This is a genomic window from Gemmatimonadota bacterium (genome assembly GCA_009841265.1).
Taxonomy (GTDB): domain Bacteria; phylum JAAXHH01; class JAAXHH01; order JAAXHH01; family JAAXHH01; genus JAAXHH01.
The window spans coordinates 1,642,901-1,700,571 of sequence record VXMB01000009.1 but is presented as its reverse complement, the minus strand read 5'-3'; the positions used below and the strand labels follow the sequence as shown (position 1 = coordinate 1,700,571).

The 57,671-nt window shown below is 61.8% G+C and carries 49 protein-coding genes and 1 pseudogene (2 of these 50 running past the window's edge); 34 read left to right on the top strand and 16 right to left on the bottom strand.

All coding sequences use genetic code 11. The features are described from left to right. Both F4X08_12205 and F4X08_12200 read left to right on the top strand, forming a co-directional pair. On the top strand, positions 1 to 2,157 hold the final stretch of the coding sequence (locus F4X08_12205; protein MYD26565.1) for a hypothetical protein. 2,790 nt of this gene lie to the left of the window's left edge; only the last 2,157 of its 4,947 coding nucleotides appear in the window; its start codon lies off the left edge, out of view; the stop codon is at positions 2,155 to 2,157. A 97-nt stretch (positions 2,158 to 2,254) separates the two neighbouring features. After that, entirely contained in the window at positions 2,255 to 3,376 is a 1,122-nt protein-coding gene (locus F4X08_12200; GenBank protein MYD26564.1) for a thiolase family protein, read from the top strand. A 128-nt stretch (positions 3,377 to 3,504) separates the two neighbouring features. On the opposite strand, the gene F4X08_12195 is transcribed toward F4X08_12200, so the two are convergent. Together F4X08_12195 and F4X08_12190 are read right to left on the bottom strand one after the other, a co-directional pair. Then, positions 3,505 to 3,729 (bottom strand): hypothetical protein, encoded by a 225-nt coding sequence (locus tag F4X08_12195; GenBank protein ID MYD26563.1) that lies wholly within the window; start codon positions 3,727 to 3,729, stop codon positions 3,505 to 3,507. Between the two features lie 281 nt (positions 3,730 to 4,010). Beyond that, positions 4,011 to 6,536 carry an LPS-assembly protein LptD gene (locus F4X08_12190; protein ID MYD26562.1) on the bottom strand — a complete coding sequence of 842 codons (2,526 nt, stop codon included), beginning with the start codon at positions 6,534 to 6,536 and terminating at the stop codon, positions 4,011 to 4,013. Between the two features lie 603 nt (positions 6,537 to 7,139). Here F4X08_12190 and F4X08_12185 point away from each other — a divergent pair. The 4 genes from F4X08_12185 to F4X08_12170 all read left to right on the top strand — a co-directional run bounded on the left by F4X08_12185 (position 7,140) and on the right by F4X08_12170 (position 11,748). Continuing rightward, the gene (locus tag F4X08_12185; protein ID MYD26561.1) at positions 7,140 to 7,628 is read left to right on the top strand and encodes a hypothetical protein; all 489 of its coding nucleotides are present in this window, start codon (positions 7,140 to 7,142) and stop codon (positions 7,626 to 7,628) included. Positions 7,629 to 7,733: 105 nt separating this feature from the next. After that, positions 7,734 to 9,122 carry an Ig-like domain-containing protein gene (locus F4X08_12180; protein MYD26560.1) on the top strand — a complete coding sequence of 463 codons (1,389 nt, stop codon included), beginning with the start codon at positions 7,734 to 7,736 and terminating at the stop codon, positions 9,120 to 9,122. A gap of 390 nt (positions 9,123 to 9,512) precedes the next feature. Further along, the gene (locus F4X08_12175; GenBank protein MYD26559.1) at positions 9,513 to 10,565 is read left to right on the top strand and encodes a hypothetical protein; all 1,053 of its coding nucleotides are present in this window, start codon (positions 9,513 to 9,515) and stop codon (positions 10,563 to 10,565) included. A gap of 682 nt (positions 10,566 to 11,247) precedes the next feature. Further along, positions 11,248 to 11,748: a MarR family transcriptional regulator gene (locus tag F4X08_12170; protein ID MYD26558.1), complete on the top strand. Its 501-nt coding sequence runs from the start codon at positions 11,248 to 11,250 to the stop codon at positions 11,746 to 11,748. A gap of 303 nt (positions 11,749 to 12,051) precedes the next feature. On the opposite strand, the gene F4X08_12165 is transcribed toward F4X08_12170, so the two are convergent. Then, positions 12,052 to 14,472 carry a response regulator gene (locus F4X08_12165; GenBank protein ID MYD26557.1) on the bottom strand — a complete coding sequence of 807 codons (2,421 nt, stop codon included), beginning with the start codon at positions 14,470 to 14,472 and terminating at the stop codon, positions 12,052 to 12,054. A gap of 1,386 nt (positions 14,473 to 15,858) precedes the next feature. On the opposite strand from F4X08_12165, the gene F4X08_12160 reads away from it, so the two are divergent. The 5 genes from F4X08_12160 (at position 15,859) to F4X08_12140 (ending at position 18,357) form a co-directional block, all read left to right on the top strand. Then, complete coding sequence (locus F4X08_12160; GenBank protein MYD26556.1) at positions 15,859 to 16,194, top strand: AlpA family phage regulatory protein; 336 nt, start codon at positions 15,859 to 15,861, stop codon at positions 16,192 to 16,194. Continuing rightward, positions 16,191 to 16,697 carry a hypothetical protein gene (locus F4X08_12155; protein MYD26555.1) on the top strand — a complete coding sequence of 169 codons (507 nt, stop codon included), beginning with the start codon at positions 16,191 to 16,193 and terminating at the stop codon, positions 16,695 to 16,697. Before F4X08_12160 ends, F4X08_12155 begins: the two co-directional genes overlap by 4 nt. 120 nt (positions 16,698 to 16,817) lie before the next feature. Beyond that, complete coding sequence (locus F4X08_12150; GenBank protein MYD26554.1) at positions 16,818 to 17,009, top strand: hypothetical protein; 192 nt, start codon at positions 16,818 to 16,820, stop codon at positions 17,007 to 17,009. A gap of 22 nt (positions 17,010 to 17,031) precedes the next feature. Continuing rightward, positions 17,032 to 17,397 carry a hypothetical protein gene (locus F4X08_12145; GenBank protein ID MYD26553.1) on the top strand — a complete coding sequence of 122 codons (366 nt, stop codon included), beginning with the start codon at positions 17,032 to 17,034 and terminating at the stop codon, positions 17,395 to 17,397. A gap of 270 nt (positions 17,398 to 17,667) precedes the next feature. Further along, complete coding sequence (locus F4X08_12140) at positions 17,668 to 18,357, top strand: porin family protein (GenBank protein MYD26552.1); 690 nt, start codon at positions 17,668 to 17,670, stop codon at positions 18,355 to 18,357. Between the two features lie 141 nt (positions 18,358 to 18,498). On the opposite strand, the pseudogene F4X08_12135 reads toward F4X08_12140, so the two are convergent. Further along, positions 18,499 to 18,645, bottom strand: a pseudogene (locus F4X08_12135) (chitin-binding protein). Positions 18,646 to 18,721: 76 nt separating this feature from the next. On the opposite strand from F4X08_12135, the gene F4X08_12130 reads away from it, so the two are divergent. The 11 genes from F4X08_12130 (at position 18,722) to F4X08_12080 (ending at position 26,826) form a co-directional block, all read left to right on the top strand. Continuing rightward, positions 18,722 to 19,864 (top strand): hypothetical protein, encoded by a 1,143-nt coding sequence (locus F4X08_12130; GenBank protein MYD26551.1) that lies wholly within the window; start codon positions 18,722 to 18,724, stop codon positions 19,862 to 19,864. 323 nt (positions 19,865 to 20,187) lie between these two features. After that, positions 20,188 to 20,454: a hypothetical protein gene (locus F4X08_12125; protein ID MYD26550.1), complete on the top strand. Its 267-nt coding sequence runs from the start codon at positions 20,188 to 20,190 to the stop codon at positions 20,452 to 20,454. 130 nt (positions 20,455 to 20,584) lie between these two features. Next, positions 20,585 to 21,247: a CAP domain-containing protein gene (locus F4X08_12120; protein MYD26549.1), complete on the top strand. Its 663-nt coding sequence runs from the start codon at positions 20,585 to 20,587 to the stop codon at positions 21,245 to 21,247. A 522-nt stretch (positions 21,248 to 21,769) separates the two neighbouring features. Continuing rightward, positions 21,770 to 22,201, top strand: coding sequence for a RidA family protein (locus F4X08_12115; protein ID MYD26548.1), 432 nt, complete (start codon positions 21,770 to 21,772; stop codon positions 22,199 to 22,201). Positions 22,202 to 22,291: 90 nt separating this feature from the next. Next, positions 22,292 to 22,504, top strand: a complete 213-nt coding sequence (locus F4X08_12110; protein MYD26547.1) for a hypothetical protein — start codon at positions 22,292 to 22,294, stop codon at positions 22,502 to 22,504. A 2-nt stretch (positions 22,505 to 22,506) separates the two neighbouring features. Continuing rightward, a complete protein-coding gene (locus F4X08_12105; protein MYD26546.1) occupies positions 22,507 to 22,941 on the top strand; it encodes a YkgJ family cysteine cluster protein in 435 nt (144 codons plus the stop codon). A gap of 6 nt (positions 22,942 to 22,947) precedes the next feature. Further along, entirely contained in the window at positions 22,948 to 24,366 is a 1,419-nt protein-coding gene (locus F4X08_12100) for a hypothetical protein (GenBank protein MYD26545.1), read from the top strand. A gap of 20 nt (positions 24,367 to 24,386) precedes the next feature. Continuing rightward, positions 24,387 to 25,604: a phosphoribosylformylglycinamidine cyclo-ligase gene (locus F4X08_12095; protein MYD26544.1), complete on the top strand. Its 1,218-nt coding sequence runs from the start codon at positions 24,387 to 24,389 to the stop codon at positions 25,602 to 25,604. 133 nt (positions 25,605 to 25,737) lie between these two features. Further along, positions 25,738 to 25,989 (top strand): hypothetical protein, encoded by a 252-nt coding sequence (locus F4X08_12090; protein MYD26543.1) that lies wholly within the window; start codon positions 25,738 to 25,740, stop codon positions 25,987 to 25,989. A gap of 98 nt (positions 25,990 to 26,087) precedes the next feature. Continuing rightward, entirely contained in the window at positions 26,088 to 26,327 is a 240-nt protein-coding gene (locus F4X08_12085; GenBank protein MYD26542.1) for a hypothetical protein, read from the top strand. A gap of 130 nt (positions 26,328 to 26,457) precedes the next feature. Next, positions 26,458 to 26,826 (top strand): hypothetical protein, encoded by a 369-nt coding sequence (locus F4X08_12080; protein ID MYD26541.1) that lies wholly within the window; start codon positions 26,458 to 26,460, stop codon positions 26,824 to 26,826. Between the two features lie 9 nt (positions 26,827 to 26,835). Here F4X08_12080 and F4X08_12075 read toward each other — a convergent pair whose 3' ends face one another. The 4 genes from F4X08_12075 to F4X08_12060 form a co-directional block, all read right to left on the bottom strand. Then, a complete protein-coding gene (locus tag F4X08_12075; protein ID MYD26540.1) occupies positions 26,836 to 29,268 on the bottom strand; it encodes a hypothetical protein in 2,433 nt (810 codons plus the stop codon). 119 nt (positions 29,269 to 29,387) lie between these two features. Beyond that, the gene (locus F4X08_12070; GenBank protein ID MYD26539.1) at positions 29,388 to 30,011 is read right to left on the bottom strand and encodes an RDD family protein; all 624 of its coding nucleotides are present in this window, start codon (positions 30,009 to 30,011) and stop codon (positions 29,388 to 29,390) included. Next, entirely contained in the window at positions 29,816 to 31,015 is a 1,200-nt protein-coding gene (locus F4X08_12065) for a starvation-sensing protein RspA (GenBank protein ID MYD26538.1), read from the bottom strand. Before F4X08_12065 ends, F4X08_12070 begins: the two co-directional genes overlap by 196 nt. Positions 31,016 to 31,110: 95 nt before the next feature. Continuing rightward, complete coding sequence (locus F4X08_12060) at positions 31,111 to 33,765, bottom strand: peptidase M14 (GenBank protein MYD26537.1); 2,655 nt, start codon at positions 33,763 to 33,765, stop codon at positions 31,111 to 31,113. A gap of 196 nt (positions 33,766 to 33,961) precedes the next feature. Here F4X08_12060 and F4X08_12055 point away from each other — a divergent pair, with 196 nt between their 5' ends. Continuing rightward, positions 33,962 to 35,191: a hypothetical protein gene (locus F4X08_12055; protein ID MYD26536.1), complete on the top strand. Its 1,230-nt coding sequence runs from the start codon at positions 33,962 to 33,964 to the stop codon at positions 35,189 to 35,191. Continuing rightward, a complete protein-coding gene (gene ppk2, locus F4X08_12050; protein ID MYD26535.1) occupies positions 35,188 to 36,048 on the top strand; it encodes a polyphosphate kinase 2 in 861 nt (286 codons plus the stop codon). Before F4X08_12055 ends, ppk2 begins: the two co-directional genes overlap by 4 nt. Positions 36,049 to 36,053: 5 nt before the next feature. Here the strand turns inward: ppk2 and F4X08_12045 are convergent, their stop codons facing one another. Beyond that, positions 36,054 to 37,802, bottom strand: a complete 1,749-nt coding sequence (locus F4X08_12045; GenBank protein ID MYD26534.1) for an alkaline phosphatase family protein — start codon at positions 37,800 to 37,802, stop codon at positions 36,054 to 36,056. A gap of 258 nt (positions 37,803 to 38,060) precedes the next feature. Here F4X08_12045 and F4X08_12040 point away from each other — a divergent pair, with 258 nt between their 5' ends. Beyond that, a complete protein-coding gene (locus F4X08_12040) occupies positions 38,061 to 38,303 on the top strand; it encodes a hypothetical protein (GenBank protein MYD26533.1) in 243 nt (80 codons plus the stop codon). 28 nt (positions 38,304 to 38,331) lie between these two features. On the opposite strand, the gene F4X08_12035 is transcribed toward F4X08_12040, so the two are convergent. The 4 genes from F4X08_12035 to F4X08_12020 are packed head-to-tail and all read right to left on the bottom strand — an operon-like array spanning position 38,332 to position 42,689. After that, positions 38,332 to 39,639 carry a hypothetical protein gene (locus F4X08_12035; protein ID MYD26532.1) on the bottom strand — a complete coding sequence of 436 codons (1,308 nt, stop codon included), beginning with the start codon at positions 39,637 to 39,639 and terminating at the stop codon, positions 38,332 to 38,334. A 7-nt stretch (positions 39,640 to 39,646) separates the two neighbouring features. Then, entirely contained in the window at positions 39,647 to 40,669 is a 1,023-nt protein-coding gene (locus tag F4X08_12030; protein MYD26531.1) for a Gfo/Idh/MocA family oxidoreductase, read from the bottom strand. Further along, the gene (locus F4X08_12025; GenBank protein ID MYD26530.1) at positions 40,666 to 41,526 is read right to left on the bottom strand and encodes a tungsten ABC transporter substrate-binding protein; all 861 of its coding nucleotides are present in this window, start codon (positions 41,524 to 41,526) and stop codon (positions 40,666 to 40,668) included. Before F4X08_12025 ends, F4X08_12030 begins: the two co-directional genes overlap by 4 nt. Before the next feature lie 11 nt (positions 41,527 to 41,537). Next, positions 41,538 to 42,689 carry a hypothetical protein gene (locus tag F4X08_12020; protein MYD26529.1) on the bottom strand — a complete coding sequence of 384 codons (1,152 nt, stop codon included), beginning with the start codon at positions 42,687 to 42,689 and terminating at the stop codon, positions 41,538 to 41,540. Between the two features lie 433 nt (positions 42,690 to 43,122). Between F4X08_12020 and F4X08_12015 the strand changes: the two genes are divergently transcribed. The 9 genes from F4X08_12015 to F4X08_11975 all read left to right on the top strand — a co-directional run bounded on the left by F4X08_12015 (position 43,123) and on the right by F4X08_11975 (position 53,883). After that, a complete protein-coding gene (locus F4X08_12015; GenBank protein MYD26528.1) occupies positions 43,123 to 44,376 on the top strand; it encodes an aminotransferase class I/II-fold pyridoxal phosphate-dependent enzyme in 1,254 nt (417 codons plus the stop codon). 16 nt (positions 44,377 to 44,392) lie between these two features. Next, a complete protein-coding gene (locus tag F4X08_12010; GenBank protein ID MYD26527.1) occupies positions 44,393 to 45,691 on the top strand; it encodes an alpha/beta hydrolase in 1,299 nt (432 codons plus the stop codon). A gap of 78 nt (positions 45,692 to 45,769) precedes the next feature. Then, positions 45,770 to 46,381, top strand: a complete 612-nt coding sequence (locus F4X08_12005) for a nitroreductase family protein (GenBank protein MYD26526.1) — start codon at positions 45,770 to 45,772, stop codon at positions 46,379 to 46,381. Positions 46,382 to 46,433: 52 nt separating this feature from the next. Beyond that, the gene (locus F4X08_12000) at positions 46,434 to 47,309 is read left to right on the top strand and encodes a 4-hydroxy-tetrahydrodipicolinate synthase (GenBank protein MYD26525.1); all 876 of its coding nucleotides are present in this window, start codon (positions 46,434 to 46,436) and stop codon (positions 47,307 to 47,309) included. Between the two features lie 12 nt (positions 47,310 to 47,321). Then, on the top strand, positions 47,322 to 48,356 hold the full coding sequence (locus F4X08_11995; GenBank protein MYD26524.1) for an aminotransferase class I/II-fold pyridoxal phosphate-dependent enzyme: 1,035 nt from the start codon (positions 47,322 to 47,324) through the stop codon (positions 48,354 to 48,356). 10 nt (positions 48,357 to 48,366) lie between these two features. Beyond that, positions 48,367 to 49,662 carry an aspartate aminotransferase family protein gene (locus F4X08_11990; GenBank protein MYD26523.1) on the top strand — a complete coding sequence of 432 codons (1,296 nt, stop codon included), beginning with the start codon at positions 48,367 to 48,369 and terminating at the stop codon, positions 49,660 to 49,662. 17 nt (positions 49,663 to 49,679) lie between these two features. After that, a complete protein-coding gene (locus F4X08_11985; protein MYD26522.1) occupies positions 49,680 to 50,402 on the top strand; it encodes an NAD(P)-dependent oxidoreductase in 723 nt (240 codons plus the stop codon). 305 nt (positions 50,403 to 50,707) lie between these two features. Then, on the top strand, positions 50,708 to 51,325 hold the full coding sequence (locus F4X08_11980) for a protein-L-isoaspartate(D-aspartate) O-methyltransferase (protein MYD26521.1): 618 nt from the start codon (positions 50,708 to 50,710) through the stop codon (positions 51,323 to 51,325). After that, positions 51,322 to 53,883 carry a hypothetical protein gene (locus F4X08_11975; protein MYD26520.1) on the top strand — a complete coding sequence of 854 codons (2,562 nt, stop codon included), beginning with the start codon at positions 51,322 to 51,324 and terminating at the stop codon, positions 53,881 to 53,883. Before F4X08_11980 ends, F4X08_11975 begins: the two co-directional genes overlap by 4 nt. 18 nt (positions 53,884 to 53,901) lie before the next feature. Here F4X08_11975 and F4X08_11970 read toward each other — a convergent pair whose 3' ends face one another. The 3 genes in view from F4X08_11970 to F4X08_11960 are tightly spaced (at most 36 nt apart) and all read right to left on the bottom strand, a layout consistent with a single transcriptional unit that may run on beyond the window. Then, complete coding sequence (locus tag F4X08_11970) at positions 53,902 to 55,995, bottom strand: PP2C family protein-serine/threonine phosphatase (protein MYD26519.1); 2,094 nt, start codon at positions 55,993 to 55,995, stop codon at positions 53,902 to 53,904. Between the two features lie 30 nt (positions 55,996 to 56,025). Then, a complete protein-coding gene (locus F4X08_11965) occupies positions 56,026 to 56,832 on the bottom strand; it encodes a creatininase family protein (GenBank protein ID MYD26518.1) in 807 nt (268 codons plus the stop codon). A gap of 36 nt (positions 56,833 to 56,868) precedes the next feature. After that, positions 56,869 to 57,671, bottom strand: the 3' portion of a protein-coding gene (locus F4X08_11960; protein ID MYD26517.1) for an LLM class flavin-dependent oxidoreductase. The gene runs 262 nt beyond the window's last position; the window shows 803 of its 1,065 coding nt (coding positions 263-1,065); its start codon lies off the right edge, out of view; the stop codon is at positions 56,869 to 56,871.

Sequence of the window (57,671 nt, the reverse complement as noted above, 5' to 3'; positions counted from 1 at the left end):
AGACTTCGTGTACTCTCACTGACGCTCAACCAGCTGACCGGTGAAATCCCTTCCGAAATCGGCCAACTCGGCAATCTTGCCGATTTACTAATGAGCAATAACCAGTTGTCCGGCACTATCCCTCCGGAATTAGGCAACCTGAACAAGCTTGAATACCTGTGGCTTAGAAGAAACCAATTATCGGGTGAAATCCCACGTGAAATCGCCCAACTGGCCAACCTGAAAGACCTTCTTCTGGACACGAACCAGTTGTCCGGTGCAATCCCGCCTGAACTCGGAGAATTGGGTGCGCTTGAGAATCTGTGGCTCTACAATAACCAGTTGGCCGGGGCAATTCCTCCTGAAGTGGGGCAACTCGGCCATCTGATCAGACTGATACTGAATAACAACCAGTTAACCGGCCATATCCCGCCTGAAATCAGCAAACTGAATGCGCTCTGGTTGCTGCATCTCGATTACAATCAGTTGTCGGGCGAGATCCCGCCCGAACTGGGCGAGATGGAACAACTCTATGAAATAAAGCTGAGTTACAACGAAAACATGTCAGGTCCGGTTCCAATAGAATTGACGAACAATTCCGGCATGAGAACCCTGTTTCTGGAAGGCACGCAGATCTGCGCGCCGGACAATGCGGTTTTCGAAGCATGGCTGGGAAACCTGGAAGTGGTGCGGGTCGATCGATGCCGCAGGCCGGCGGGTTCGAGGGTGTATCTTACGCAGGCGACCCAGACTTTTGATGATTTCCGTGTGCCGCTCGTTGCCGGCGAGGACGCGCTGCTGCGCGTGTTTGTAGTTGCCGATGAGCAGGTCGATGCCGACATGCCGCCGGTAACGGCGAGCTTCTACTGGGATGGCGCCGAAATCCACCGGGTGGAAATCGCCGGCGGGCAAAACGATATTCCTTCCGCCATCGACGAAGGATCGCTTTCCTCGTCATCCAACGAGATCATTCCCGGGTCGGTGATCGTACCGGGACTGGAGCTCGTGGTCGAGATCGATCCTGAAGGAACGCTGGGCGCATCGCTGGGCGTCCAGTCCAGGTTACCGGAAACGGGCAGGATGCCTGTCAATGTGAGAGACGTCCCGGGACTGGACCTGACCGTGGTACCCCTGATCTGGTCGGAAAACCCGGACCATGGCGTCGTGGCGGAAACGGAGGGTTTGACCCGGGACGACGACCTGTTCCGCGCCACGCGCTATCTGCTTCCGATCCGTGATACCGATTTCAATGTGACCGTGCGCGAACCGGTGTTCACGAGTTTGGAGCCCGTTTTTTCCAACCACAATATACTCATACGAGAAGTCGAATCCATTCGGATCCTGGATGGATCGTACGATTACTACATGGGCGTCTTGCGAAGTTACGGTGGAGCGGTAAAACCAGGTACAAGGGGGTTTGTAGCGTACCTTGACAAAGGGGTTATCGCCCATGAAATCGGGCACCTTATGGGTCTTTTTCATGCTCCATGCGGAACCATTGGCGATCCACACTATCCTTACAGCGATGGATCAGTCGGTACCTGGGGATATGATATGCTTGAAAACAAACTGGTATCTCCGGACAAGCCCGACGTCATGAGCTTCTGCCTGGATGACTTCTGGATCAGTGATTACCACTTCAGAAGAGCGCTGGTATATCGTATTCGCGGTGAGCCAACCCGACTGATTCCATCGTATTCAGCGCTATCCAGGGTCCTGCTGTTGTGGGGAGGCAGAAACGAGCGGGACGAACTCGTCATCGAACCGTCCTTCGTGGTTCACGCCCCGCCTTACCTGCCCAGCGAGGATGGTCCCTACGAGCTGGCCGGATATGATGAAGACGGCCATACGCTTTTTGCGCTGAACTTTGCCATGGGTGAAATCGTGCACGGCGAGGGCGGCGGCAGTTTTGCATTTGCGGTTCCGGTTCGTTCGGACTGGCCGGCCCGGCTTTCGCGGATAACGCTATCGGGTCCTGAGGGGCTAGTGGAGTTGACCCAGGACAGCGGCCCTGCCGTTGCGCTCCTTCGGGATCAATTCACGGGCAAGGTCCGGGGTTTCATGCGGGATGAGTGGTCAGGATCGGAAATGACCGTTCGATCTGCGCGCCGCGTGGCGCCCGAACCCGGCCTGAACGTGGTGATCAGTTCGGGCATACCCGCGTCGTCGGATTGGTAGCGGTGATATTCCTGTTGAGCATTTGCCTTTCGAGTGATAGAATACTGATTCCCTAACACCATGTAACATTGGGAAATCACATCGAAAGGCACCCCCCATGAACCCCAGGCGCGTCGCCATCGTCGCGGGCGGCCGTACGCCCTTCATCAAATCGGGCAAGGCCTATGCCGAAATCGATTCCCTGGCCATGGCCGTCCACGCCACGCGCGGCATGCTGGACCGCAGCGGGATCGACCCTGAGCTGATCGAATCCGTCGTCTTCGGGACGATGACGCCCGACCCCCTGAAGCCCAACCTGGCCCGGGAGCTCGTTTTCGAGGCGGGGCTGCCGATCAACGCCGAGGCCCATACGGTGGCCTCCTACTGCATCACCGGGCTGCGGGCGGTCACGGTCGTCGCCGACGCCATTTCCGGCGGCCGCGTCGACGTGGGCCTGGCCGGCGGGGTCGACTCGCTGACGCGCGCCTCCTTGGACCTCTTCCGCGAGCCGTCCACGGGCCTGACCATGGGCGAGCACATGGAGCTGACCTGCAAGGAATGGGACATCCCGCGCGAGCGGCAGGACGAGGTGGCCCTGGCCAGCCACCGCAACGCCGTGGCCGCGCGCGAGAAGCTCGCCGGGGAGATCCACCCGCTGCTGGGCGAGGAGGCCGATTCCGGACCGCGGGCCGACACGTCGCTCGAGGCCCTGGCCGCGTTGAAGCCCGTCTTCGATCCGGAGCACGGCACGCTCACGGCGGGCAACTCGTCACCCGTGACGGACGGCGCCGCTACGGTGATTCTGATGAGCGAGGAGAAAGCGGCCGAGTGCGGCCTGGAACCGCTGGCGTACATCGGGGGCATGGCCTACGCCGCCCACGATCCGTCTGAAGGGCTGCTCATGGCGCCGGCCATCTCGGTGCCCCGGCTCCTGGAAAGCCGGAACCTGTCAATGGAAGACATGGACCTGGTCGAGATCCACGAGGCCTTCGCGGCTCAGGCCCTGGCCAGCGCAGCCGCGTGGGAAAGGGGCTGGAAGGGCGCGCCGACGGGCGAAGTCGACTGGACCCGCGTGAACGTCAACGGCAGCTCGATCGCCGTGGGCCATCCCTGGGCGGCCACGGGCACGCGCATCCTCACGACCCTGGCCAACGAGATGCAAAGGCGCGACGCCCGCTACGGCCTGGTCAGCATCTGCGCCGCGGGGGCCATGGCGGGGGCCTTCCTGCTGGAGCGGTAGGGGTCCAGCCGGTCAAGCCTGAAATCCCTGAGTCGATTCCCATAACCGCTTCCACTGCTCGAACCGCTGCCTTCTCCAGCGGGTTCGCCTGTTATCTCGCGTTTGGGCAAAGTCATTGGAACACCTCTCTACTCGAGCAACGACCTGATAATCGGAATGACGACGCACGCCAGCACGACGCCGAGTATCCATTTAATCAGTTTAATGTCGCTCTGCATCCGTTCGATGTCACTCTGCATGGTGGACAGTTTCCGCTCGAAGTCTGCAATTTCTTCGGCGGCTTCGCTGGCGGCTGCTTCAGGAGTACCAGCGGCTACGAGTGCGGCATAAGTCTTGGAAACCATGACTGGCATGATCTATCCTTTTCCGACTACGAGTCATCGTACTATGCGCAGGTACGCTGGACGCTTCCTGCCCGGCCCTTAATAGAAATGGTCGGAAGCCGGGAAGCGTTTCTCGTATGGCTGTGGAGTTTTTTTACTTCAGGCGAGATTAAAGACTAAAGAAGCGCTGGACAGACTAGAGGAGAGAGGGACAGCCGCCCGGGTCGGCGACCTGACCACCATAAGACAGCAGCCCACCCGGGACCATCACCTGAACGACCACCACCTGACCACCCACCCCAGCACCCACCCTACTCATCCCCACCGCTCCGCCGTTCCTGCTCGAACTTAACGTCAGGATGGGCAACCAGGTTGATGCGGAAGTAGAACCCCTTGTTGATGCCGTTCGGCACCCACCGGAAGGTGAACTCCCAGCAGTGCAGGGGCCGGTACAGGTCCACGCTGTGGGATACGATCTCCTTGCGACGGTAGTCGTAGTTGATCGAGTGCTGCACGCGCCACTTGTCGGTTACGCGGTTGGTCAGCCGGACCAAGTCCGTGATGTCGTTCAGGGCGAACCGGTTCGTGGCACTGATCTCGTGGCGGCTGGTGCTGAAACCATCTTCGGCGTCCGGGCTGGAGCGCCGGATCGAGTAGTGGTGGGAAAGCCGGACCGTCCAGGGACCCTTGACCTGGGAGAACCGCTGGTTGAACCGGTCGTCGCCGTACCCGCCGTAGCTGTCGCCGAACCCGCTGCCTGAAAAGCTGCTCCCGCTGAAGCTGCTCCCCCCGAAGCTGCTCCCCCCGAAGCTGCCGCCGGAATAGTCGTCGTATCCCCCATAGGCGCCGCCGAACTCGTTGTCGCCTAATTCATTGCCGAACTGGTCCCTGCGCGGCCCCACGAGGTTTAGAGACGCGCTGAGCGTCATACGGTCCAGCCAGGGCCGGCGGAATTCGTCGGTATCGGGATCGTAGAAATCATGGTTCAGGGACAGGTTCACGTTAAACCGGCGGCTCGGGATGCGCACGGTGGTCCGCAGGTCCGCAAACTTCCGGTCCTCGGCCTGGAAGTCGTAGGAGGTCGACGATTTGACGTACACCAGGTTGTATTTCTTCTCTCGGTCTTCGTGTTCGGTCCTGGCCTGCAGGATGTTGTTCACGGAGAAACTCACCCTCTTCCGCGCGCGCGTCCCCCCCGCCCCCCCGGTCTGGGAGAAGTTGATGTCGGGCGTGACCACGTGCCGTATGGCATTCAGCCGGCCGATCTTCGGCTGGAAAAGCCCGTAGAGGGTCGTGTTGACCGACATGCCCACCGTGTGTTCTTCTTTCGCTTCCCAGCCGCCCTCGGAAACCGGGCCGGTGTCCTGCTCCCAGGTCCGGGTGTACCGGGCCTGCGGTCGGATCTTCAGCCAGCCCCTGATCTTCTGCGGCGCGCTCAGGTTGAAGGCGTTGGAGAAGGTCCGGATGGTGTCGTGCCGGTAGTTGTACCGGATATCCGGGCCCGTATGGGTCGTGTCCCGGTCGAGCCGCACGTTGTTCCTCCGGTTCCGCAGCGTGTTGTTGAAACCGAACATGATGGTATGGAACCAGCGATCCTCGATCTCCGTGCGGGGCTGGCTGAAGTCCGGCATACTGCCCCGCCGCGTCTGCCTGCGAGGCGGCTTGAAGATCGCCTGCGTCCCGAAGCGGAACCTGAGCGTGGTGGTGGGCCGGCTTGGCCGTCCGGTCGTGCTGGACGACGACGTGCTCAGGTTGAGGCTGTTTCGTCCGAACTTCTTGTCCACCGCGAAAGAGGAACGCGTCGTGGACCGCAGGAGTCCGGGGTCCGTCCCCCGCGTCGTCGAATGCAGGTAACGCAGCGACTGGGCGAAGTTGCCTTGTCCGCGGACCGTAAGCCCGGGGATCACTTCCTGCCGGTGCTGGGCGGCCACGTCCCAGCCGGTCGTCTTCCCGCCGAATTCCGTTCGCCAGGAGCCGCTCGCCCTGCCCCGGATCCGGCGGTCCTGCCGGTACTGGAACCGCTGTCTCAGCAGGAAACCGGTTTTGGCCTCGATGTCCGCGGTGGTCTTCATGTCGAAGTATTCGTTCGGCGCCCAGTAGTAGCCCAGGTTGCGCAGGTACCGGCCTTCCTCCACGCCGCTGCCGTAGTTCGGAACCGTAAGCCCGGACTGCCGGCCTTGCTTCACCGAGAAGACGTAGACCGGAAGATAGACTATCGGGATGCCCATGATGTAGCCCGTTACGTTCCGGACGACCGCCTTGTCTTCGGGCACGACCTTCGCCTCGCCCATTTTCAGATAGTAGTGCAGGTGGTTCGGGTTGTCGCAGGTGGTGTAGGAGCCCTGGTGGATCTCGAAGGACCGATCGGCGTTGAGCGTGATGAGTTCGCCGTTGAAGAACCCTTCATGGTACTGGGTGCGGCCCTTCCAGATCTGCCCTTCCCCCGTATTCATGTCGTACTGCATGCGGTCCCCGACCACGACGTTCATATCGTCCTGCAGGCGGGGATAGGTATTGGTCTCGGGATCGATATCCGGCGCGGGGGGCAGGAAGTCCGCGGTCAGCAGATTGGTGTAGCGGTGGAATAGGAGCCGGCCGGCCGTCAGCTCCACGCCGCCGTACTTCAGCTCGGCGCTTCCGATAAGCGCCATCGTGTCATCGGCGAATATGTACTCGATGCGGTCCGCATTGTAATCCAATGTCGGCAGGCCGGTCGTATCGGCCTCGGCGCCGGTCGTGCCGCCGGCCCCGCTCCCCATGCCGCCGGTAGGGAACTGCGCGAAGGCCGCCCCGGGGAGGCTGAGCAGCAACAGACCGAATAGGAGATAGTGCGGCATGCAGCGTGGTAGCGAGTGTGGCGACCGGCGCGTCAACCAGCGCGTCAGAAATCCCATCGCACCGGCCGAACCAACGTTAACTTGACTTATTTTGCAAATAATGTAAATTATATGCCTCGTTTTAGCGGATTTATGTTGACCCGGTCTCGCGTACATTACTATATACTGGATGCCGGCTGGATCCTTTACTTCGGTCTCTAATCTAAGGATAAAGGGTATCCGGCGAAAGCGTTTCGTCTCATGGGATCGGCATTCAGACGGCAACATGCATCCCGGCGATGGTACCGATATGAGCCGGATGTCGCGGAAGCCCGGTGGACAGGAGCATTCGTCAAGAAAACCTGCTTGACACGCCTGAATACCGGCACTATACTTGCAATTAGTATTGACAATTTGGGTGGAATCCTTTATGGAATAGGGGCTTCTGCCCGGGTTGGGCGTTAAGCCGGTTCTTTGAAAACTTATACGGTCAGTTGAGTTTATGGTTGCGATCAGCACGTAAGGAATTGTGTTGCAACGAAATAAAAAGATTCATTTTTTCCTTGCATTATCGAAGTGAATCATATTATATGGGTTCAAAACCTGTACTTTTCGTGAGGAGATATGACAAGAATCGTATTTCTCTTAGTCGCCACGCTTGTATGTGGTGATGCATACGCCCAGTTGGATCTCAATCTGGGCGTGTCTGGCAGCAGGTCCTATTCTTGTCTGGCAGATCTCACCGATTCGGGAATCGGGTACGGTGTTTCGGTCGAAATGGCAGCGGATTTGAACGACCGGTTTCAGTTCATTGGCAACTTGTCGCTTGATCGTCACAGCAGTGATTATTCGTCCCTCCCGGTCATGGCCGGGTTGAGGGTGTCCACCACATCGGATGACGACATGTTCTGTTACGTCCAGGCCATGGGAGGAAGCGCTTACCGGGTCATGGGCGATGAAGACGGTTCGACGACCTGGATTGTGAACGGCGGTATCGGAACGGTTTGGAACAGGTTGGGTGCGGTTGTGGAGTACAACATTTCAGACGATGCAAGCGATAAGTGGAGTTGGGTATCTGTACGTACATTCATAAGGTTACCACTTGGATTTTAGTGTCCATGCCACGATGAGGGCATATGGGAAAGGAGCGCATATAGATTGCTTACTTATGTACATGAGCAGATTGTAAAGTGCAGTTCTCATCTACGGGAGATACAGATGCATTACTTCATAGTTGTACTGATGGCGTTCGCTCTCAGTATGTATGGATGCGAAGGTAAGACGGGTCCGGCTGGTCCGACCGGCGCCGCAGGTGCCGCAGGTCCGGCAGGTCCGGCTGGCCCGCAGGGCTCGACGGGTCCGTCAGGTCCGGCAGGTCCGGCAGGCCCGGCTGGTGAGAAGGGTGACACCGGTGAGGCAGGCCCGGCAGGTCCGGCAGGCCCGGCTGGCCCCGAAGGTCCGATGGGTCCGGCAGGCCCGCAAGGTGAATCAGGGATCCCATCCGATCTTCCTGGTAATATCCTGGCTTCGGTTCACCACGTCATCGTTTTCGAGGGTACTGAAAAGAAAGACGATGCCCGTCGCTACAATGCACCGGATTTCGATGACGATTCCGGCTCGAATATTCGGGGTACAGGCGTGCTCGTTGATGGTATGAAGGTTTTCAGTGCCGTTGCCGCTGCGTCGGACGGCAGTGTCCTCGCCGTCTCGTTTACGTTTGAGATCGATGATCCCATCCTCGCTACGGTGGAAGCTACCGACACGCCCAATTCAGCAATGGTTACGGGTGTCAGAAAGGGCGACACGAAGCTTATCGTGAAGGCTCCCGAGCGTGGTATCAAGGTACAGATTCCTGTATCGATCCACAACGAGGTCAAAGGCATCGTGATCACGCCCGCAACAGTGGACGCTGTTGAAAAGGGTACGAATGTTGATCTTATGGCTACGGCCTATGACAAGAAGAGTGGCGATGACAAGACCACCAACGACGGTAATGAGGTTCCAGGCGTGAGCTTCTCCTGGTCTTCCTCTAACACCGCCGTCGCGACCGTGGACACCGACGACAGCAACATGATGCCTACGATCAAGACGCATGCTGCCGGTAAGGCCAAGATCCAGGCGAGTATCGGCGACGTGAAGAGCAACGAGGTCGAGATCGAGGTATACGGCGTCGAAACGCCTTCCCGGCGCATCGTGGTGGATACTTCAAATCAGCCGTACAATGTCTCGGTAACTGTTGACACCAGCGCAGCTGTCGATGCTCGAACACCGACATTTGTGTCAGGGGCGACAATCAATGTCCAGGTGCAGCAGATGGGTATTCAAGACGATGGTGATATCGGATACATCGATGTAGCCAACGGCACGGTGGTTACATACGCTAGTTTGAGCAGTGGTATTCTCATGTTAGCTGCTGCCGACGACGATCCTCCTAGTAATACCGCTACCACCATCGATGGTGGAGCTGGCTACGCAATCGTCGCGGCTGATCTCGGATCCTCCGATGCTCTCAAGTCAGTGGGCGACTATAATGTTTCTGTGAAAATCACGTCGCCTTTTGCTGGTGCGAAGTACGTCACTGTGACCGTGAAAGTAACGCCGCAGTAACATCGGGATAATCCCGAGCAGTAACGCACGAAAATACAGAATACACAGCTAAACCGTGTATCTTCCCGTCCGTCCTTAGTAGGAGCTTTAGCGACCGAACAGGGCGGACGGTTTTTTTTGACCTTCCTGACAAATCTGCTTTCGAACTTACCCCTCGACAACCCCTCCCATTCCGCCTGTCGATGCACTACAGGTCACCCGCCTTCTTGCCTGCTTGACTAAGGCCCGGATGATGGATACTTTCTTCATCGCGGGCTTCCTGGTAACAAGAACGTGCTGTCGGCACGGCGGCACACCCGTTCTACCGGGAGCCTCTTATGTCATCATACTTCGACAAGAACCACACCGGGAACACCACTGAACCAATCGCATCACCGGGAGGTCCCCCTCGTGATACGTCACGCTTGCATATCGATGCTCATTCTGGTTTTTCTTGCCTGCAAGGGGGACGCGGGCCCGCAGGGGCCGACGGGTCCGCAAGGACCGGTTGGTCCGGCGGGACAAACAGGGGCCACGGGTGCCGTGGGACCGGCAGGCCCGCAGGGCGAACCCGGGGTGGCGCTGGACTGGTCGGACATAATCTTGGATCAGAACCTGGGAAACGCGGTCTATGCCATAGGCGTGCAGGTCCAGGGGAAGAATTACATACTGGGATCGGGATTCGTTGCGCACTTCTGGAATGCCGTCTGGACCAATGCCCACGTAGTACAGGCCGTCCTCATCTCGACCCAGTTCATCGAAGATCTCAATCCCCGGGCCTTTGCGGTCAAGTCAGGCACTGAGGTCGGCGGCGCCGACACGTACTGGCTGAGCACTTTCTGGGTTCACCCGAACTACGACGGGACGGCCGGCTCTCCAGACATTGCCCTGCTGTCTATAGACGCAGAACTGAGGGACCTGCCGTTTTTCCTTCCCCGGGACCAGGTGCAGGGACTGCAGGCAGGACAGCCCATCGGCACGATCGGTTTTCCGGAGGAAGAGTCGGGCGAGCCGGTCACTGTTCCGATCGCCACGTTCAAGGACGGCACGATCAGCGCGCTGAGGCCCTTCGCGGACGAGGTGCCGACGCCGGAGAACAGCCGGGTGATCCAGCATAACCTGGACCTGCCCGGGCGTACGAGCGGCAGTCTCATCTTCGATCACCAGGGATACATCATCGGTATGAACTTCGCCGGAATCTTTCGTGTCGTGTACGATCAGCGCACCGGCAAGCCCACGCGCATCCCTTCGGAAAACCCCGGCCTGGCCATCCGCGTCGACGAGCTGTGGCGCCTCTACGATCTGGCCAGCGGAGCGGGCAGGATGGTGACCGGATTGTCGGAGACCGGTGTGGCGGGCAGAAGCTCGGACGTCCCGTACGTACTGGTTCCCGAGCAGGACTATCCGCACGCGTCCTATATGCCCGTTCCGAAAAACTGGAACGGAGAGACGGAACTTCCGTAAGGTCACCGCCGGGCAACCTTTAAATCGTTTAATACAGAAAAGCCCCGTAGCTGCAACGGGGCTTTCTCATATCGGGACCGATCGGCTTCTTACTGCAGTGGCTGTAACGTAACCTCAACGTATATATCCGACGAATAGGTCTCGCCGAACTGCACAATAGCCCGGCCGTCACGCAGGGCATTGCCCTGCCCCGAAATGGCGTCACCCGCGTTTATGGTCAACGTCACCATGCCGGAGTTGTCCGTCGCCAACATTGCTGGTACCGTGAGGACACTGGTATCCGAGCTTGCGATTTCAACGGGAATGCCAGCTAGTACGTTGTTCCAAATGCCGCCCACCCGAACTTGTATCGTGATCCTTATTTCTATATCGCTGTTTGCGGTGGCCGCATCTCCACCGTATGGCGGAGGATCAAGACCGAAATCGCTTTGTATAGTCCTTATATTGCGGATTCAAACTGGTACACTGCCAAAAAACCAAGTTTAAATCACAAAATGTCGAAAATTTGATTAGGAAAATCAAATTGTATATACGATTATAAGTATGAGTCAGTTATTGGGTAGGTACCACAGGATACAATCGAGTCGCCATATTCACCTCATTCTCATTATAAGGAGAAGGGTACTTTGGCACCTGACCGAATTGCACGGTGGGGGATCTTAAACAGGGAAAGGCAAAACCGATGAGTAACGACCTAAGGAAGGAACTGTGCGACCGGTTTGTAGCTGCGACAGCCGGTCTGTATCGTCTCGTTAACATGGGTCTCCGGGATGACGGGAGAGCTCTGGGTCAGAATGAACAGGTTAACCAGTATAAAACCTTGATGTTGTTGGCCGACAAAGGACCTATGACTGTGGGCGAGATTCCTGGTTTCCTCGGATGCTCTGATGCTTCCATAAACAACATTTTGCACAGGCTTGATGCAAAAAAAATGATCGAGAAGGCGAGGTCTTCACATGACCGGAGAGTAGTCATATGTGAACTGACTCCCAAGGGACGGAAGGTGCTGGAAAGGATCGATCATGTCGTCAGGAAACGTGTTCTGCCGACCACCGAAACCTGGAGTCTGGAGCAACTCGAAGCATTTGTAGAATCGATGGAGTCTATTCGTCCCGGCCCAGAATTGGTGGCGTCCAGGACACCGGCTGAATCAGAAGGTTGGTTTATAATGAAACATCATTGAGCAATTGAACGTCCTCAGTGATTCAACTCGTTCGAGCTGAACCGCAGTTCCGTAAGTCCAACCTAATTCGTCCTGCCGTTGCCATCTCGAATGGTGAAACCGGTGACTCGCCGCTTCGTAGCCCATCCCCCTTTACGGCCTCCCGCTGGATCCGTAAGGTTCAGGCGTACTTGCACAGGAATTTGAATCCATTACACAGCAAACGGTACCCGGACCTGGCCATCCGAGTCGGGTAGTGTGCTGCGCGTGATGGTGTGCTACGCGGGTCGATGAGGGACTATTGTAGAATGGCGATCTGTTTGCCTACGGTTCACCCGGCCGGGCCATGCGGTATCCGACCCCGCGCTCGTTGAAAAGGTAGACGGGCTTGCGCGCATCGTCGCCGAGCTTCTGGCGGAGCTTCTTGACGAAGGCGCGTACGAGCTTCTGGTTGGCGTAGGCGCGCGAACCCCAGACCTGGCGCATCAGGGTGTCGAAGGTCAGCACCCGTCCCGCGTTGAGCGAGAGGACGCGGAGCAGTTCATACTCGGTGGCGGTGAGTTCGACCCTCACGCCGCCCACGCTCACCCTTCGCCGGTCGTAGTCGATGTTGAGCTTGCCCAGTACGAAGGGTTCGGGATCGGCGCGTCTGTGCAGCGCTGCCCGGATCCGCGCCACGAGTTCGGTCGTCGAGAAGGGCTTGACGAGGTAGTCGGCGGCGCCGGTATCGAGCGCCCGCGCGATGGTCTCGTCCCGTCCGTAGGCGGAGATGAAGATGACCGGCAGGTCGGCCAGTTCGGGCAGGCGTTCCATCAGTTCGATACCGTCCGTGCCGGGAAGGAGCAGGTCCAGCAGGACCAGTTCGGGCCGCTCGGCCTGGATGATACCCGGCAACTCTTCATGGTTGCTGGTCACGAGCGCGGAGTAGCCGGCCGCCGTGAGCGCTTCGCGCACGTAGCGCAGCGTCTGCGGGTCGTCGTCGACCACGAGGATGCGCGTCGGTTCGCCCGTTCCTTCGGCGTCCTGCGTGTCGGTCCGGACCGGCTCGTTGGCGGTGTTTACAGCCTTGCCGGCTTCGCCAATCTTGCCGGCCTTGCCAACCTCGTCGGCCACCGGGATCGTGAAGGTAATGCGCGTGCCCTGGCCGACCCCGTCGCTCTCGGCCCGGATGCGTCCTCCGTGGGCTTCGACCAACCCCTTGCAGATGGCAAGACCGAGCCCCGAGCCCGCGGCGGTCTCGGCCTCACGGTCGCCGCCCTTGAGACCCACATACTTCTGAAACAGGTGCGGGAGTCGGTCTGCCGCTATCCCCGCCCCTTCGTCACGGACGGTGACTGCTACATGCACCCCGTCCTGAACGGCGGAGACCCGAATAGGAGAGGACTCCGGGGCGTGCCGGACGGCATTGGAGAACAGGTTGTTCAGCACCTGTTCGATGCGCTGCCGGTCGGCCATGACCCGCGGCAGGTCGTGTGGCAGGTCGATAAGGACAGGGTGCCTGCCGCCGCCGCTCTGGAAGGTGGTCCGCGCCCGGTCCACCAGGTCGGCAACCTCGGAGGGCTCGGGCGATACAGACAGCGTGCCCGTGTCGATGCGGCCGGCGTCCAGCAGGTCGCTGATCAGGACGCGCATGTGATCGGCCTGCGCGAGGATGATGCGGTAGAACTCGCGCATCTCCGCAGGGTCGAGTTTCGGCGCGGCTTCCAGGAGGGTGGACGCCGAGCCCTTGATCGACGTGAGCGGGGAGCGCAGTTCATGGCTCACCATGCCGAGGAACTCCGCTCGCAACCGTTCCAGCTCCTGTAGCGGCGCCAGGTCCTGCATGGTGACCACCACGGACACGACCGCGCCTTCCTCCGAATGGATGGGCGTGCAGTTTACCAGGGTCGTGACGGTACGTCCATCGGGAACCGAGAGCACGATCTCCTCGGCGCGCACCACCTCGGTGCGGTTCAGCACCTGCGACAGCGGCAGCTTCCCCAGCGCGATCTCGCGCCCGTCGGCGCGCTTGAAGGTGACCTGTTCCAGCAGAGCCTCCGGCGGGCTTCCCGGCATGCGCACGCCCTCCACGATCCGCTTCGCCTCCTGATTGATCGACATGAGCCGGCCGGTCCTGGCTTCGAAGACCAGGACGCCCACCGGCGAGGTCTCGACCAGGGCCTCCAGATCGGCCCGGGCGCGTTGCTCGGCCTGGTACGTGCGGGCATTGGCGATGGCCGTAGCAGCCTGGGAGGCGAACAGCACCAGGATCTCCTCGTCTTCGCTCGTGAACTCCGCCCCGCCTTCCTTCTCCACGAGATAGAAGTTGCCGACGTGCTGGCCGCGATGGCGCATCGGCATGCCCAGGAACGTGCCGGACAACTGGCGGTTCAGCGCGAAGCCGAGCGATTGCGCGTAAGCGCGCGCATCCGGCAACCTCAGCACGCCAGTGAGGTCGCGCAGGTGCTCGAAGAACCTGGGTCCGTCGGGCCAGTCGGCCATTCTTCGGTGCTCGGCGTCTGTGAAACCGGAGGTGTTGAAGTCCCTGGGCTGCCCGGACTCGTCGATGGTGACGATACCGCCGTAACGCGCCTCGATCAGCGCGCGGGCGCTGTCCACGATCTCGCGCAGGACGGTCTCCAGGTCCAGGCTCGCGCTGATGCGCAGGCACGCCGCGCTCAGCATCGAGATGCGCTCGCGCAGCGCCTCGATCTCCCGTGCGGGTTTGTCTTTAGTCTCAACGCTCGACGATGCGGTACGCTTCATTGACGTATCCTCTCCGCAATCTCCTCGAACCTTTCACGTGATCCTCGCGTCATGCCGCGGTCCCGGTGCCCGTGACATAATACGCCACGGTATAAATTCGCGCAATATTCTTATTGTTTATCGGTTAATTCACACACAAGTCACACTTCAGGCTGTACCTTAGAGTAAACAGTACAATTCAGCCGATTTACACGAAATCCCCGGGGCCGGATTCACGGAGCATACCGGGCATTTCTGCCCTGATCCCATGCCATCATGGCGTCCTCCATGATGGCGAGCCTGAATCCGCACCCGTATACACAGGGATGGTGCGGATTAGTGGGCTTGGACGTGTACTGGATGGACCGGTTGGAGTTCGTACTGGAGGGAATGTAGAAGTGGCCCGCGTGGATAGTCGCAATGAAAGAAGAAGGACTTTAAAGGCGTCGCCGCACCGGGGGGCTTTACCGGGTGCAGATAGAGTCCGGAAAAAAGTGCGGGACGTTACCCGGCTTTGCGGCGATGAAATGCTCGATTGACGTCTCGCGCATCTTCAACGCCCGCCGCAAGTAGGAGGCGAAACTTGACGAAGTAAACCGACCGAAAACGCGGCGGGCGAATACGTGTGACAAGACGGCGGGGTACGCCATGTGGAATACCTCCCACGGTACATGGTGTTTAAATGGGCTAGCCCTGGGCTCCCGGCCCCGTCTTAAGACCTCGGGGCGGCGCAGGTGATATCAATGGCCAGTGTAAATCTGACAGATTTCTGAAGTTCGCCAGCTATAGGAAAGCAAGGATTAATGGGAAAACTGGTCTGCGTGATGTCCGTAACGGTGGTGGTAATGATGTCCTGCGGGAAGGACAACGCGATGACCTCACCGGACCAACCGATGGCAGCAGCCCCCGTAGCACCCACGCCCGATCCGGAAGCGAGGGCGCTTGTTGCGCTATATGATGCGATGGGCGGCGAGAACTGGAGGGATCCATACCGCCTGAGCTGGGTGGTTTGACGAACGCGCGGACGCTCTGGTTGGACAATAACCGCCTTTCCGGACCCATACCTCCCTCTTTGTCGTATCTCGACAGACTGACGGTCCACTGGCTCTACAACAATCGGCTAAGTGGCCCCATACCACCCGAACTTGGAGGCATGGATAGTCTGACCCGTCTCTCTCTGTCGGCGAACAACCTGACCGGGGACGTCCCGGAGGAACTGGGCCGACTGTCGGATCTGACCGTGTTCCTGGTGCGGGACAATGCCGCGCTTGCCGGACCGTTGCCGGCGTCGTTCCTGCAACTCGATCTCCTGGCCCTGTGGCTGTCCGGCACGGAAGTCTGTATCCCGACGGGCACGGAGTTTACCAGCTGGATGGATCAGATAGAGGACCTCCAGGGCGATTCACGATGCGGTGCCGTTCCAAGGACAGTGAGATCGGGCAGGTCCGTTCGTTCGGTCACGACCGCGCGGTCGGTCTCGGCCGCGCGCTCGGTCTCGGCCGCGCGTTCGGTCTCAGGCGATCTGGATGCCAAGGAAAGGAGGCTGCGATGGAATCCCGGCTATTGACGCGAAAGAAAGTTTCCACACTGACCGGGTTCAGCGCTACGGACATCCGCCGTCTGGTAGAAAAAGGCGTTTTCCCGCGACCGGTCAGGAACGGCAGGGGGAAGGAACTCTGGACCGAGAGCGCGGTCGTGGAATTTCTGAAGACGCGTCGTAAATACCCGGAGGTAGTGGAGTGACCAGGTGGACCGCCGTGCTCATCCTGGCGGCGGTGATGACGGGCGGAAATGCGCAGGCGCAGTCCGGGGTGCATGCAGGGATCCTGATAAAGGACGACCCCGACGAGCTGTACGTCGAATTCGATCTCAAGAGTAAAGGCGGTAGCTGCAGGGCAGACTTCGAAAAGATTGTCGAGGCGGAATTCGCACGGCTCCGCCTGAAACGCGCGGAAGAACTGAACATCAATGAGTTGTTCCTGCGCGTGGGCATCGGCACGGTGGACCTGACAGGCGAATCGGGATTGACCGCCTGCTTGTACTCGGTGGATATCGGGTTCGGTGAGACATTGTATATACGGGAAAACCCCGTCACCGTGAGGTATGCCAGCGCACCGGGTTTCCGGAGCGACTTTCGCTTCGGGCTGGCCTGGCATCCCGGGGCGCAGACCCGGATCGAAAACGACGTGCGCGAGTTGTTGAGAAAGGCGCTTGCCGCGTATATGGACGCCAATTTCACCTTTTGAGGAGGCCAGGTTACCAGGTCCTGCCGAACAATGAATACATGGAATGCTACAGGCGTCTGTCAGGGTGGCATACGGCGTGGCGATGGATACCCCTATAAGTAAATCGCTGGGGCGTGACAGATGAACCAGGACGTCATGAAAAAGGCCTGCACGCTGCTGGAAAGCACGCTGCAGCATCTCAAGGAAATGGGCCTGGACGAGTACTGGACCGAGCGGCTGGAAGTCACGCTCGAGGAAATGTGGCAGGATCACAAGTACATGGACAGGGACTACGAGCAGAGGAAAAGGACCGGCCTCGAGGACGACCCGTAGAGGACTTTGAAGGAGATTTGACATGCTGTACCGGTTCCGCGAACTATTTGGCTGGGACATGTTGCTGGTCGTCAGCATCTGCGTCTACCTGTGGCTTGTCGAAATGTCTTACCCACTCCATGCCGACTCGGACGCCCTGCAATTCGTGACCATTTACGCGTTCCTGGTGGGGCTCGTGATTTTGGCCCTGCTTGTCACCGAAATCCGGAGCAGGATCGGCGTCCTCGGATTCATCGGCCTGGCCGGATTTCAGGGGATCTGGTTCGCCCTGGTCTGGTTTGTAGGCTGGAGCGGGCTGACCCTGGGCTGGATTCCCGGCTACATCGTCTTTCGGTTCTGTGTCGAATTGCGGCTTGCCGTTCGCAGAAGCGATTTAGACTTCCACTAATCCCGCGCCTCGTTCGTCCGGTCCTTCCTGCGGCAGGCAGTGTGGACGGGCTTGCCTGGCACCGTCCGGGACGGGCGGCGGGGCGCGGCAATCTAACCGTTGTCAGCAATACTACCAACTGGCAGCACAGGATGTCGTCGCTCCGGGGTTATCACCGGGCGCTGAAGAGTCCGGAACCAAGTGCGGGCGTCTCCCGGGAAGCGGCGATGTGCAAAACGATACGGGCGCCACGCACATCTTCACCCCGCCCGCCGCCAGTAGGAGGCGTCGATGACGCCGACCGAAGACGGCGGGCAAAAAGTCACCACGTTGGATTACCGAAAGGAGAAAAGACCCATGATTCGTGTTTTAGGTATTTCAGTAATAAGGACGCTTCTGTTCTTCTTCGTATTATCGGTATGGTCGATACCTGATTGGGTAGATGCTCAGGAACAGAGTGTTTCTTTAAATGCTGGTGGAGGGGTCAGTATCCCGGTAGGCGACTCATCAGATGGAGCTGCTACTGGATGGGGATTGAATGCAGGCTTCTCGGTTCCGATAACCGCAAATGTCCATGCTTTTGCAGAGGGTTATCACAGCGGTTTGGGAATTGAGGACGATCTTAAAGCCGCGCTGACTCTGATCGGAGCAGACGCGGCCATTTCTATGACCGGTGCAAATATAGGAATCCTGCTGAAATCTAATCCTTCGCCCGTAGTTATGTACGCTCGCGGAGGAATAGGTTACGGAAGGGCAACGGGAGTGGTTTCGGTGCTAGGTTTAGATGTCAGCATAACCGGATCTGGATTTGCATTTACGTTAGGGACAGGCATAGAGATCCCTGTTGGCGAAACAGTATCCATAACAGGGGATATTCGTTACAACCATATTCTCGGCGCGTTAGAGAACGAGTATGGGTTCGAAGATGATCCGGTGCAGTGGATACCGATCAGGGTAGGGGTAGCATTTACGCCAAATTAAGGAGCAAGTGCTTTAACGGGCGGGACGACCCGGTGTAGTTAAAGCTACATCCTAATCAAAGGAAGATCAGTTGAACAGATCACACAGGCGGAATTCAAGTACAGTTATATTGGTTCTGACGCTACTCCTTATGTCCTGCGAGGGCCCACCAGGTCCTACAGGGCCCACAGGTCCGCCTGGCTCGCCGGGTACGGGACCGCCCGGTCCGCCCGGTCCGCCCGGGCCCGATGGTCCGCCAGGGCCTCCAGGGATTCAGGGACCAGCAGGACCACAAGGTCCGCCGGGACCGAGTGCAGCGCCAGGTGACACGACCGCGTCACTTGGACACAGAGTCGTCTCCTTCGAGGGCACGACCGCGACGTTGTTGAACAGTAGCGGCGGAAGCACGGTTGTCATAGGCGGGGAGAACATTAGTTTCGCTGAATGGAACACAAACAACTACCTCCATATAGATTTCTCGATCGATCCGGGATCGGACTACGAATCCTATGAAGCAGAAAATCCATCTACGGCCTGGTACCTGTGGTGCGGAACCGGAACAGGAGGAATCGGGCAGGACTTCAATCTTCTCGATCTAAAAGCGGACTATATGCTGGATGGAATTGATTACTTCTCGAAACAGCCTCATACTTGGCCGGATGACGTAGCGAACTGTGCGTTTAGTATTGGGTTTAGAATCGGTGGTTACGACCAGGTAAATCGAAGGTACTACTGGACTGTCGAAAACCAATTCATCCCTATACGAGTGGACTATTTTCATTTGCCAGAGACCAAAATCGTGTTTCATCCGGTCGTGATCGACGAAGATCAGATCGCAAGCGAATCCGTGTGGCTCGAGAATATCGTTAACCAGTATGACGTAGGATGGCAGTTGGGTCGGACCATGCCTCTGGATGTAACCGCATGGGAGGTTGGCGGACCTGTTGTTGCTGACACCACCGGAATTGAACGGGCGCAGGATGGGTTCCCGCGATACGATCCGTTCAGGACCGCGACATTCGATGCTTTGTTAAACCAGTACGCCGGCGCGTCGTTCGGCGAAGGTATAACGTTTCATGTGGCCGTCGTTTCTCCCGAAGTGATCAACGGACATGGACAAGGGGCTGGATCGGCCGCAGTTGGCTCTCCGTATTCTGTAATTTTCTGGAGTTACAACAAGACGATCCTGGACGACGTCTTGCAACATGAAATCGGGCATAATCTGGGATTGCTTCACACCTACTGCTCGGGTATGGAGGGCGATCCAACCCTCGATGTCGATTATCCCAATCCCGATGGATTTATAGAGCAGGACGGGTATGCCGTCAACCCCGATCGAAAGACCTTTCAAGTCATTCCAGGAGAGTCGACATACGATTTCATGTCGTTCTGCAACCCTGCCTGGCCATCAGCACGCAACTACGAAAAGATGATCGCCTTCCTGCGCGAGCTCGAGCCGAACGTTTCTGCTCGTGTTGTCGTGGCCGATCCGGAGATCGTAGAGTGTCAATTCGGAATCCAACATTAAGGAAGATCCATGGAAACTGTTGGATTAGAAAGTTAAGTAATCGTTTTCGCCTGCGGGATACGTTGTACTGAGAGCAGTAAATCCATCGGAAGGGATAGTTACTTCGAATTCTGCTACCCACGACCATTATCATCATACGAACCTCCATACTCATAAAGCAAATTCTCAAATCTCATATGTGACTTCTACTTTAGCGTCTTGTGATAATCGCTGTCAGAATCTGAACGAGATCGAAGGTGAATTGCGAGTCCTCACAACCAAGAAGCCCCCAGGGAGGTCTAATAGGGTAGAATCAATCCTTATACCTTAATGGGAGGTGTATCATGACCAGATTGTCGATCGTCGCGGGAGTCGTGTTGGCATTGGTCACGAGTCCTCAGTTGGCGTTTCCCCAGGACACGGAAACGACGTCCGAAGATGTCTTGGACCAGCGGGTAGAGCGCATGGGTGACTTGTCGGCCCTGTGGGAACAGATCAAGGCCAATGCGGACGAAGCCCCGAGAGTTACGGCTGATCCGGTAGCGGAGACACCGGACCTGCTCCGCGGTCTGTGGGAACAGATCAAAGCCAATGCAGACCAACCGAAGTGATTGAGCACGGCCGATCCGCTAAAAATGCCCCCGGGGAAGGACTCCGGGGGTATCGTTTCCTCGCTGCGGTGTGCCTCCGCATTACAATCTCATCGATTTTCAGATTACCTACAGGTAGGAGAACACGGACATTCACGGGTTTGGTCTCGATAACGCCAAGGGACGGGCTGAATTAGCACCTTTACCCGGTCGGCCACGCTCGATCCCGTTGCTTCTCGTCCTGATCGCCGGACTGCCCTGGTTGCCGGGTTGCGGATCGGATGGCAATCCGGCCGTGACCGCCCCCGCCGATCCGCCCCCGCCGGCCGAGCCGTCCTCGAAACCACCGGCTACGACGGTCTCGCCTTTCTCGGACATCGAGCGCGGAATCCTGGCGGGCATCAACGTCTACCGGGGGCAGGGAGGAACTTGCGGGGATGATTCCTACGATCCGACAACACCGGTTACCTGGGATGACGGACTGGCCGAAGCCGCGAGGGTCCACATGGAGGATCTCCTGGCCAACGATCTGTCCGCCGACTACCACACCGGTTCGGACGGATCAAGCATAGCAGACCGTGTTACGAGGGCAAGCCCGCAGACGGCGTGGCTCGTCCTGGGCGAGAACATCATACTCACCCAGGGAACGGCACGTGATCAATTGACAGAAAAATGGCTCACCGACTGGCACGAATCCCCGGTCCATTGCAGAAACCAGCTGAACCTCGTATTCAATCGGGCAGGCGTAAGCGTCGGAGTAAAGAATGGCCTGTACGCAGCCGTCGTCGTCTTCGGCCAGAAAGCCGGCGCCTGACCGGCCGCTCGCCTGGAGATCCTGTCCAGGCACGGAAATTCCCCACACCGATAGCACTGCTACTGAATCCGTCGCAAGGCATCTTCGATCACCGAGCATGGCAACTCGGACTGTATAATCACGCCTTCGGTCTTGCACGTGCTCCCTTCCCTTTCCGTCCTCGGCCCGCGATCCAGTTCTCCGCCCGTACGAGAGAGTTGCCGGTAATTACGTGCAGCTTTCATCACGAGAGATAACATGCAGGCTTGACCGGGTCAGCTTCAATTCGTTAGTTTCAAGTTTACTCGCCTGTTTGTTATTCCTTGTGCGATCACGTCGACGCGCAAGGCCTGTAGCCTCTGTCATCGGGAGCGAAATATGACCGGACGACTTCGCAATGCCGGCGCGCAATATCAGAAGACCGCCGTGCCGTTGCGCGATGCCACTATGCCACCGCGGACAGTCTCGGTGCCCACGATGGTTTTCGTTATGACGCTGATGTTCGCCGCTATGCCGCTGATGTTCGTCGCGGGATGCGCTGAAATGGAGCAGGACGCATCGACGCCCCCTGCTGCGCCCCCGCCCCCGCCCGAGGCCGTATATCTCACGTCGGAGACCACGGCGAGCATGAACCTGCCCTTCTCGGACGCTGTGCGCGTGGGGCACCTGCTGTTCCTCTCCGGACAGATCGGGAACATCCCCGGTACGACTGACCTGGCGACGGGCGGCATCCAGGGCGAGGCCCGCCAGACCATGGAGAACATCAGGGCGGTCCTGGAAGCCAACGGATCCTCCATGGACCGGGTGATCAAGGCCACGGTCATGCTGGCGGACATCGCCGAATGGCCCGCCTTCAACGAGGTGTACGTCACGTACTTCCCCGGCGACAAGCCGGCCCGCAGCGCCTTCGCCGGCAGCGGCCTGGCCTTCGGCGCGCGGTGCGAAGTCGAAGTGATCGCCACGGTGGGAGAATAGTTTTTTATTTCGAGAATGCACTCCAGCTTGGCCGACTAATACGGTATAAGGGTATTCCTGTATATGTATTCGTTGCATAAGGAGTATAAGTTGGCTAAGAAACCCTGGATCAATGTAGTAATAAAAGGTGCCCTGATTACAGTTGGCTTCGGCTTGTATGTTTTCGTGGAATCCGGCACGAGAGACCGGTTGTCCAGACTGGAAGATAAGATTGACCGTGTGGATGCCAAGGTCGACCGTGTGGAGACCAAGGTGGATGAAGTGCGCGGAAATCTGAAGTTCAGTGTCACCAGAGATCAATAGCCATGGCTAAAGGCAAGTTCTGGCACGACGGATTGCAGTTCTCCTGCCACGGGTGCGGTCACTGCTGTACCTTCCCGGGTGGATTCATCTACGGCAGCGAGAAGGAGTTCCGGCGCATCGCCGAGTACCTGGACCTGCCCTTCGAAACCTTCCTTGAAAAGTACACGGAAGAGATCGACGGCTACGTCTCCCTGGTCTCTCCGGATGACGGTCCCTGCGTATTCTACGACCGGGGTTGTTCCATCTATCCGGTGCGGCCGTCTCAGTGCAGCAGCTATCCCTTCTGGCAGGACATCCTGAAGTCCAAACGGCGGTGGGAACGGGAAGCTGAGACATGCCGGGGCATGAACAAGGGGAAGCACTGGACACGCAAGGAGATCGAAGCGCAGGTGGCGAGCCGGACGGAGAACCTGATGGCGGCGAAGAAGCGGGAGTGAGGACACATGGACGAGCACAATCGTAAAGAGCAGCATGTGGACGAGCGGGAATCGGCGGAAACAGAAAGCGAGTTGGACCGGCTGGACCGGCTGGACCGGCTGGACCGGCGCACCTTCATCAGGGTGAGCGCACTGGCCGGGATGGCCGGCGCGGCGAGTGCGACGGGTGTCGCGGCATCCGGTTGCAGTAGTGCGGACGAGTTGGATGGATCGCCGGGAGGTGGTAGCGCGGGCGGTTCGGGCGGCGTCAGCGGTTCGGGCGGCGACCCGGAGGCTCTGGCGGCCGATCTGAAGGATAACGTCTACACCCGGCTGCTCGGAGTGCGGCCCCATGTCGGCGCCCACGAGCACCTCTCGAGCATGGGTGGCTCACGCATGCCGGCCGAGGTGATGGAGGCCATGGCCGAGGCCAACCGCTACTTCGTGGACATGTCCGAGTTGCACGAAGCGGCGGGACGGCGCATCGCCGAGATCATGGGGGCGGAGGCCGCCCTGGTCTCGTCCGGCGCCTTCGCGTCGATGCTGGTAGGCGCGGCGGGCGTTTTGACCGGGCCCGACGAGGAACGGATGGGGCTCCTGCCCAATCCGAACTGGCCGAAGGTGGAGTGCCTGTTTCAGACGGCCCATCGTTTCTTTTACGACAACGTGTTCGGCTTCGCGGGCATGAAGCTGGTGGAGGCCGGCACCCGCGCGGAATACGAGGCGGCCATCACGGACCGGACGGCGCTGCTCGTGGGCCTGGCGTACATCGAGCACCAGACGCGGGGCGTGCCGCCTTTTCCCGTGCGCCACCGGCAGGAACACGACCCCGAGACGCTCATGCCCCTGGAGATCATCGAGATCGGCAAGCGAAAAGGCGTGCCGGTGATGATCGACCTGGCGTCCAACCTGCCGCCGAAGGAGAACCTGACCAAGTACCTGGAAGCCGGCGCCGACCTGGTCGTGGTCAGCGGGGGCAAAGGGATTCGCGGCCCGAATTCGACGGGGATCCTCGCGGGCCGCGCCGACCTGATCCACGCCGCCCGGATGCAGAACGCGCCGGTCAACGGCATTGGACGGGGGCTGAAGGTCGGCAAGGAGGAGATCGTCGGTCTGGTCGCCGCGCTGGAGCGGTACGTGGCCCTCGACGAGGAAGAAGAGATCGCCTCCTGGAACACGAAGGCTCGCTGGCTGGCGGACCAGTTGCAGGGCATCGACGGCCTGGAAGCCCGTTACGAGCTCAACACCCACGGTTACCACGACGTGGAACTGCTCTGGGACGAGTCGGTGATTCCCCTGTCCCGGGAAGACGTGGGCCGGCTCTTGCGCGCGGGCGACCCGAAGATCATCTACGACGGTCTGGGTCCGCGCACGCTGCAGCTCGAGGATGGCGAAGTCCAGCTCGTGGCCCGCAGGCTGCGTGAACTGTTCACCACGGGAAGCTGAAGGACTCCGAAAGGACGTGCATGGCCGACGAAAAGCCGAACGGAAGCGGCGCGCCTGGCGGTCCGCCTGCCGGTGACCGGTTGACCTACGAGGATTCCGGCGTCGACTACGACCGGATCGATCCCCTGAAGGTCCTCGCCCAGCAGGCGGCACGGGCCACGGGGGCCAACCTCGAACGCGCGGGTGCGCACACAGGCGTCCGCGAGGTGGCGGCCAGCCGCGGGGAGTCGGCCTACGTGGTGGACATCGGCGATGCCTATCTCGCCTCCATCACCGAATGCCTGGGCACCAAGGCCCTGGTGGCGGACGCGATGCGGGAGGTGCAGGCGGAGTCGGGGGTGTCGCGGGTGTCGGGGCCGCCGGTATCGAAGGCATCGGGACGGACCTGGTACGACCACATCGCGCAGGACACCATCGCCACGGCCGTCAACGACCTCGTCACCGTGGGCGCGCGGCCCCTGAGCATCCACGCCTACTGGGCCGCCGGTTCGTCGGACTGGTTCGACGACACCGACCGCATGAACGACTTGGTCGACGGCTGGAAGGCGGCCTGCGACGTCCTGGGCGTGGCCTGGGGCGGCGGTGAGACCCCCTGCCTGACCGGCGTGGTGGAGGAAGACGCCATCGACCTGGCCGCCTCCTGCGTGGGCATAATCCAGCCGAAATCGCGCCTCACCCTGGGCGAGGATCTGGCGGCCGGGGACGCGATCGTCCTCCTGGAAAGCAGCGGTATCCACGCCAACGGCCTCACCCTCGCGCGCAAACTGTCCGAGCGACTGCCGGAGGGGTACGCCACGGTCATGCCCGACGGCCGGACGTACGGCGAGGCCCTGCTCGACCCCACCGTGCTCTATCCTCCCGTCACCGAGGCGGCTTTCGAGGCCGGCATCGGCCTGCGCTACATCGCCAACATCACCGGCCATGGCTGGCGGAAGATCATGCGCCACCCCGGCCCGTTCACCTACCGCATTACCGAAGTACCCCCCGTTCCCGAGGTCCTGCAGTTCATGGTGGAGGAGACCCGGCAGACTGCGGAAGAAGCCTACGGCAGCCTCAACATGGGCGCCGGCTTCGCCCTCTTCGTCCGCCCGGAGGACGGGGACGCGGCCGTGGCCTGTGCCGAAGCGCAAGGTCTCCGCGCCTGGGTCGCCGGCGTAGTTGAGGATGGCCCCCGCCAGGTGGTCATCGAGCCGCTGGGCGTGACGCTCAGCGGAGAAAGTCTCGCCCTGCGGGACTGAGCCGGCGCGTTTCCTCCAGCCTGTCCTTTTTCATTTTCTAAGAAAAACTCCGAGTATTGCCTGGTGATCTCCGACTGATACGCTTTAGAGGTCGGTTATTCATGCTTTGTCACACTCACCAGGAGGTCGGAAGATGAACGGAATGTCCCGCGAGAACTGGGCCTTTGGCGCGCAGATCGTATCGGCCATAGGCATCCTCGTAATCGCAGTCGTCACTTTCATTAATCAGTCCAACACGGAATTCCGGGATGAGATTCGGGCCGAGCTGACCGGATTGCGGACGGAAATGCAATCCGAATTCGCCTCCATACGTTCTGAAATTCACGACATGAATACACGCCTCGGCCGCGTCGAAGGAATCCTGCGCGTGTCCGGAAACGAGTAGAAACGGTAAAACAACGAGTTCTGAAGGCAGATCTCTGACTATTGAATCATATAGGTCCGACTATACTCACATCGTCACACTCACCAGGAGGTCGTAAGATGACCGGAATGTCCCGCGAAAACTGGGCTTTTGGCGCGCAGATCGTATCGGCCATAGGCATCCTCGTAATCGCAGTCGTCACCTTCATCAATCAATCCAATAAGGAATTTCGGGATGAAATTCGGACCGAGTTGACCGGATTGAGGACGGAACTCACCTCGATACGTTCCGAGATGCACGACATGAACACGCGCCTTGGCCGCGTCGAAGGTTACCTGCGCGTATCGGTAAACGAATAGAAGTGAATCCTGCTGTCGGTAGAAGAGAAACTGAGAGACTTGATCGAGGTTGTATCACGAGTAGAGACCAAAATCGAAAAATGTAAACAGTAAGTGTCCAAATAGAAACCGGTAAGGGAGAAATCGTACTATGGAAATCGCTCAACTGGTCGTATCGCCGGCTATCTTATTGGGAGCATTCATCTTCTTCTGGAAAGAATCCAAGGCGGGTCGAATGGAACTCGAAACCCGGCTGGTTCAGCGCATGGATCGCATGGAGGACAGGCTGGAAGCGCGCATCGTCACCCTGGAGGGCAAGATGGATGCACGCTTTATCGAGTCGGAAGCGCGCATCGTCGCGCTGGAGGACAAAATGGATAGACGCTTTACCGCGACGGAAGCGCGCATCGTCGCGCTGGAGAACAAGATGGATACCCGCTTGATTGCTCTGGAGGACAAGATGGATACGCGCATGGGCCGGCTGGAGGCGGTGCTGATTACGCAGCAGAAGGCGTCTTGACGCCTCACGTTACGGTCCGGAACAGTACTGCAGTCCACTTACTGTCTGGATACCGTCTATCCAAGTCATAAATGTTGCGGTAGGCGGCACACACAGCGCAGTGTTTCTCAGGTTTAGAGATCCCATTTTCTCGAGCCCGGTAAATGAACCGGGCAGTGGACCGGATAGCTCTGGATTATCGGCGAGCCAGAGAAATACAAGGTCGGTGAGTTGTCCCAGTTCGTCCGGAACTGTCCCCGTCAGCCGGTTGTTGTCAAGTGTCAAATGATTGAGGTTTTCGAGTTGACCCAGTTCGGGCGGGATGGTCCCTGCCAGCCGGTTTTCCTTAAACCACAGCTGCCTCAGACTGGTCAGTTGTCCAAGTTCAGGTGGGATGGTACCGGTCAACGCGTTTCTATCGAGGAAGAGAAATTCGAGTTTGGTGAGATTAACCAGCTCCGGCGGAATGTGCCCAGTCAATTCGTTCCAGGAAAGATTTAGCACGGTGAGTTCGGTGAGATTACCCAGTTCTGATGGGATGAAGCCCGTCAATCTGTTGCTTGAAATCGACAGGTTGGTGAGTGCGGAGAGTTGGGCCAATTCCGATGGGATGTCTCCCGTAAGCATGTTGCCGCCGAGATACAAGTGAGTAAGGTCAACGAGTTGTCCCAATTCCGGCGGAATGGTTCCCGCCAGATCGTTGTTGGAGAGATTCAGCTGTTCGAGGCTGGCCAATTGTCCCAGTTCCGGTGGGATACTGCTCGTCAGCTCATTGCCGGCAAGGTTAAGGTTTGTCAAATCGGAAAGCTGCCCCAGTTCCGGCGGGATATTCCCCGTCAGGCGGCTGTTCAGCACGCTCAGCCAGGTCAGGTTGGTCAGTAGTCCCAGTTCCGGCGGGATGCTGCCTGTCAACTCGGTACTGTCGAGACTCAGGACGGTCAGTCGAGTCAACTGTCCGAGTTCCGGTGGAATGCCGCCCGATAACTCGTTGCCGGACAGCCCCAGCCAGGTGAGGTTGGAGAGCAGTCCGAATTCCGGTGGCAGGTTGCCCGTCAGGTCATTGTACCTGAGGTCCAGCACGCCAAGGGAGGCGAGATGGCACAATTCTGCGGGAAGGGGGCCCTGGAGGTTGTTCCGTGGCAGTTCCAGGCGTACTACCTCACCGGAAGCAGTTGCTGTAACACCGTACCAGTCGTTCATCGGCCCGGTGCTTAACCAGTTCCCGTTGTTGGTCCATTCGTCGCCGTTGGTGGCCTGGTACAGGATCGACAGGACCTCTCGGTCCAGGACCACGTCTTTCACGGTTATGGACGACGCGGACGATACCTCACCTGATCGGGCCGTAATCTCCACGGTGCCGCCGGCCACCGCGGACACGAGACCCTGGCCGTCAACCATTGCGATCGATTCGTCGCCGCTTTCCCAGGTCACGTCCGCGCCGTCGATCGTACGCCCGTTATGATCGAGCACCGTGGCCGTCAACTGCACCGTATCCCCGGCCGCCGCGAGCGTGGTTTCATACGGATCGATCACGATGCTGGCGGGCGTCTGCATGACCGTAACGTCGCTGCTTGCCGATAGATCGCCCGATGTGGCCGTGATAGTTGCGGTGCCGTTGTTCACCGCGGTCACGAGGCCCTCGGCGCTCACCGTCGCCGCGGACGCGTCGCTGCTCTGCCAGGCCACGGAGACCCCCACGATGGTCCGGTTATTCGGATCGACCACCTTCGCGATGAGTTGGATGGTCTCACCGATGGCCGTGAGGTTGACCTCGGAAGGTTCGATCGCGATACCGGTGGGCGTCTGCATGACCCTGACGGTGACGCCTTGCTCGGTACTGCCGGATCGGGCCGTTATCCTGGTTGTGCCGTTGCCGGTCGAGGTTACCAGGCCGGTCGTGCTCACGCGCGCCACTTCCGTATCGCTGCTCCGCCAGGTCAGGTTTGCCCCTTCGATCGTCTGTCCGTTGCGGTCCTGTACCGAGGCGGTGAGTTGCAATGTCTCGCCGATGGCCGTAAAGGTGACCTCCGTGGGTTCGATGTTGATCCTGCCTGCGGTCTGTACGACCTTTACTTCAACGTCCTGCGATGCGCCGCCGGATCTCGCCGTAATCCGGATTATCCCGTACATGACCGCGGTTACCAGGCCGCCTGAACTGACCGATACGATCCTGGGGTCCGCACTGGTCCAGGTCACGGAAGCACCGGTCATTACGGCGTTGTTCTGATCGAAGACCTGGGCGGTAAGTTGGACCGTCTGGCCGATCGCGTTCAGCGTGGCCGAGGACGGCGTGATGGTGATGCGGGTCGCTACCGGGGTCGGCGGCGGAGGCGGCGGTTGCGACGGGGACGTCGGGGTGGGCGTAGTGGGGCTGTCCTTGCCGCACGCGACGGTCAGTGAGATCAGCGCGCTCAGCGTGCCGAGTACGAGCAAGGTAAACGTATTCAGCAGGATTCGTGACACAGCCCGTTCCTGATCTTTTGCCGCGGGATCCTGGGGAGAAGGGAAACATTAGCGTCAGGCGAACGCTAATGATGAAGGAATAATTCGATGACGGCAACCGGTTTTTCGGGCCAACCGGTTTATTCGGCCCGCAACACCAGCGTCCGCGCGATCAGGTCGTGAAAGGCCTGTCTGCGTTGGGTGAAGACCGCGGCGAGGTAACCCGGCCAGAGGACGGGCAGGCACTTGGGAATGGCCCTCAGCGCGGCGCGGCCGAAAGTGGGCGTATGCCCCTCGGCGTCGGCCACCCGGATGCCCAGGATCATCTTGCCGATGGTGGCGCCTTTGGACGAACTCTCCATGACTGCGTAGTAGAACCACGGCATGAGCAACTGGAACGCGCTCAGCAGCGGGACGGTTACCGGGTCCGAGCCGGCCTCCAGGAATTCGGCGGCCAGCGCCATCACGGCGCCGGCGGCCGTGAGAATCGCCAGGTCGATGGCGAAGGCGCCGATCCGCTGGAGGTGGCCGGCGTAGTCTTCGGACAGGGAGTAGCCGGAGATGAAGGTCACGGCCGGGCGGGGCCTCCGTCGGGCGTCCGGGCCTGGGTCCAGTTGATGATTTCGTCCTGGCAGGGATAGCGGGCTGCCAGTTCCTCGTTCAATTCGACGCCCAGCCCCGGGCGGTCGTTGGGATACATGTAGCCGCCGCGCACTTCGGGTGTGCCGGGGAAGATCTCGTAGACCAGGTCGCTGAAGCGGCACCATTCCTGGATGCCGAAATTCGGTGCCCACAGGTCGAGGTGCAGGTTGGCGGCGTGGCCCACCGGCGAGACGTCGCCCGGACCGTGCCAGGCCGTGCGGATGCCGTACATGGCGGCCATGGCCGCGACGTTCCGTGCCGGCGTGATGCCGCCCATCTGGCTGATGTGCATGCGCAGGAAGTCGATGAGCCGTCCCTCGATCAGGGGCAGCCATTCGGCGGGATTGTTGAAGAGTTCCCCCATGGCGATGGGCGTCGTCGAGGTCTGGCGCATGCGGCGGAACCATTCGTTGTCCTCGGGCGCCAGGGGGTCTTCGAGGAAGAACAGGTTGAAAGGTTCGACCTGCTTCGCGAAGACGATGGCGTCGGCGGGCGTGAGCCGCTCGTGCACGTCGTGGAGCAGTTCCACCTCGTCGCCCACGGCCGCGCGCAGGTGTTCGAACATCTTCACCGTGCGGCGCATGTAACTCCGCGGATCGAAATAATCCCCGGGCTTCGCGCCTTCGGGCGGGGTGACCCGCGGCTTTCGGCCCCCGTATCCGCCGATCTGGCAGCGTACGTGCCGGTAGTCCTGGTCCATGTATTTCAGTACGTTCTCCGCCACTTCTTCGGGTGACCTGCCGTCGGCGTGGACGTAGGTGTCCGCCGCCTCCCGGCACTTGCCGCCGAGAAGCTGGTACACGGGCATGCCCGCGCGCTTGCCCTTGATGTCCCACAGGGCCTGGTCCATGCCGGAGATCGCGTTGTTCAGGACCGGTCCGTTGCGCCAGTAGCCGTTCACCATGGCCGTCTGCCACAGGTCTTCGATATCGTCCACGTCCTTGCCGATGAGGAAGGGCTTAAGGTGGTGTTCGATGGCCGCGTGGACGGCCCGGAACCGCTGGGTGAAGGTGGCGCAACCCAGGCCGTACAGGCCGGGCTCCGACGTCAGGATCTTCACGACGATCAGGCGCGACCCGGCGGGCTGGGTCAGGATGGTCTTCACGTCGGTGATGGTTACGGGCATAGGGTTCGCTTTCTGTTGCGGATGCGCGGTTCACTCCGGCCGCGCTCCTGGATCACTCTAGCGGCGTCCGGCTAGCGGCGGCGCTCGGGTCTCGCCTAAAACGCACCCCCGAAGAAGACGGCGTTCAGGAACAGACCGTTCGTACCGTACCAGAAGGCCCGGAAATTGGGATTGTCGGCGAAAAGCACGACGGCGCCGGCGCCCTGCCTCCGGGCGATCAACGCGGCGGAATCCGCCAGTTCGCCGTGACGCTTCGGTGAGATGTAGCCGGCCAGCAGCGGAGACGACGTGTACCGGGCCACCGTGGCCCCGGGCGTGGCGGAAGGTTCGAAGAAGATCTCGTGGTTGCGGAAGAGCGGCGCCTGATCGCCGTAACCGAAGGCCAGCGGGTGGGTGGTGTCGAGCGCGGCCGCGAATATGGCGCCGCCGATCCGCTGTGCCCCCCGCGTGGACGATACCAGCTCATAGGGAATATCTACGGAATCGGGCCGGGCGAATCTCAGGCCTTCGTCGATCACTTCATTGCCGATGAGCCACCGGGCGGCGCTCTTCCAGGCGATGAGGATGCCGCCCTCCTGCACCCACCACCTGAGCCGGTTCATGTCCTCCGTATCCAGGTCGTAGTTGCCCATGACCATGACCAGTGTCGTGTAACGGTCCAGGTCAAGGTCCGAGAACCCGTCGGCGTCGACCAGGGAGACGGGAATGCCGAACCGCTCGTTCAGCAGGTGCCAGGTCTCGCCGACCTCGTAGGCCCGGGTACCGGGACCCGAGAGCAGCGCGATCTCCGGCTTGACCAGCACCGGGGAGGTCGGGCCGCCCAGGTCGCCGCCCGTGGGCGTCAGACCCGTATCCGTGCCGTGGACGATGACGTGGTCTTCCGCCACGATCCGGTCGATGAGCGCCCGCACCTGTGCGGCGGTTACGGTGGACGCGGCGTCGCGCTGGGCGACGGGGATGATGATCGTGCCCCGGTCGAAGGTCCGTTCAGTACTGCCGGGAACGCCCGGGCCGTCCACGGCCACCGAAAAGGGCTGCCTGGCCAGCCGGGGCCGGAGGCCCGCGTCCTGGAGCCGGTAGAGCGCACGCGGCGCGAAGTAGCGGTCCCATTCCATCAGGTAGGCATAGGACCCGTGGCCGCCGATCAGCTCGCCGCCGTCGAAGGCGGCTTCGGTGATCTCCGCGCCGGCCAGGTCGTCGGAGTAACTGCGCAGTTCACCGCTCGGAACGCCCATGGCCAGGGGCAGGGTCCAGGCCGAGACGTCGTAGAAGAGGGAGTCCGTGAAGGTCGTGACCTGTTCCATCGAGGCCTTGATCAACCGCGTCTGCGGCTGGTCCATGGGGATGATGACCGACTCGCCGGCGCGGAAGGACCGTTCGCCGGAACCCGCGGTCCGCCCGGCCGGCAAGGTACGTTCGCCGGCCTGCACGGTCCGCGCGAGCTCGTAGACGCGGATGCGGTGGCGCAGCAGCATCTGCAGGAGGGCCTGCGTACGCGTGCGCGTTCCGCCGAGATCGAGGACATAGGCCTTGACGGGGTTGCGCCGCGCCGCCTCCAGCGCCGACGCATAGAAATCGCGCTGGTGGGTGAGCAACTCCGTCCTCAGGGCCAGGCTGCCGGCCAGGGTCGACATGGAGGTGGCGACCTGGTTGCGGATCGTGAAGGGGAAGGTCAGGACTCCGTCGTTCGTCACCCGCTCCAGCGCCCGGGACGAGGCCTGCTCGAAGAGGATGCCGATGGCTCCGTTCACGTCCGGAAAGGTGGAGCCCTTGCCGTAAAAGAAGTCGTCGAAGGTCTCCCGGGAGTAGTACAGCGCACCGTGGCGGTCGAGCCACTCGGCGTGGTGCTCCGCGAGCGCCGCCGTCAGTTCGAAGGTCCGTTCCGGCGTGTTCGGGTTGTTTCGGCTCGGGATGCCGGGCTGGAAGAAATAGGTCGCGTTGCTGCCCATTTCGTGCACGTCGGTCAGCACCTGGGCGCGCCAGTGGTGGAACAGGCCCACCCGGCCCTTCGATGAAGGGTGCTGCGCCACGAGCCAGTCCCGGTTCAGGTCGAACCAGTAGTGGTTGGTCCGCCCGCCCGGCCACGGTTCCACGTGCTCCCGGTCCTGTCCGTCCCGCGTGGCGACGCGGCCCCGGTTGGCATTGACCCAGTTGACGAAACGGTCCCGCCCGTCCGGGTTGTAGTTGGGGTCCAAGATGATCACGGCGCGGTCCAGCAGGCCGTCCACGGCCGGCCCGCTGCCCGCGGCCAGGTGGTAGAGCACCAGCATGGCCGCCTCGGGTCCGCTGGCCTCGTTGCCGTGCACCCCGTAACCCATGTGGACGACGACGGGCATGGTCTCGATCATGGCGTCCGACACCTCGCCGGGCGCGTCGGACAGTTGGTGGTTGGCCATCCGGATTTCTTCCAGACGCCCATGGTTGGCCGGCGACGTCACCACGGCGTGGTACAGATGGCGTCCTTCGTAGGTAGCGCCATGGCGGCTTACCACGACGCGGTCCGAGGCTTCGGCCACCGCCCGGTAGTAGGCGGCCACCAGGTGGGACCGCGTGTGCGTGTCGCCGACCGTGTGGCCGATGACCGATTCGGGACGGGGGATGGCCGGGTCGTAGGATTCGACGCCGGGCACGCGGACCTCCATGGCGAACGGAAGGTCCTGCGCCCGGACGTTTCCGGGGACGAGGGTACAGATCAGGCCGAAGGCGAAGAGGTAGACTGCGGACAACGCGCGAGGGTGGACACGGTTCATCGTCTGTTCCTGACTTGGAATTAGGCTATCGGATATTATGGGTATTTGGAGGAAAACGTAAGCGCCAAGATACAGGCGCCGGGGACCCGGATCAAGGTTAATCCGGCGCGGCATTACGGCCAGATTGGCCTTGACGCGATCCCCTTCCAACGTGCTAATTGTGATCCTGACTTCCTAACTCAGTCACTACCACAACATGCTGTATGCCTGCGTTCCGGCAGGTCTGATCCAAACGGAGGCACCCGTGCGTATACTCGTGATCGGCAGCGGCCTGATGGGACCCGCGGCGGCGTACAACGCCATGGTGGACGATCAGGTGGAGTGCGTGACGGTCTGCGATCTCAGCGATGACCAGCTCGGGGCCTGCCGCGAAACGCTACGGGACAAGCCGGGGACGGACAAGGTCGCCTACCGGCGGCTGGACATGAACGACCGGGCCGAGTCCATTGCCGTGATGAAGGATCACGCGGCGGGCGTGGCGGCGCTGCCCAGGGACGCGAGCATGACGGCTTTTCCGCTCGCCCTCGAAGCGGGCATGCCGTACATGGACCTTACCCGCCTGGACCTTGCCGGCATGCCACGGGACGATCTCGACGCCATGAAGTCGCGCTTTTCCGGTTCGCGGGGCTTCGTCATCCTGGGTTGCGGGCTGGAGCCGGGACTGACCGAAATCCTGGGCCGCCGCCTGGCGGAGCAGCTCGACCGGACGGACGAACTGCACATACAGTGCGGAGGCATTCCCACGCGGCCCGAACCGCCCCTGGGGTACAAGATCGTCTTCGGCGGCAAGCGCTTGCCGCTGCGGGATTCAATGGCCCGGATGGTGAAGGACGGGCACCTCGTGGACGTCCCCCGCTACTCCGACCCGGAACCGGTTTCCTTCGACGGCGTGGGGGAATGCGAAGCCTGGCACGAAGGGTTCTTCCCCTGGCTCCTCGAGTTGGATGTGCTGAAAGGCCTGCGTACCGGTACGCAGAAGACCGTGCGCTGGCCGGGGTATTCCCACAAGGTGACCGTGCTGCGTGAGCTGGGTCTGCTGAGCGAGGAGCCGGTGGACGTGGACGGCACCAGCGTGATCCCCAAGCACGTGGTGGACGCCGTGCTCTTTCCCCGGGTGAAAATGGCCCCGGAGGACCGGGACATCACGACGTTTCGCGTCACCGCGATCGGCGAGAAGGACGGCCGGCCCGCCACGCGTATGGCCGAGATGGTCGACCGGTATGACGAAGAGACGGGATTCACTTCCATGGCGCGGACCACGGCCTTCACCGCGGCCATCGGCGCGCGGATGACGGCCCGGGGAGACCTGCCCCATCCCGGCCGGCCATTCGTTACCCCCGAGCAGGCGATTTACGGGGACGGTTTCGATACGATGATCGACGAGCTCGACCGGATGGGCGTGCGGTTCACGTTGAGCGGAAGCTGAGGAGACCCGGTACAGGAGGAACGCGCGTGAATAAAATCGACGGGAATCATCCTGAGACCCAGGAAAAGAAAACGAAGAAGAAACTTAAGCAGAAACACTACGAGAAGGAACTGGCCCGGCTGCAGGTCGAGTTGTCCAAGCTTCAGGAATGGGTGGTCGACCATGGCCTGAAGGTGGTGGTCATCTTCGAGGGCCGCGACGCGGCCGGCAAGGGCGGCACCATCTCTCGCATCATCGCGCGGCTCAATCCCCGCGTCTGTCGCGTGGCCGCCCTGGCCAAGCCGACGGACCGGGAACAGTCGCAGTGGTACTTTCAGCGGTACGTCACGCACCTGCCTTCGGCCGGCGAGATCGTCCTCTTCGACCGCAGCTGGTACAACCGCGCGGGCGTCGACCGAGTAATGGGGTTCTGCACGGAGGAGGAGTACCGCGAGTTCCTGCGGTCCTGCCCCGAGTTCGAACGCATGCTCGTCCGCTCCGACATCCACGTGATCAAGTACTGGTTCTCAGTGAGCGCGAAGGAGCAGGCACGGCGGTTCAAGAACCGGATCAAGGATCCCCTTAAAAGCTGGAAGTTCAGCGATATGGACCTGCAGTCCTACATGAAGTGGGACGAGTATTCGCACGCCAAGGACGAGATGATGAACTACACCGACATCAAGCAGGCGCCGTGGTACGTCGTGCCGTCGGACAGCAAGCGCCGCGCGCGCCTGAACTGCATCACCCACCTGCTCAGCCTCTTCCCCTACGACAAGGATCCTCCTACGTCGAAAATCGATCTGCCGGACCGCGATACCGACTCCGGTTACGTCCGCCCTCCCATGGACGACCAGCGGTTCATCCCCGAAGTGTACTGAAGTCCCTACTTGATGATCTCGCCCAGTATGCGTCCGTCGCGGTTCGACGGCAGGGTGATCCGCAGCAGGTTGCAGATCGTCGGCGTGATGTCCGCCGCGTCGATGGAGTGCCGGTAGTGGCCGGGCGCGATCCAAGGGCCGTGGAACATGATCGGAATGTGCGTATCGTAGTCGTGGGGCCATCCGTGGGAGGTGCCCACCGTGGCCGACCCGTACTCGCCCAGTAGCAGGTAGAAGGGCGTGGAGATGAGCATGATGTCGCCGCTGTTCTCGGAATGGAAGCTGTGATAGACCGTCTTCGTGAGGTTTGATTCCGGCAGCAGCTTCCGTTCGATGCGGTGGCGCGTATAGGCCTGCATTACTCCCGGATGGGTCACGACGGCCGCGGCCGCCGTCTCTTCCACCTCGGCCCGGCTCAGGCCGCGGCTGTCGATGGCCTCCCAGTTCAGGTACACGCCCGATTCCGCCACGTGCAGGACCCAGTCGTCTTCCCCGTGCAGCCCGTCCAGGGCTTCCTCTATCAGGGCCGTCAGCGGCTCGGGTCCGACCCGTCCGGCCTCCAGGCCCCGGAGCGCCAACTGCTCCGGCAGTTCCATGGCGCCGTGGTCTGCCGTAAGGACCAGGAGGGTGCGGTCGCGCCCGACCCGTTCGTCGAGGAACCCGAAGAAGTCCGCCAGCTGCCGGTCCGTGCGCAACGTGGCGTCCATGGATTCCTGGCTGAAGGGGCCGAAATCGTGGCCGATGTAGTCATTGGCGGAGAGACAGAGGACCAGCACGTCCGGGATGTCGTCCTGCCCCAGTTCTTCCTCGATGATCGCCTGCCGCGCGAATTCCAGCTGGTAGTCGGTGGACCAGGGCGTGTGCTTGAAGGCGTTCCAGTACCGGGGCCCCGGTTCCTCCAGGCCACCTTTCGTCACATGAGGAAAGACGATCCCGCTGTTCCGGTTGTCCTCCTCGCCCTCCCGGACGTCTTTCCCCGCCCGTTCCAGGTAAAGTTCCTCCGGCAGCAGGCGGTCCCATGTGCGGCCGAAGGACTGGTCCGGGATGTTCCGGTCGTTGAAGCGCTTGACCCAGTCGGGCAGGTCGTCCATGAAGAAGCTGCTCGACGTGATCCGGCCCAGGCCCGCTTCAAACCAGTATGGCGCGCCCAGTTTCCCGGCGGAGATCATGGCGCTGTAGTCCTTGAGTGAAATCGTGATGGCCTTGCCCCGGTAGCGCGTGGCCATGCGCAGTTCATCCGCCAGGGAAGAGCCGACCAGTTCCCGTGTGGAGGCGCGTCCGGTCGCGGTGGGCCACAATCCGAGGATGTGGCTTTCAGGATCCACCAGCGACGGCCGAAACACCCCCGTGGACCGGCTGTACCACGAGTTGTTGACCATCCCCGTCTTGTGGGCGTAGGTGCCGGAGGTGACCACGCTGTGGCCCGGTGAAGTGGAGGCGTGTACATGCGTGAAACGGGCGTCCTGCATCCACGCGCCGCGGTCCATGAACCGGCGGAATCCGTCCTCCACGAAGAGGTCTTCGAACCGCTGCAGGTAGTCGTGGCGGAACTGGTCGATGATGATCAGCACCGCGAGCCGGGGCGTGTCGGTCGGCGCGGGAACCGACGACTGCGCGGGCGTGTCGGTCGGTGCGGCTGATCCGGCTGCTTCCTGGAGAACCGGTTCGCCGTTGGTGGGTGCCGCTGAAGCAGGCGTAATGATCAACAGCAACGACAGGATCAAACCCGTCCTGGAGAATCCGGATATGGACATGATCGGCCCTTTCAGAGGTCGGATGTGTTACAGATGTTTTTTTATTACGAGGTTACGGCAGATGCTAATGACTAATCCTTTAAACACGGGCGTCGGGCGCTGTTGCCGGTTCCGGGTTCCGATCGACTTCATGGACGTCGACTTCATGACCGGGTCAGAGACGTTCAGGACGGTACGGCAACTGGCTGAACAGAAGATAGTGTACTATCGAGCGTTGTCAACGTAGGGACGCATCCTGGAAAGGAGGCTGTGGAAACAATGACGGAATTCATGGTGGTTACCCAGGTGATCTGCGCGGCGGGGGTCCTGTTGCTTGGAATAGTCACCTTGACGGGACGGATCACGAAGTCTCTGCGCGAGGAGATGCGTGCCGATCGGATGGCAGTCTTCGGTGAAATCAAATCGCTACGTGAGGAGATGCACGACATGAACGGCCGGCTGGGCCGGGTAGAAGGTCATATGAGCATCTCCGGATCGAACAGTTCAAAGGAGTCGCAATGACCGAAATACCGGCATTCTTGTCGCTCATTCAGGCGGATGCCGTCTCCCGTTGCCTGATTCGGTGAAGCAGGGCGATGAGGTGATCACGAAACACGGTGCCCGCATCGGGTTCGAAGGGCAGATGGCGGCAGATCCGTGGCGCGAACACCGCGGCGTACCAGCCGAATCCTTCCTGGTCGAAGTCCTGGGGCCGCGCCAGGTAGCCGACGGTCTCGTTGGCGTACCCGACGACCATGGTGTGCGCGTAAGGGGAGGCTGACTGGACCTGCTTACCGTAGGTCAGGAACAATTCCAGCGGATGGGCGAGCATCACGGCATCGTTGATGCGCATCCACGAAACGCGGAACTCCATCCGCTGCGGATGGGGGCCGTCGAGCAGGTCGAGGCGCTGCGCGCGCCAGTCCGCCTCGAAACGCAGTTTGCGCAGGCCTGCGGGGTCCGCATCACTGTCCGAAGCCTCGAGACGATTGCGGCAGTCGGCCAGTTCCGCTTCCAGCCCCGCCTGGTCCGGGACTTCCATGGGCAGCGCGACCTCGAAGGTGTCGCCGTCCAGCTCCACCTCGGGGTCCGTCCCGATTTCGTCCAGGACGGGCAGGACGTGATCGCGGAGGAGGGAACCGTTCGACTTCATCATATCCATGCCATCGCCGAATCCCCGGCAGTTGAGGTCGCCGCAACTGCCCTGGAGGAACAGCGCCCGCAAGCCTTCCCGGTCCAGCTCCATTTTCCCGATGGCATCGGCCGGATAGTCCCCGCAGATTACAGTGTCGGCGCCGAGCGTAACGGGGTGGGCGCCGAAATTGATCGCGGCGGCGCGCATCCTGCCGCGGGTATCGTCGATGCGCATCAGCAGCGCTTCCCCGTCGGCTTCCCCGCCCTCGTCAACCCGGTTGACCGAAAGCTCCGGTACCGGCGTTCTCCCGAACCCGATACGCCCGGGTGCCAGGTTCGACACGGCCTGCCCAATGGCGCCGGCGAACATTTCGGGCAACCCCGCCGTGTAGTCTTCGTCCCATTTTCCCCATGCCACGGTCTTCATGGTGGCCGGGCCGGAATGGGTATGGGTGTTGGTGATGATTACGCGGGCCGGGTCGAGTCCGTACCGGTCGCGGACGATGCGGTGGGTCTCGTCGACCAGGGAGCGGTCCGTCCACACAAGATCGTTCGATACCCAAACGAAGATCCGGTTGCCGTCCGACAGGGCCAGGGCCGTGCAATGGAGGTCCTGGTGCACCTCGGTGGCCCGGCGTTCGAGGTAGGGACCGTATCCGCAGAGCTCAATTCCCACGGGCGGCGTGATGACGGTTCGGCCGGTGCCGAAATGCAGCTGGGGCATGGTCGGCTCAGTCCGGGAACCGCACGGTCTTACCCGTCTTCACCGATTCGGCCTCTCCGTGGCAGATCCGCAGGGCGTCGCGGGCTGCGCCGGCCGAGACCAGGTCGGGCTCCGTGCCGTTTTCCAGGGCGTCGACGGCGTATCCCAACTGGGCCTCGAAGGCCTCGGGAAAGTCGATTTCCGGTTCGGTACGGCCGCCGTCGGGCGTGTATAGCGTGACCGGCCGTTCCGAGAGCACGTTGTACCAGAGCGTGCCTTCCTCGAAATAGGCGTCGTAACCGTGTTCGAAGGCGGCCGAACTGATGGCCCCGCACTGGGACGACACGGTGATGTCGCGGTCGTCGTACCCGTACTGCGTGTTCAGGTAGAGCAAGTAACCGTTCGGACTCGTCTTGCCGTCGGCGTGCACACTGTCGGGCATGCCGAAGAGGTAGCGCAGGTAATCGGTGTCGTGGATGTGCAGGTCGATGCCCGCCGCGCCCGTGCGCTCGTAGTCTCCGAACCAGTTGCCCTCTCCCCAGAGGGGCTTCGAGATGACCCGCTTGAGGTGCAGGCCCAGCAGGCGGCCGTAGCGGCCGTCGTCGATGGCGGCCTTGAGTAAGGCGAACTCGGGGAAGAACTTCAGCACGTGGGCGACCATCAGGGTCTTTCCGGCTTCCCCCGCCCGGGCGATCATGCGGTCCGCCTCGTCCAGTCGGAGGGCGATGGGTTTCTCGACGAGGACGTCCTTGCCGGCGTCCAGCGCGCGCAGGACGACGTCGTGGTGCAGGGCAGTGGGCAGGCACACGTCGACCAGATCGATGTCCGGGTCGCCCAGCACCTCGTCGATATCGGTACAGGTGCGGATGCCGGTAAGGTCCTGCACGCCGCCGCCGCCGCCGAAGTTGCCCTGGATATGCCGCCAGTCGCCGCTCAGTTTCCGTTCGTCACGGGTGCAGATGGCCCCCACTTCCGCGTTGGCCAGGTGCTTGATCGCCATGAAGTGGGTCGTCCCCATGAAACCGATGCCCAGGATGCCGATGCGTATCAATTTACTACCTCCTCTGCTTCGCGCCTTCGGTCCGTCGCGGACGGCGTGAACAACGGCTGGCCGTATTTCCGGTATCCGCCGATGATGGCCTGGGCTTCCGGCGAGGTCACGTAGTCGATGAGCGCGCGCGCCCGCCCGTACTTGACGTGCGGCCAGCGCTCGGGGTTGACGGCGATGATGCTGTAGGGGTTGTGCAGCGGGGGATCGTATTCCACCAGGACCCGCAGGTTCACCGTTTCCCGCAAGGCCAGGTAGGTGCCCCGGTCGATCAGCACGTAACCCCGCTTCTCGTCCGCCATCCGCAGCGTGGCCGCCATGCCCTGGCCCACTTCCACGTACCAGTCCCCCGAGGGCTCGATCCCGGAAAGGTCCCAGATCGCCCGTTCCTTCAGGTGGGTGCCGGACAGGTCGCCCCGCGAGAAGAACAACGCTTCCCTCCGCGCGATGGTGGCGAAGGCGTCTGCGACCCGTTCCGACCCTGCGATCCCCGCCTGGTCGGCAGACGGCCCGACGACGACGAAATCGTTATACATGACGTTCCGGCGATCCACCCCGAAGCCGGCGGCCACGAAGGCCTCCTCCAGCTTCGGCGCGTGTACGAGGACCGCGTCCACGTCCCCGTTTTCGGCCAGCTTCAGTGCCTTGCCCGTACCCACGGCAATGACGTCCACCCGGATCCCGCCCGCCTGCTTTTCCTCGAAAGGCGGAAGGAGGATGTCCAGCAGTCCGGAATCGTCGGTGCTGGTCGTCGTTGCGAGCTTGAGGCGCGGCTGCGCTTCCGCGGCATCTACGAAGACCGCGAAGGCCGCGAAGACCGCGACGAAAAGCAACAGGAGCGAAACAAAACCGAGACGCATGCTGTGGGCCGTCAGTTCAACAGGAAACTCAACATGAAGCGCAGTCGGGTACGCCACGCGTTGTTGGCCGCGGGAGAGACGAGTGTTTCGGGGGAATCGTACTTGCGGGTGTACAGCGCGATGTCGACTCTAAACCGTTCGATGACATGGTGACCGAACAGGAGTCCGACGCCCTTCGTGTTGGTCTGGGAGTAGTCGATATTGCTGAACGGGGCGAGGGTGGCGTCCTGCTGCATGAGAAAGGCATGGATCCCGCCCCGCGTGCCGCCGACACGCGCCGTGCTGCCGTAGGTAATCATGCCGGTGACGCCCTGGCGCATGTCGTCGGCCCCGGTATTGAACACGTAATCGGCGCTTATGGTCAGCGGCCGGCCGTTCACGGTCCGGGTATACTGACCGCTGAGGTTGACCATGCGGAACTCGGACAGGTAACCGTCACCGTACCGGTTCGCCCGGTTGGTATTCGGTGCGACGATCAGCGGCCGATATCTCAGGTTCTGAGCCGCAAAGAGGGAGTCCGCACCGGTTACGTTATAGATCGCCGCGGCCAGCGTCTGCGAACTTCCCGGCTGGGTGAAGCGGGCCACGAACTGCCCGCCCAGGAAATAGGTGCGGTCGAGGTCCTTCACCGGAGAAGCCAACTGGTTGATCATGAACTGGCCGAAGTTCATGCCGAAGGACGATGATCCGTCCTCGTTGTCGATCAGAATCTGCTGGGCGAAACCCTCCGGCGAGAGGTCGTTGTCCAGCACCACCTGCGTCGGCCGGAAGAAGGGCAGGGGAAACTTGCCCGCGATGAGGGTCAGGGTGGGATTCGGACGCACTTTGACGTACATTAAGGAAACATGGGGATGCTCGTGTACCAGAAAGTCGCCGTAGGACATCCATTCCGAGGTGACGATGGCATTGGGGTTCCCCGTCTTGATACGGCCGGCCACGTCGATCCGGTCGGTGAGGCGGAACGTGCCGTTGAGGAAGAAGCCGTACATGAACCGGTTCACCGCGCGGCTACCATCCTGGTAGTCGCCCTGCAACCGCGTCCTCATCATCCCATTCCAGGAGAAACGGTCTTCTTCCTGCCCTGCGTCCTGCCCGGCCGCGGGAACGACGTACGTCAGGACGGAGAGTGTCAGGACGCACAAAAGGGAGCATCTGGTCCACATGGGCTCAATCCCTCCAGTGTATCGGTTCTCCCGGGCTTCGCGAATGTAAGCCGGATTCGCCGGAATACGCCGAAATACGCCGGCAGGCGATCCAGTAATCTATGGCGGGTCTTGAAAAAGGGATAGTATGGGCGGGTTGGTATGGTGTCAAGAAATATTGAACCTGTTGCAGCAGGCGTCGTCAGGAATATGTTAGAATGAAGTCGGGGGTTCAGATGTATCCAGATTGTATACACGAATCCGCCCGGTACCGTGTCCCGGGAATCGTGTCCCGGTTCCGTGACTTTAAGGGTTGTCAGGACACCCCCGGGCGCGTATATTCGACATCGTAATCGAACCGGGTCATCCACGTGCAAGCGGGTATACGTGGGGGTGGGTCGGATTCGACCGCAGCCGCTCCGCGGCCGCGTCCACACACACAGGGAGCACTTACATGTTGAACCGTATGAAGGAGACGGCCGGTTCCGGCCTCACCCGCCGCCATTTTCTCTCGGGAGCACTGGCCGCCGGTGCTGCACTGACGCTGGCCGATCGCCTGGCCCTCGCCCAGACCATGGCTACGGGCGGCCTTACCGCCAAGGACATCCACGGGATCGGCGTCGAGCCGGGTCTCGTCCGCATGGCGCTGAACGAGAACCCCATAGGACCGTCCCCGCGGGCCTTGGAGGCCATCGCCGAAAACATGTTCAAGATCAACCGGTATTCCTTCGGCGGCGGCGACATCTACGGCGCGCTGGCCGAGTTCGACGGTCTGGAATTGCCGCCCCCTCCCAGGTTCGGCGGTACGGGTCGAATGGGCGGTGGCGGGCGTTTCATGTGGCAGGTTCCGTTCTTCATTACGGCGGGATCCGGCGCGCTCCTTTCCCAGATCGCGCTGGCCTATCTGAGCAAGGGCGGCACCGAGGTCATCGAGGCCGATATGGGTTACGGCGACATTTCGGGTGATGCCGAGAACTACCAGGAAGCCGGCCTCGACGTGAACATCATCCGCACGCCCATGAAGGACTACAAACACGACCTGGACGCCATGCTCGCGGCGATCTCGCCGAAGACGTCCGTGGTGGTCATTACCAATCCGAATAACCCGACCGGCACGCTGCTCTCCTTCGAAGAGACCGAGAAGTTCGTGGCCGCCGTGCCCGAGAACGTGCTCGTGGTCATCGACGAGGCCTACATACATTTCGTCAGGGATCCCCAGTACCGGACCGCGGCGTCGCTGACCAGGAAGTACGACAACGTGATCGTCACCCGAACCTTTTCCAAGGTCTTCGGCATGCCGGGCATGCGCCTCGGTTACGGGATCTGCAGCCAGGCCATCCAGCAGAAGCTGCGGTTCTACAGCACGGGCCGGGCCAACGCCCTGGCCTACGCCGCGGGCGAGGCGTCCCTGAAGGACCGGAATCACTACAACCGCTCCCGGGCGGTCGTCCAGCACTTCCGGGACCGGCTGGAAGACGAATTCACGAAGATGGGGCTGGAGTACATCCCGTCCGAAAGCAATTTCATGATGGTCGACCTGGGCAAGCCGTCGATGAACATCATGCGGGAGATGTTCCAGAAGGGCGTCATGGTGACGAACCGGCGCAGGCAACAGATGCCCACGTGGATCCGCGTATCCTCCGGCGACGAGCGGGAAACGGAAGTCTTCCTCAACGTGCTGAAAGAAGCTTTGGGCAAGACCAGCTAGCAGCACGGGGCCGCCAATGTCGCTCATCCGCCTGCCCCTGATCGTTACCTGGGGCCTGGTCGTCCTGTGGTTCCTGCTGGACGTCACGAACCTTGTTGCGGGCGGCCCCTTCAATATCAACTGGACCATCCCGGCCGCCGCCGTATGGCTTGCGGTCATCTGTCTCCGTGCGGGCAGGGGTTACGGCGGGTTTCTTTCCACGGCACTGCTCTATACGGCGGGCGTCCGCCTGCTGATCATCCTGCTGGCGGTACTGGGCAAGACCGCGGGGCTCGATGGCGAGTATTTCACCTGGGGCCGCAACGTCCTCTTCGGCCTGGTCATTCCCCACGTCGTCCTGTGGCCGGTCGTCACCTTCATCACGGGTACGTTGATCTGGCCGGTTCTGGCCCTGGCTATGCGCCGGAGACAGGTCTCCTATCGAGGCGCGGCCATGGGCGTCGTAGTCATCCTTCTGCTCGTCTTCATCGGCCTGCCCTACCTCATTTCGACCCTGTACACCGGCAGCGTGGGTTCCCGCCGCACGGCGAGGGACACCCCCGCGGACCACGGTCTGGCCTACGAGGACGTATCGCTGACCACGTCCGACGGCCTGAACCTGGCCGCCTGGTACATCCCGAACGAGACCGGCCGGGGCACGGTCATCTACTGTCATGGCCACACCAACCACCGGGGCCAGATGCTCGACCAGGCCGCCTTCCTGCACGCAAACGGGTTCAACGGGCTCCTGTTGGACTTCCGCCGCCACGGGGACAGTGAAGGCGATTTGACCACATTCGGCTATTACGAATGGCGCGACGTGCAGGCGGCCCTGCGATACACGGTCGACGAACGGGGCGAGGAGGGTCCGGTCATCCTGTGGGGCGTTTCCATGGGCGCGGCCACCGCGCTGCTCACGGCGGCGGAAGAGCCCGGGATCGACGCCGTCATCGCCGAGAGCAGCTTCTACGCTGCCTCCGAAACGCTTCGCAGCGACCTGAGCCGGATGTTCGGCCTGCCCACGGTGCCCTTCGGGTTTCTGACGAGTACGATTACGGAACTCCGCGTGGGCATCAGGATCAATGACCTGGACATCGGCCGCGCGGTGTCCGGACTGGACGACACGTCCGTGCTCCTGGTGGGCGGCACGGCGGACCGGCGCATGCCGCTTTCGAACAACGAGCGGCTGTTCGAGCAGATACCCGGTGCCGGCAAGGAGATCTACGTGGCCGAAGGGGCGACCCACGGCGACATCTGGGAAATGGACCGGGAGGCCTACGCGGAGAAAGTGCTGGCTTTCCTGGAGAAGTCGGGGTTTGTCGATGAAACCCGCTAGAGCGCACAAAGGGGCATTGGTGTGAAAGATCCCGTTTTTCAATCCCTGTCGACCTATCGCGAGTATCCGCCCGAAGAGATGAAACAACGGGCCGAAGCCTTCTACCGGGAGCTTCGCCGGCGGAGAACGGTCCGCGATTTCTCGGACCGGCCCGTGCCGAAGCAGGTCATCGATCACTGCCTGCTGGCGGCCGGTACGGCGCCGAGCGGCGCGAACATGCAGCCGTGGCATTTCGCCGCGGTGTCTGACCCGGAGATCAAAGCGAAGATCCGCGTCGCCGCCGAGCAGGAGGAACAGCAGTTCTACCGCGAGAAAGCGCCGCAGGAGTGGCTCGACGCCCTGGCGCCGCTGGGTACCGACGAACACAAGCCCTTCCTGGAAACGGCGCCGTGGCTGATCGCGATCTTCGTCCAGCGCCACGGCGTACTGCCCGACGGCCGGAGCGTCAAGCACTACTACGCCGTGGAATCGGTGGGTATCGCCACGGGCATGCTGATCGCGGCGGTGCACCAGGCCGGCCTGGCGTCGCTCACCCACACGCCGAGTCCCATGAATTTCCTGAACCGCCTGCTGGGCAGGCCGGCCAATGAGCGGCCCTTCCTGCTCCTGGTCGTCGGCTACCCGGCGGAGGACGCGGAAGTGCCGGTCATCACGAAGAAACCGCTCGAAGACATCGCTACGTTTATTTGAAGCGAGGCGCGGACCGGCGAGACCAGGCGGACCATAAGATAAAGGAGGATGAATGCGCGGGTCGATCGTACCGGTGGTTACACCTTTCAAAAACGGATCGCTGGACCTGGACGGCCTGGCCGGCCTGGTCGAGTGGCAGATCCGGAGCGGGTCCCATGGCGTGTCGGTGCAGGGGACGACGGGCGAACCGGGTTCGCTGTCCATTGAAGAGCGAAAGGAAGTGATCCGCGCCGCGGCCGCGGCGGTGGACGGAAGGGTACCCTTCGTGCCGGGCAGCGCATCCACCAACCACGAGGAGTCTGTCGAGCTTTCCCGATTCGCCCAGGCGAACGGTGCTGACGCCCTGCTCTTCATCGCGCCGTACTACAGCCGGCCGGGCCAGGAGGGGATCTTCCGTCATTTCGACGCCCTTGCCAAATGCGTGGACCTGCCGGTCATCCTGTACAACATCCCCGGGCGCACGGCCGTCAACATCGAGATCGATACCGTGGCGCGTTTGAAAGAGGCCAACGACAATCTCATCGGCGTCAAGGAGTCGAACAAGGACTTCGAGCACATCAACCGGCTCCTGCACCGCATGGGCCGGGACTTTCTCGTGTACTCGGGGATCGAACTGCTCTGCTATCCCATTCTGGCCATCGGCGGGGCGGGATTCGTAAGTGCCACGGGCAACCTGATGCCGGCGGAAGTGGCGCGGCTGTACAACCTGGTCCAGGAAGGCAAGTGGCTGGAGGCGCGCGAACTCCATTACCACATGATGACGCTCAATGACGCCGTGTTCATGGAGATCAATCCCGTGCCGGTCAAGACGGCCCTGGGCATGATGGGCAAGATCAGTCCCGAGGTCAGGCTGCCCCTGGCCCCGTTGTCGGAACCGAACCGCGAGAAGCTGCGCGGGATCCTGGCGGACTACGGGCTGATCGGCTAGCCGGTCACGTATATGTCGAATACTCCCTACCGACTGCATTACAACGAGAACCCGCTCGGTCCGTCCCCGTTGGTGATGGACCGGATCAGGGAACACCTGACCGGCCTCAGCCTCTATCCGCCCAGGGACGATGAAGCGCTGAGAAACCGCCTAGCGGCGTTCTACGGCAAAGGCGTGACGCCCGCCCACCTGTTCACGACCTACAGCGGCTCCGAAGCCCTGGACCTCATCGCCCGGGTCTTCCTGGCGCCCGGCGACGAGGTGATTGTTTGCGGGCCCACGTTCCACGTATACGAACGGACCGCCGCGTGGCAGGGCGCGAAGGTCGTCGACGTACCCCTGGACGGCGAGGATTTCAGCGTCCGGATCGACGCGGTCATGGAGGCGGTGACAACGCGGACGCGCCTGGTCTACCTGGGCAATCCCAACAATCCGACGGGATCCATCGTTACCCGGGACGACATGGACCGGCTTCACGAGGGCCTGCCCGGCAGCGTGACCCTGGTTGCCGACGAGGTGTACCACCAGTTCGTGACCCATCCGGACTATCCGGATTCGCCCGCCGGTGCCGTAGCCGGGCGCAACGTGATTGTGCTGCATTCATTTTCGAAGGTCTACGGGTTGGCCGGCCTTCGCGTCGGTGTGGTCATTTCCCGTCCCGACATCGTCGAACGCCTGGCGGGACTTCGCCGTACCTTCCACCTGGGTTCGCTCGAGATGGAGGCGGCCGTCGCGGCCATCGGGGACCAGGACCATGTCGCGCAATCCGTGGCGCTGGCCGAGCAGGGCAAGAAAACGCTCTACGCGGTCTTCGACCGGCTCGGCGTCGCCTGCTGGCCGAGCGAAGGCAACTTCGTGCTTTTCCAAACGCCGATTCCGGCCGACGAGTTCGCGGACCGCATGGCCGGCCGGGGCATACTCGTGGGATCGGGCAGCCGTTTCGGCCTGACGCACAGCATCCGGGTCAGCGTCGGGCTTCCGGCGGCGAACGAGGCGTTCATATCGGCGCTGGAGAGCATCCTGATCGACCACAGGCAGACCGTATAGAGGGAACCGCATGTCGCAATCCGCATTGATCGAACGGGCCGAACGGGTCTTCGTGGGCGGAGGGAACGGGGAATTCCGCCTGCCGCCTGAAGCCAACCTGGTCGTGACCCGCGGAGAAGGCGCAACGATTCACGACACCGCGGGAAAGACGTACATCGACTTTCTCCTGGGATCCGGCCCGATGATCCTCGGTCACGCCCATCCCGAAGTGGTGGAGGCGGTGACCCGCCAGGTTGCGCGCGGCACGACCTTCATGGCCCTCAACGAACCGGCCATCGAGCTGGCCGAACGGGTGGCCGACGCCTCGCCCTGCGGGGAGAAGGTCCGCCTGGTGATCACCGGTTCCGAATCGATGCAGTTCGCCCTGCGGGCCGCCCGGGCCTTCACGGGCCGCGACCGTTGCCTGCGTTTTGAAGGGGGCTGGCACGGCGTGAGCGATGCGGCGCTGCACGGGGCGCGGACTTTGCATCCCGGCGCCTACCCCGGCACGTTGCCGGATGGTGGCGGCATTCCCCGGAGCTGGTCGGCGGACATGCTCGCCGTGCCCTTCAACGACGTGGAACGGGCTACCGAAGTCGTGGAACGCCACCACGGGGAACTTGCCGCGATCGTCATCGAGCCCCTCCAGCGGTGCATCCTGCCCCGGCCGGGTTTCTTCGAGGCGATCCGGGCATTGTGCGACCGGTACGGCATCGTCCTCATTTTCGACGAGATCGTCACAGGTTTCCGCATGGCTTGGGGCGGGGCGCAGGAACGCTACGGCGTGACCGCGGATCTGGCGGCCTACGGAAAGACGATCAGCGGCGGCTATCCCCTGGCCGCCATGTGCGGACGGACCGACGTGATGGACGTCATGAACGGCTGGCGCCCTGCGGACGATCCGAAGCGGGTCATCGCCTCCGGCACCTTCAACGGCTATCCCGTGGGCGCCGTCGCCGGGCTGGCCACCCTCGACGTGCTGGGACGTCCAGGGACCTACGAGCGGCTCTTCGCCATGGGCGACCGCATCACCCGGGAGATCACGGCCATAGGAGCGCGGCATTCGATCCCCCTGCTCGTCGGCGGCGAAGGCCCCGTGCTCCAGGTGCTGTTCACCGGGGAGCGGGAGATCGTCGATTACGGGTCCATGTTCCGCGCCGACAAGGAGAAGGCCTTCGTCTTCGGCGTCGAGATGATCAAGCGGGGGCTCTTCGTCAGCCCCTACGAGAAGATCTACCTGTCCCTCGTGCACACGGACGACCACATCGACCGGCTTCTCGAGTCGGCGGAAGAGGTGCTGCGGGACGTGATCGCAAAAATGGATTGAACAGAGGGAGCAAAACCATGAAAAACGTCCTCCTCCTGGGCGCCTCCGGCAATATCGCGCCTTTCATCATCCCCGGCCTCGAACCACACTACAACCTGCGCCTGGCCGATATCCGGCCCCATCCGCACGGCAAGCCCATCATGCACGTGGACATGGGCGACTACGGACAGGTGCTGGAAGCGGCCCGCGGCATGGACGCGATCATGAACTGGACCGTGGTCCGGCAGGACCCGGTGGCGAGTTTCGCCGTGTCCGTCCGGGGCGCCTGGCACGTGATGAAGGCGGCGGCGGAGCTCGGAATAGAGAAGATCTTGCACACGGGCCCGGAGATCATCATCCCCGGCTACCTTCACGACCACGACATCGGCGACGTGCCCCAGGCGCCGGGCACGGCTTACTATATGCTGACCAAGCACCTGGCCATGGAGATCTGCAAGATATACGCCCGCAAGTACCGTATACACACCGTGTGCTACCAGTTCAACGGACTGGGCCCCATGCCCGAAGAGCAGGTCAGGAACGCCGACCATCCGCCCTTCACCATCGTCTACGACGACCTGGTGGAGGCCTGCCGGCTGGCGCTGGAGATCGAAGAGGTGCCGGACTATTTCCAGGCCTTCAACATGGGCAGCTACCTGCAGCAGGGCAAGTACACCATCGACAAGGCCCGGCGCATCCTCGGCTACGAACCCCGGACCAACCCTCAGCGGTTCTACCGCCGGTCGGTGGTTGCGGAGTAAATAACATGCAATCGGCATCTTTGATCGCCAGGGTGGCCATCCACCGATCGGGTGTACTGTTCCACGGCATTGCCGTTTTTTTATGGATTGCCGTGACCCTGGGCTGCGCATCGGAGCCGGATCCGTCGGCGTCCACCACTGATCCGGATGGCCGCGGCGGGGACGTTATTGCCGGGGGCGCCGCCACGTCCAACACCGCCACCGCCGCCAGGGCCGCCGCCGACTCGCCCATCTCGGCCGCCGACTCGGTTTGGACGCCGCCGCGGCCCCGCTCCGTCCATGAGCGGCAGCGGGAGCGTGCTCGCATGGTCGAGGTGATCCTGGACAAGTCGCCCATGGTCACGGACGGGGCCGTAATCCGGGCCATGATGGACGCCCCCCGCCACGTGTTCGTCCACGAGCAGACGCGGCGCATCGCTTACGACGATACGCCCCTGCCCATCGGGCTCGGGCAGACCATCTCCCAGCCCTACATCGTGGCGTACATGACCGAGTTACTCGAAATCGGTCCGGCTTCGAAGGTGCTTGAGATCGGTACCGGATCGGGCTACCAGGCCGCCGTGCTCGCCCACATAACGCCCCACGTGTATACCATGGAGATCATCGAACCCCTGCTGGACCGGGCCCGCGGGCTGCTCGCCGAGGAGGGGTATGACGCCGTTCAAACGCGCCACGGGGACGGTTATTTCGGCTGGCCGGAGGCGGGGCCCTACGACGCCATCATCGTCACCTGCGCGGCCGGGCATCTGCCGCCGCTCCTGTGGTCCCAGCTCAAGCCCGGCGGCCGTATCGTCATTCCCATCGGCGAGATGACGGGTGTGCAGCGGCTCGTCGTCGTCCGCAAGACGGCGGACGGAGAGCGGACCTCACGCACCGTGATGCCCGTTCGCTTCGTGCCCATGACCGGCCGGGTCGAACAGTGACTTCGCGAACCGGAATCGCCGATACGCCCGAAGGTTTTCCGGCGGGATATCTCGTACGGGCCGCCGGCCTGGTCTCTTGCGGCGTCATCGCCTTCGAAATCGGGCTCATACGCGTCCTGCAGTACGCGAGCTGGTACCATTTCGCCTTCCTCGTCATCACCATCGCGCTCCTCGGCTTCGGCATGAGCGGCGCCATCCTGTCGCTGTGGCGCGGTTACCTCCTGCGGCACCGGCACACGGCCCTTTCGGTTCTCATCCTACTCACGGCCCTCTCCATTCCCGTCATGCTCCAGGCCGCGCAGTTCCTGCCCGTGAGCGGCCGTTTCCTGCCCGGCCTGGTCGTGGGGCAACTGGCCTGGTGGGCAGGATACTGGGCCCTGCTGACCGTCCCCTTCGCCCTGGGCGCCACCGCCATCGGACTGGCGCTGATGTCCGCCGGGGAGCGGCTTTCCGCGGTCTACGCGTCGAACCTCGTCGGCAGCGCGTCCGGCGCGGTCGGGGTAACCATCGTCATGTACTTCGTGGATCCCGCATGGCTGGGCTACGTGACCGGGGCCGTGGTCCTGGCCGCGGCATACCGCGGCGACTGGCGGACTTTGAGCAACGGACTGGTTTCCTCGAGTGTGCTGGCCGTGCTGACCGTGCTGGCCGTGCTGGCCGGCGCGCTGCTGGCACTGCTTCATCCTCCTTTCATCCGCGTAGACGACGACAAGTACCTGGCCTATGTGGACCGCCTCGAAGAGGACGGGCAGGCCGAGCAACTGGCCCGCGCCGTCGGCCCGACGGGGGTCGTGGAGGCCTTCGGCAGCGATGCCTTTCACGACATGGCCTTCATGACCGACGAGCGCGTGCCGCCGTCCATGGCTTCGATCGTCGTGGACGGTCACCGCGCCGGCTCCCTGTTGCGCATCGAACGGCCGGCACAGGCGGAGGCGCTGGACGGAACGCTCATGGCCCTGCCCTATGGCCTGGTCCCCTCCAATCCCAGGGTACTGCTGCTGGACGAGGTCGGCGGCGGCAACATCTGGCTGGCCCGGCGGCACGGCGCGGCCGCGGTCGACGTCGTGCAGCCTAACCGGGTGCTGTCGGACCTCCTGGCCGGCTCCCTGGAAGAGGAAGGCGGCATGGTATTCGGCCTGCCGGGCGTCGCACTCCATCCGGTGGAACCCCGGGCCTTCCTCGAAGGGACGCGGGGTGCCTTCGATCTTATCCAGCTGGCGGGCATGGAGTCCTGGTCGGCAGCCTCGGGCGGCCTGGAAGGGATGAACCAGGATCACCTCATGACAGTTGAGGGCGTCGCGGCCGCCCTGCGGCGGTTGTCACCGGACGGCATCCTCCACATGTCCCGCGGGATACAGCTGCCGCCCAGGGACAACGCGAAGATCGCGGCTACGGTCATTGCCGCCCTCGAACAGTCGGGGATCGCTCGCCCCGGCGCGCACATCGCCATGGTCCGGGATTTCCTGGGCGTCTGCACCATGGTCCGGCCAAGACCCTGGCGGGTAGGGGAGATTCGCCGGCTGCGGGACCGGGCCGCGGAGCGGAACCTGACCCCGGTGTACTTCCGGGGGATAACGGCCGGCGAACTGAACCGTCCCGACGAACTCCCCGGACCACCGGGGCAAGACGGGGACTACCTGTACCACGTGATGCGTAGCCTGTTGTCCGGAGACCCGGACGAAACCGCCCGGTTCTTCGACGAGTGGCCCTTCGAGGTCCGGCCGGCCACCGACGACCGCCCCTTCTTCGGGAATTTCGGGAAACTCGGCGCCCTCCCCGATTTCCGGCGCGCCTATGGAGCGGGGTGGCTGCTGCGGTCGGAACTGGCCTTTCTATTCGTCCTGTCCACCGCCGTCATCGTTACGTGCGCGGGCCTGGTACTGATGCTGTTGCCCTTCGTTTTCCGCGCCGACATCCGAAGGGCGTCCGGACGGTCGATCGCCGCGGCGTACTTTCTGGCCATCGGGCTGGCCTACCTGGTGCTGGAAATAGCCTTTCTGTCGGGCATCCAGCGCTTGCTGGGTGATCCCGCGATCGGCGGCGCGGCCACCGTGGGAGGCTTCCTTCTCTGCTCGGGCCTGGGCAGCCTGGCGGCGGATCGCATCGCCAAGTTGCCCGGTGTTACGCTGGGCAGGCTGGCCTTGGTGCCGGCGGTCCTGGCCATACCCGTGTTCACGGGCCTGATCCTCCTCGCGCTGTTCGGAGGGGCCTGGTCGCTGGGACTCCGTCTCGCCGCGGTACTGGTGCTCATCGCACCCCTGGCCTTCGCCATGGGGCTGCCCTTCCCGCTGGGGCTGCGATGGTTCGGGGCGCGGTCCGCCGCGCTGGTGCCCTGGGCCTGGGGCGTAAACGGCTGCGCTTCCGTCCTGGCCTCGCCGCTGGCCATGATCATCGCCATGCAGTGGGGATTCGTGCTCACGGTAACGACGGCGGCGGCCTGCTATGTCGTCGCGGCGTGCGCGGCGATGTGGAGTGCCGGGCGGTCCGTCGCTTTAGCGCCCGGGATTTCATCGAGCCCGTCGCGATACAGGCCTGCGCGGCAGCCCGGTTCCAGCTAAAGCAAGTCGACGACGCACTCAGCGTACGCGGCCGATGACGGCGGTCTGGTCATCGAACTGTTCCACGCCGAGGGAGAAGTCGCGGACGGAGGCGAGGATCCGTTCCAGGATCTCCTCGCTGGACCGGTCGCGGTTCCGTGAAAGAACCCGGCGTAGGCGGGCTTCCCCGAAGTCTTCTTCCTCCCGGTTGAGCGCATCCGTGATGCCGTCGGTATAGACCGCGAAGAGATCTCCCGGATCGACGCTGACGGAGGAATCTTCGTATTCCGCTTCCGGAAACAAACCGATCGGGTATCCGCCGCTTTCAAGCAGTGCGACATCATCGCTGCCGTTGCGCAGGAGCAGCGGTGGATTGTGCCCGGCGCAGCAGTAATTCAGCCGCGACGTCTCCATGTGGTACGTGCAGATGAAAACCGTGGCGAATCGTTCCGGCGCCGTGCTGTGGCACAGGTAGATGTTGAGGCGGGACATCAGCCTGGACAACCGGTCCGGGCTTCCTTCCAGCGCGGGGTCCAGCGCCTGGGAACGCAGAGATGCCTGCAGACCGGCCATCATGAGTGCCGCCGATATGCCCTTGCCCGAGATGTCGCCGACCACGATATCCAGCATCCGGTCCCGGTGTTCGATGAAGTCATAGTAGTCGCCGCTGACCGTGCGGGCGGGGATCCAGGCGCCGGCCAGTTCGAGGGGACCCCGCTGCGGCGGCACATTGGGAATGAAACGGGCCTGCACCTCCCGGGCCATGGACAGTTCCGTTTCGATGCGCTCCTTTTCTCTTTCTTCATCCATCAGCATCTCGATGCTATGCGCCATGGTGTTGAAGGAACGGCCGAGTTCGCCAAGCTGATCCCGCGCCTTTTCTTCCACGCGGAAGTCCGTCCTGCCTGCGCGAATGGCTTCCGTGCCCTCGTACAGCCCGCGCACCGCCGAAGTAATCCGCCGTGAGACGAGCAGTCCGATCATGAAGGAGATCAGTTCGAAGCAAACGAGTACCGTGCATAAGATGATGATTATGTACAGTAAAGGAATACCGGACAGCAACATGTCTGCGCTGACGGTGGCCTCGAGTACGTGTATCGGATCCAGATCCAGGCCCAGTACCGCCGCGCTGTTCGCACCGAGACCCCAGTCCCTGGCGGCGAAGGTAAGAACCCACGGCACGGGAAGCGCCCCCAAAAGCGGCAACTGGCGCCATTCCACTTCCGAGGGAGGACGCTCCAATAAGAAGAACTCCCCCATAAGAGGATCGGCCCGATACGTGATCTGTGCGCCGAGTTCCTCCCAGATCTTTGTCCGGAAGGCGTCCCCCAGGGGCATGGAAGCGAGTACGTACAGGTTCCGTCCGCGGATCTCCACCGAGTCGCCGGCGCGAAAGGACAGCGTGGAACGGCCATCGGGCAGGCTGTCGTATACCACGTTGGCGAAATGGTCCTCCCGGAGCACCCAGTCCGGGAGTGGTTCCGGCGTGTTGGAAGGTAGCGATGCATGCACCGGACGACCATCCTCGAATACACGAATCGACAGGCCGGAAAGTTCCGGATTGTCCCGTACAGTTTCGTTCACGATCCTATCGAACATCAGTCCACCGTCCGGGGCCGTTTTTAAAAGAGCCAATTGTATTTCAAGCGGCAGATGATCGAGCCGGTCGGTCGTCTCTTCGATTTGGCGGGCGACCAGATTGGTACCAAGGGTTCCGATCCAGAGCCATCCGACAAGAACACTGATCGAGGAGGCTATACAAAGGGGCGCGAGACCGGCGAAGATAAACGAAACGAGAATCCGGTTCCGGACTCTCCACAGCAGACGATTCCGGAGCCACGAAAGCATCTTCCAGGTGTAGTAGCAAATGCTGGCGGTTAGAAGGATGATCGTCGGCACGAGGAGCCAGGTGCCCACACCCTGCCAGATTAAAAGGTGCAACAAGGACAACGCCGCCATGGCCAGTCCCGCACAGGTACAGCGCTTCATCCAGGTGTCCGGGACCAGCCACTTCAACATCCTGTGGATGATACGGCCGGATCGCGAGTTTTTGAGTGTTTCGCCGTTCATGAGCGGTATTTCTTGAAGGTGTTGGGATGTTTTTCGTCCGCTCCCGGACCTGTGAAGCGGCATCTCCCACGTCCCGGATACGACTGCAAGTTCCTAGTGCCGGTCCACCCGGGGCTCGATGGGCAGTGCGCGGAACTCCTGGATCAGGCCGGCCAGTTCCTCCGAGGCCGCGCGGTAGAGTTCCTCGCCTTTCTCCACGGTGGCCACGGTGGCGTCGCCGATGACGCCGGAATCGGAGATCCGGGACCACTGGTCCATCATGCGCAGGGGCGAGGCGCCCTTGCCGCGAATCCAGCCGCGCCAGTAATACTTAGACACGGGGATCTTCACCTCTCGCACCGCCTTGTCCATCTGGATCGCGTCGTCGTTGAGGTAGCGGTAGACCGAGGTCTCGATCTCGTCGGCGTGGGACTGGAGCTCGGAGTCGCCGATCTCCCAGAGTTTCGACTGCGCCACGCTCCACCAGTTGAGCGTCCCGCAGTGGGCGTCCGTCTCGATGACCGTCCGCCGCGAGGCCGTCTCCAGGATGGTGGCGTTGGAACCGTGGCCGTTTACGATGAGGATCTTGCGGAAGCCGTGGTGGGCCACACTCCGGGTGATGTCCACCACGAAGTCCTGCAGGTGGTCATCCCGCACGGTGATCGTCCCGGGGAAGTCCATGTGGTGGTCCTCGAACCCGTAGGGCAGGGCCGGCAGGATCAGCACTTCGTCCGGGATCAGCTTCGCGGCGCCTTCGCACACGCTGCTCACCAGGAAGGTGTCCACGTCCAGGGGCATGTGGTAGCCGTGGTCCTCCGTGGACCCGACGGGCAGGATGACGGCGGGCTGGTCCTCGACCTTCTCCTTCAGTTCGACCCAGGTGTAGTGATCGTAGCGGTAGGGGAGGCGTGGGCCCTTCATCTGTGCTCCTTTGGCGGTGCGGCGTCGTGCTCGGTTTTACATGCGCGGCATCACTTCGTGGACGAAGAGGTCCATGCTGCGAAGCCAGGAATCCTTGTCGTCCCAGTCGTACCCCATGAGGATCAGCGTACCGAAATCGCCGGTTTCCTCCCGCATCAGGTCCAGCCGCCGGACGACCTCGTCCACGTCGCCGTGGATGATCTGCTCCGTCATCAGGTAGTCCAGGTTGCACTCCGAATCGGGCATGTCCGGGTCCCGCTTCAGCATCTTCCGTCCCAGACCCTGGTCGAACAGGCCGCCGAGGTATTCAAAGCCTCGGCCCAGAGAATTGTTACGCACTTTCCGCGCCGCTTCCTCCTTGCTGTCCGCCAGGAAGATGCTGCGGGAGACGCGCCAGTCCTTGCGGTCCGGCGTACGTCCGGCTTCAAGGGCCGCCTGCTCGTACACCCGCCAGTTATCAGCCACGACGTTGCCCGGGGATATGTTCGCGCTGATAGGAAACCAGCCCTTCTCGCCCGCCAGCTTCATGGTGGAGGAATTCATGCTCATCCCCGGGGCGCAGATGGGCGGATGGGGCTGCTGCAGGGGCTTGTGGATGTAGCCGATCAGTGTGTCGCGGTCCACGTTTTCTTCGAGGTCAATCTCCCAGAACCGACCCTTCAGGTGATAGGGCGGGTCCTGGCTCCAGATCTGCAGGATCATCTCGGCCGACTCGGCGGCCATGGCGCTGTTGAGCTTCGGATCGATCTTGTAGAGCTCCAGGTCTGTCGTCACGCTGCCCGGACCGAAGCACAGGTTGAGCCGGCCGTGGGAAAGCTGGTCCATGAAGGCCAGCCGGC

Coding starts and splice junctions, on each gene's coding strand:
- F4X08_12200 (MYD26564.1), top strand. CDS start 2,255: ATGAACCCCAGGCGCGTCGCCATCGTCGCGGGCGGCCGTACGCCCTTC.
- F4X08_12195 (MYD26563.1), bottom strand. CDS start 3,729: ATGCCAGTCATGGTTTCCAAGACTTATGCCGCACTCGTAGCCGCTGGT.
- F4X08_12190 (MYD26562.1), bottom strand. CDS start 6,536: ATGCCGCACTATCTCCTATTCGGTCTGTTGCTGCTCAGCCTCCCCGGG.
- F4X08_12185 (MYD26561.1), top strand. CDS start 7,140: ATGACAAGAATCGTATTTCTCTTAGTCGCCACGCTTGTATGTGGTGAT.
- F4X08_12180 (MYD26560.1), top strand. CDS start 7,734: ATGCATTACTTCATAGTTGTACTGATGGCGTTCGCTCTCAGTATGTAT.
- F4X08_12170 (MYD26558.1), top strand. CDS start 11,248: ATGAGTAACGACCTAAGGAAGGAACTGTGCGACCGGTTTGTAGCTGCG.
- F4X08_12165 (MYD26557.1), bottom strand. CDS start 14,472: ATGAAGCGTACCGCATCGTCGAGCGTTGAGACTAAAGACAAACCCGCA.
- F4X08_12160 (MYD26556.1), top strand. CDS start 15,859: ATGCGGTGCCGTTCCAAGGACAGTGAGATCGGGCAGGTCCGTTCGTTC.
- F4X08_12150 (MYD26554.1), top strand. CDS start 16,818: ATGAACCAGGACGTCATGAAAAAGGCCTGCACGCTGCTGGAAAGCACG.
- F4X08_12145 (MYD26553.1), top strand. CDS start 17,032: ATGCTGTACCGGTTCCGCGAACTATTTGGCTGGGACATGTTGCTGGTC.
- F4X08_12140 (MYD26552.1), top strand. CDS start 17,668: ATGACGCCGACCGAAGACGGCGGGCAAAAAGTCACCACGTTGGATTAC.
- F4X08_12125 (MYD26550.1), top strand. CDS start 20,188: ATGACCAGATTGTCGATCGTCGCGGGAGTCGTGTTGGCATTGGTCACG.
- F4X08_12115 (MYD26548.1), top strand. CDS start 21,770: ATGGAGCAGGACGCATCGACGCCCCCTGCTGCGCCCCCGCCCCCGCCC.
- F4X08_12105 (MYD26546.1), top strand. CDS start 22,507: ATGGCTAAAGGCAAGTTCTGGCACGACGGATTGCAGTTCTCCTGCCAC.
- F4X08_12100 (MYD26545.1), top strand. CDS start 22,948: ATGGACGAGCACAATCGTAAAGAGCAGCATGTGGACGAGCGGGAATCG.
- F4X08_12095 (MYD26544.1), top strand. CDS start 24,387: ATGGCCGACGAAAAGCCGAACGGAAGCGGCGCGCCTGGCGGTCCGCCT.
- F4X08_12090 (MYD26543.1), top strand. CDS start 25,738: ATGAACGGAATGTCCCGCGAGAACTGGGCCTTTGGCGCGCAGATCGTA.
- F4X08_12085 (MYD26542.1), top strand. CDS start 26,088: ATGACCGGAATGTCCCGCGAAAACTGGGCTTTTGGCGCGCAGATCGTA.
- F4X08_12080 (MYD26541.1), top strand. CDS start 26,458: ATGGAAATCGCTCAACTGGTCGTATCGCCGGCTATCTTATTGGGAGCA.
- F4X08_12065 (MYD26538.1), bottom strand. CDS start 31,015: ATGCCCGTAACCATCACCGACGTGAAGACCATCCTGACCCAGCCCGCC.
- F4X08_12060 (MYD26537.1), bottom strand. CDS start 33,765: ATGAACCGTGTCCACCCTCGCGCGTTGTCCGCAGTCTACCTCTTCGCC.
- F4X08_12055 (MYD26536.1), top strand. CDS start 33,962: ATGCTGTATGCCTGCGTTCCGGCAGGTCTGATCCAAACGGAGGCACCC.
- F4X08_12045 (MYD26534.1), bottom strand. CDS start 37,802: ATGTCCATATCCGGATTCTCCAGGACGGGTTTGATCCTGTCGTTGCTG.
- F4X08_12040 (MYD26533.1), top strand. CDS start 38,061: ATGACGGAATTCATGGTGGTTACCCAGGTGATCTGCGCGGCGGGGGTC.
- F4X08_12035 (MYD26532.1), bottom strand. CDS start 39,639: ATGCCCCAGCTGCATTTCGGCACCGGCCGAACCGTCATCACGCCGCCC.
- F4X08_12025 (MYD26530.1), bottom strand. CDS start 41,526: ATGCGTCTCGGTTTTGTTTCGCTCCTGTTGCTTTTCGTCGCGGTCTTC.
- F4X08_12020 (MYD26529.1), bottom strand. CDS start 42,689: ATGTGGACCAGATGCTCCCTTTTGTGCGTCCTGACACTCTCCGTCCTG.
- F4X08_12015 (MYD26528.1), top strand. CDS start 43,123: ATGTTGAACCGTATGAAGGAGACGGCCGGTTCCGGCCTCACCCGCCGC.
- F4X08_12010 (MYD26527.1), top strand. CDS start 44,393: ATGTCGCTCATCCGCCTGCCCCTGATCGTTACCTGGGGCCTGGTCGTC.
- F4X08_12005 (MYD26526.1), top strand. CDS start 45,770: ATGAAACAACGGGCCGAAGCCTTCTACCGGGAGCTTCGCCGGCGGAGA.
- F4X08_12000 (MYD26525.1), top strand. CDS start 46,434: ATGCGCGGGTCGATCGTACCGGTGGTTACACCTTTCAAAAACGGATCG.
- F4X08_11995 (MYD26524.1), top strand. CDS start 47,322: ATGTCGAATACTCCCTACCGACTGCATTACAACGAGAACCCGCTCGGT.
- F4X08_11990 (MYD26523.1), top strand. CDS start 48,367: ATGTCGCAATCCGCATTGATCGAACGGGCCGAACGGGTCTTCGTGGGC.
- F4X08_11985 (MYD26522.1), top strand. CDS start 49,680: ATGAAAAACGTCCTCCTCCTGGGCGCCTCCGGCAATATCGCGCCTTTC.
- F4X08_11980 (MYD26521.1), top strand. CDS start 50,708: ATGGTCGAGGTGATCCTGGACAAGTCGCCCATGGTCACGGACGGGGCC.
- F4X08_11970 (MYD26519.1), bottom strand. CDS start 55,995: ATGCCGCTTCACAGGTCCGGGAGCGGACGAAAAACATCCCAACACCTT.
- F4X08_11965 (MYD26518.1), bottom strand. CDS start 56,832: ATGAAGGGCCCACGCCTCCCCTACCGCTACGATCACTACACCTGGGTC.